This window comes from Methylocystis sp., assembly GCF_050246715.1.
Lineage (GTDB): Bacteria > Pseudomonadota > Alphaproteobacteria > Rhizobiales > Beijerinckiaceae > Methylocystis.
In genome coordinates, this window is sequence record NZ_JBFWVN010000002.1 from 1 (window position 1) to 57,671 (window position 57,671).

46 protein-coding genes, 1 tRNA gene and 1 pseudogene (1 of these 48 running past the window's edge) are annotated in these 57,671 nt (G+C 63.2%); 16 read left to right on the plus strand and 32 right to left on the minus strand.

The annotated features are described in order from the left end of the window. Window positions 1-89 precede the first annotated feature (89 nt). From AB7I51_RS01335 to AB7I51_RS01360, 6 genes are all read right to left on the minus strand, one after another. Complete coding sequence (locus AB7I51_RS01335; RefSeq protein WP_428402826.1) at window positions 90-1,421, minus strand: DUF2252 domain-containing protein; 1,332 nt, start codon at window positions 1,419-1,421, stop codon at window positions 90-92. 72 nt (window positions 1,422-1,493) lie between these two features. Beyond that, the gene (locus AB7I51_RS01340) at window positions 1,494-1,895 is read right to left on the minus strand and encodes a (deoxy)nucleoside triphosphate pyrophosphohydrolase (protein WP_428402825.1); all 402 of its coding nucleotides are present in this window, start codon (window positions 1,893-1,895) and stop codon (window positions 1,494-1,496) included. An 8-nt stretch (window positions 1,896-1,903) separates the two neighbouring features. Beyond that, complete coding sequence (locus AB7I51_RS01345) at window positions 1,904-2,581, minus strand: carboxypeptidase-like regulatory domain-containing protein (RefSeq protein ID WP_428402824.1); 678 nt, start codon at window positions 2,579-2,581, stop codon at window positions 1,904-1,906. A gap of 156 nt (window positions 2,582-2,737) precedes the next feature. After that, complete coding sequence (gene argJ / locus AB7I51_RS01350) at window positions 2,738-3,985, minus strand: bifunctional glutamate N-acetyltransferase/amino-acid acetyltransferase ArgJ (protein WP_428402823.1); 1,248 nt, start codon at window positions 3,983-3,985, stop codon at window positions 2,738-2,740. A gap of 133 nt (window positions 3,986-4,118) precedes the next feature. Further along, on the minus strand, window positions 4,119-5,021 hold the full coding sequence (locus AB7I51_RS01355) for a peptidylprolyl isomerase (RefSeq protein ID WP_428402822.1): 903 nt from the start codon (window positions 5,019-5,021) through the stop codon (window positions 4,119-4,121). Between the two features lie 123 nt (window positions 5,022-5,144). Then, window positions 5,145-8,102 (minus strand): bifunctional [glutamine synthetase] adenylyltransferase/[glutamine synthetase]-adenylyl-L-tyrosine phosphorylase, encoded by a 2,958-nt coding sequence (locus AB7I51_RS01360; protein ID WP_428402821.1) that lies wholly within the window; start codon window positions 8,100-8,102, stop codon window positions 5,145-5,147. Window positions 8,103-8,440: 338 nt separating this feature from the next. On the opposite strand from AB7I51_RS01360, the gene AB7I51_RS01365 reads away from it, so the two are divergent. After that, complete coding sequence (locus AB7I51_RS01365) at window positions 8,441-9,289, plus strand: ATP-binding protein (protein ID WP_428402820.1); 849 nt, start codon at window positions 8,441-8,443, stop codon at window positions 9,287-9,289. A gap of 306 nt (window positions 9,290-9,595) precedes the next feature. On the opposite strand, the gene nth is transcribed toward AB7I51_RS01365, so the two are convergent. Beyond that, on the minus strand, window positions 9,596-10,297 hold the full coding sequence (gene nth, locus AB7I51_RS01370; protein WP_428402819.1) for an endonuclease III: 702 nt from the start codon (window positions 10,295-10,297) through the stop codon (window positions 9,596-9,598). A 50-nt stretch (window positions 10,298-10,347) separates the two neighbouring features. Here nth and AB7I51_RS01375 point away from each other — a divergent pair, with 50 nt between their 5' ends. Beyond that, complete coding sequence (locus AB7I51_RS01375; RefSeq protein ID WP_428402818.1) at window positions 10,348-10,839, plus strand: DUF2244 domain-containing protein; 492 nt, start codon at window positions 10,348-10,350, stop codon at window positions 10,837-10,839. Between the two features lie 40 nt (window positions 10,840-10,879). Here the strand turns inward: AB7I51_RS01375 and AB7I51_RS01380 are convergent, their stop codons facing one another. The 3 genes from AB7I51_RS01380 to AB7I51_RS01390 form a co-directional block, all read right to left on the minus strand. Further along, entirely contained in the window at window positions 10,880-11,521 is a 642-nt protein-coding gene (locus AB7I51_RS01380; RefSeq protein WP_428402817.1) for a DedA family protein, read from the minus strand. A gap of 116 nt (window positions 11,522-11,637) precedes the next feature. Beyond that, on the minus strand, window positions 11,638-11,997 hold the full coding sequence (locus AB7I51_RS01385; RefSeq protein WP_428402816.1) for a hypothetical protein: 360 nt from the start codon (window positions 11,995-11,997) through the stop codon (window positions 11,638-11,640). Window positions 11,998-12,431: 434 nt separating this feature from the next. Beyond that, on the minus strand, window positions 12,432-12,872 hold the full coding sequence (locus AB7I51_RS01390; RefSeq protein WP_428402815.1) for a VOC family protein: 441 nt from the start codon (window positions 12,870-12,872) through the stop codon (window positions 12,432-12,434). 119 nt (window positions 12,873-12,991) lie between these two features. Between AB7I51_RS01390 and AB7I51_RS01395 the strand changes: the two genes are divergently transcribed. From AB7I51_RS01395 to AB7I51_RS01410, 4 genes are all read left to right on the plus strand, one after another. Then, complete coding sequence (locus tag AB7I51_RS01395; protein WP_428402814.1) at window positions 12,992-14,428, plus strand: cation diffusion facilitator family transporter; 1,437 nt, start codon at window positions 12,992-12,994, stop codon at window positions 14,426-14,428. A gap of 8 nt (window positions 14,429-14,436) precedes the next feature. After that, the gene (locus tag AB7I51_RS01400; protein ID WP_428402813.1) at window positions 14,437-14,697 is read left to right on the plus strand and encodes an exodeoxyribonuclease VII small subunit; all 261 of its coding nucleotides are present in this window, start codon (window positions 14,437-14,439) and stop codon (window positions 14,695-14,697) included. A gap of 42 nt (window positions 14,698-14,739) precedes the next feature. Next, entirely contained in the window at window positions 14,740-15,897 is a 1,158-nt protein-coding gene (locus AB7I51_RS01405) for a DUF2235 domain-containing protein (RefSeq protein ID WP_428402812.1), read from the plus strand. 498 nt (window positions 15,898-16,395) lie between these two features. Next, window positions 16,396-17,019, plus strand: a complete 624-nt coding sequence (locus AB7I51_RS01410) for a transglutaminase-like cysteine peptidase (RefSeq protein WP_428402811.1) — start codon at window positions 16,396-16,398, stop codon at window positions 17,017-17,019. 9 nt (window positions 17,020-17,028) lie between these two features. Here the strand turns inward: AB7I51_RS01410 and AB7I51_RS01415 are convergent, their stop codons facing one another. Further along, window positions 17,029-17,559 carry a gamma carbonic anhydrase family protein gene (locus tag AB7I51_RS01415; RefSeq protein WP_428402810.1) on the minus strand — a complete coding sequence of 177 codons (531 nt, stop codon included), beginning with the start codon at window positions 17,557-17,559 and terminating at the stop codon, window positions 17,029-17,031. A gap of 208 nt (window positions 17,560-17,767) precedes the next feature. Here AB7I51_RS01415 and AB7I51_RS01420 point away from each other — a divergent pair, with 208 nt between their 5' ends. The 3 genes from AB7I51_RS01420 to AB7I51_RS01430 are packed head-to-tail and all read left to right on the plus strand — an operon-like array spanning window position 17,768 to window position 21,489. After that, window positions 17,768-19,486: a heparinase II/III family protein gene (locus AB7I51_RS01420; RefSeq protein ID WP_428402809.1), complete on the plus strand. Its 1,719-nt coding sequence runs from the start codon at window positions 17,768-17,770 to the stop codon at window positions 19,484-19,486. Window positions 19,487-19,517: 31 nt separating this feature from the next. Continuing rightward, window positions 19,518-21,110 carry a bifunctional phosphoribosylaminoimidazolecarboxamide formyltransferase/IMP cyclohydrolase gene (purH, locus tag AB7I51_RS01425; RefSeq protein ID WP_428402808.1) on the plus strand — a complete coding sequence of 531 codons (1,593 nt, stop codon included), beginning with the start codon at window positions 19,518-19,520 and terminating at the stop codon, window positions 21,108-21,110. Window positions 21,111-21,168: 58 nt separating this feature from the next. Further along, complete coding sequence (locus AB7I51_RS01430) at window positions 21,169-21,489, plus strand: cellulose-binding protein (protein WP_428402807.1); 321 nt, start codon at window positions 21,169-21,171, stop codon at window positions 21,487-21,489. A 70-nt stretch (window positions 21,490-21,559) separates the two neighbouring features. Here the strand turns inward: AB7I51_RS01430 and AB7I51_RS01435 are convergent, their stop codons facing one another. The 3 genes from AB7I51_RS01435 to ptsP all read right to left on the minus strand — a co-directional run bounded on the left by AB7I51_RS01435 (window position 21,560) and on the right by ptsP (window position 25,393). Continuing rightward, window positions 21,560-21,823: a hypothetical protein gene (locus tag AB7I51_RS01435; protein WP_428402806.1), complete on the minus strand. Its 264-nt coding sequence runs from the start codon at window positions 21,821-21,823 to the stop codon at window positions 21,560-21,562. A 180-nt stretch (window positions 21,824-22,003) separates the two neighbouring features. Next, entirely contained in the window at window positions 22,004-23,074 is a 1,071-nt protein-coding gene (prfA, locus tag AB7I51_RS01440; protein ID WP_428402805.1) for a peptide chain release factor 1, read from the minus strand. 54 nt (window positions 23,075-23,128) lie between these two features. Further along, a complete protein-coding gene (ptsP, locus tag AB7I51_RS01445) occupies window positions 23,129-25,393 on the minus strand; it encodes a phosphoenolpyruvate--protein phosphotransferase (RefSeq protein WP_428402804.1) in 2,265 nt (754 codons plus the stop codon). 313 nt (window positions 25,394-25,706) lie between these two features. On the opposite strand from ptsP, the gene AB7I51_RS01450 reads away from it, so the two are divergent. After that, window positions 25,707-28,574, plus strand: a complete 2,868-nt coding sequence (locus tag AB7I51_RS01450) for an EAL domain-containing protein (RefSeq protein WP_428402803.1) — start codon at window positions 25,707-25,709, stop codon at window positions 28,572-28,574. Between the two features lie 298 nt (window positions 28,575-28,872). Then, entirely contained in the window at window positions 28,873-30,993 is a 2,121-nt protein-coding gene (ligA, locus tag AB7I51_RS01455) for an NAD-dependent DNA ligase LigA (RefSeq protein WP_428402802.1), read from the plus strand. Between the two features lie 146 nt (window positions 30,994-31,139). Here the strand turns inward: ligA and AB7I51_RS01460 are convergent, their stop codons facing one another. From AB7I51_RS01460 to AB7I51_RS01475, 4 genes are all read right to left on the minus strand, one after another. Then, window positions 31,140-31,787 (minus strand): sterol desaturase family protein, encoded by a 648-nt coding sequence (locus AB7I51_RS01460; protein ID WP_428402801.1) that lies wholly within the window; start codon window positions 31,785-31,787, stop codon window positions 31,140-31,142. 3 nt (window positions 31,788-31,790) lie between these two features. Beyond that, window positions 31,791-32,783, minus strand: a complete 993-nt coding sequence (locus AB7I51_RS01465) for a fatty acid desaturase (protein WP_428402800.1) — start codon at window positions 32,781-32,783, stop codon at window positions 31,791-31,793. Then, window positions 32,780-33,994 (minus strand): hypothetical protein, encoded by a 1,215-nt coding sequence (locus AB7I51_RS01470; protein ID WP_428402799.1) that lies wholly within the window; start codon window positions 33,992-33,994, stop codon window positions 32,780-32,782. The genes AB7I51_RS01465 and AB7I51_RS01470 overlap by 4 nt, the downstream gene beginning before the upstream one ends. A gap of 62 nt (window positions 33,995-34,056) precedes the next feature. Beyond that, complete coding sequence (locus AB7I51_RS01475) at window positions 34,057-35,295, minus strand: aminotransferase class I/II-fold pyridoxal phosphate-dependent enzyme (RefSeq protein WP_428402798.1); 1,239 nt, start codon at window positions 35,293-35,295, stop codon at window positions 34,057-34,059. Window positions 35,296-35,473: 178 nt separating this feature from the next. On the opposite strand from AB7I51_RS01475, the gene ccmA reads away from it, so the two are divergent. After that, on the plus strand, window positions 35,474-36,142 hold the full coding sequence (gene ccmA / locus AB7I51_RS01480; protein ID WP_428402797.1) for a heme ABC exporter ATP-binding protein CcmA: 669 nt from the start codon (window positions 35,474-35,476) through the stop codon (window positions 36,140-36,142). Beyond that, window positions 36,139-36,810 carry a heme exporter protein CcmB gene (gene ccmB / locus AB7I51_RS01485; protein ID WP_428402796.1) on the plus strand — a complete coding sequence of 224 codons (672 nt, stop codon included), beginning with the start codon at window positions 36,139-36,141 and terminating at the stop codon, window positions 36,808-36,810. The genes ccmA and ccmB overlap by 4 nt, the downstream gene beginning before the upstream one ends. On the opposite strand, the gene AB7I51_RS01490 is transcribed toward ccmB, so the two are convergent. The 5 genes from AB7I51_RS01490 to AB7I51_RS01510 all read right to left on the minus strand — a co-directional run bounded on the left by AB7I51_RS01490 (window position 36,795) and on the right by AB7I51_RS01510 (window position 42,550). After that, the gene (locus AB7I51_RS01490) at window positions 36,795-36,923 is read right to left on the minus strand and encodes a hypothetical protein (protein ID WP_428402795.1); all 129 of its coding nucleotides are present in this window, start codon (window positions 36,921-36,923) and stop codon (window positions 36,795-36,797) included. The two genes, ccmB and AB7I51_RS01490, sit on opposite strands and share 16 nt — an antisense overlap. 88 nt (window positions 36,924-37,011) lie before the next feature. Continuing rightward, window positions 37,012-37,440 carry a DUF1772 domain-containing protein gene (locus AB7I51_RS01495; RefSeq protein ID WP_428402829.1) on the minus strand — a complete coding sequence of 143 codons (429 nt, stop codon included), beginning with the start codon at window positions 37,438-37,440 and terminating at the stop codon, window positions 37,012-37,014. A gap of 70 nt (window positions 37,441-37,510) precedes the next feature. After that, window positions 37,511-38,329 carry an enoyl-CoA hydratase gene (locus AB7I51_RS01500; protein ID WP_428402794.1) on the minus strand — a complete coding sequence of 273 codons (819 nt, stop codon included), beginning with the start codon at window positions 38,327-38,329 and terminating at the stop codon, window positions 37,511-37,513. Window positions 38,330-38,495: 166 nt separating this feature from the next. Continuing rightward, entirely contained in the window at window positions 38,496-40,904 is a 2,409-nt protein-coding gene (locus AB7I51_RS01505) for a penicillin-binding protein 1A (protein WP_428402793.1), read from the minus strand. Between the two features lie 383 nt (window positions 40,905-41,287). Beyond that, window positions 41,288-42,550 (minus strand): N-acetylmuramoyl-L-alanine amidase, encoded by a 1,263-nt coding sequence (locus tag AB7I51_RS01510; protein ID WP_428402792.1) that lies wholly within the window; start codon window positions 42,548-42,550, stop codon window positions 41,288-41,290. A 644-nt stretch (window positions 42,551-43,194) separates the two neighbouring features. Between AB7I51_RS01510 and AB7I51_RS01515 the strand changes: the two genes are divergently transcribed. Next, complete coding sequence (locus AB7I51_RS01515) at window positions 43,195-46,134, plus strand: Rne/Rng family ribonuclease (RefSeq protein WP_428402791.1); 2,940 nt, start codon at window positions 43,195-43,197, stop codon at window positions 46,132-46,134. Here the strand turns inward: AB7I51_RS01515 and AB7I51_RS01520 are convergent. Continuing rightward, on the minus strand, window positions 46,131-47,294 hold the full coding sequence (locus tag AB7I51_RS01520; RefSeq protein ID WP_428402790.1) for a pyridoxal phosphate-dependent aminotransferase: 1,164 nt from the start codon (window positions 47,292-47,294) through the stop codon (window positions 46,131-46,133). The genes AB7I51_RS01515 and AB7I51_RS01520 overlap by 4 nt on opposite strands. Window positions 47,295-47,389: 95 nt before the next feature. Between AB7I51_RS01520 and AB7I51_RS01525 the strand changes: the two genes are divergently transcribed. Next, window positions 47,390-47,731 (plus strand): MmcQ/YjbR family DNA-binding protein, encoded by a 342-nt coding sequence (locus tag AB7I51_RS01525; protein ID WP_428402789.1) that lies wholly within the window; start codon window positions 47,390-47,392, stop codon window positions 47,729-47,731. Further along, window positions 47,719-49,029: an MgtC/SapB family protein gene (locus AB7I51_RS01530; RefSeq protein WP_428402788.1), complete on the plus strand. Its 1,311-nt coding sequence runs from the start codon at window positions 47,719-47,721 to the stop codon at window positions 49,027-49,029. The genes AB7I51_RS01525 and AB7I51_RS01530 overlap by 13 nt, the downstream gene beginning before the upstream one ends. Here AB7I51_RS01530 and trxA read toward each other — a convergent pair. The 8 genes and pseudogenes from trxA to AB7I51_RS01570 all read right to left on the minus strand — a co-directional run. Then, window positions 49,013-49,333 carry a thioredoxin gene (gene trxA, locus AB7I51_RS01535; RefSeq protein ID WP_409978818.1) on the minus strand — a complete coding sequence of 107 codons (321 nt, stop codon included), beginning with the start codon at window positions 49,331-49,333 and terminating at the stop codon, window positions 49,013-49,015. The two genes, AB7I51_RS01530 and trxA, sit on opposite strands and share 17 nt — an antisense overlap. A gap of 555 nt (window positions 49,334-49,888) precedes the next feature. Next, a complete protein-coding gene (locus AB7I51_RS01540) occupies window positions 49,889-51,424 on the minus strand; it encodes an acyl-CoA carboxylase subunit beta (protein WP_428402787.1) in 1,536 nt (511 codons plus the stop codon). Between the two features lie 40 nt (window positions 51,425-51,464). After that, on the minus strand, window positions 51,465-52,112 hold the full coding sequence (locus AB7I51_RS01545) for a hypothetical protein (protein WP_428402786.1): 648 nt from the start codon (window positions 52,110-52,112) through the stop codon (window positions 51,465-51,467). Between the two features lie 47 nt (window positions 52,113-52,159). Continuing rightward, window positions 52,160-52,235, minus strand: a tRNA-Val gene (locus tag AB7I51_RS01550). 149 nt (window positions 52,236-52,384) lie between these two features. Then, a pseudogene (locus tag AB7I51_RS01555) lies at window positions 52,385-52,678 on the minus strand (HU family DNA-binding protein); the annotation flags it as partial. Between the two features lie 268 nt (window positions 52,679-52,946). Next, on the minus strand, window positions 52,947-55,376 hold the full coding sequence (gene lon, locus AB7I51_RS01560) for an endopeptidase La (RefSeq protein ID WP_428402785.1): 2,430 nt from the start codon (window positions 55,374-55,376) through the stop codon (window positions 52,947-52,949). A gap of 229 nt (window positions 55,377-55,605) precedes the next feature. Further along, window positions 55,606-56,871: an ATP-dependent Clp protease ATP-binding subunit ClpX gene (gene clpX / locus AB7I51_RS01565; RefSeq protein WP_409978822.1), complete on the minus strand. Its 1,266-nt coding sequence runs from the start codon at window positions 56,869-56,871 to the stop codon at window positions 55,606-55,608. Window positions 56,872-57,121: 250 nt separating this feature from the next. After that, window positions 57,122-57,671: the 3' end of a 6-phosphofructokinase gene (locus AB7I51_RS01570; RefSeq protein WP_428402784.1), read on the minus strand. The gene runs 671 nt beyond the window's last position; 550 of the gene's 1,221 nt are visible here — the last part of the coding sequence; the start codon falls outside the window, past its right edge; it ends in the stop codon at window positions 57,122-57,124.

Here is a 57,671-nt window from a genome sequence, read left to right on the forward strand (position 1 = left end):
ACAACTTCCGCCGCCTGCTCGCATGGCTGGCGCTTCTGTGGGCCTTGTTCCTGAGCGTCCTCGACGACGCCAACGCCTCAAATCGCCGACTAATCGCCGCTTAAATCGCGTTCTTCACGGGCGACGGCGAAGGACGCGAGCGCGTCGTCGAAGGCTTCGCTCTTACCCATATAGCCCGCAAGAGTCATGGCGTCGGTGGAACGCGCATGGGCGCGCGCCAAAGTGCGCCCGCATAGTTTCGCGTAATCCAGCAGGTCGTGACTCTGCAGCAATTCGGTAAGGTCGCCGAGACGGCGCGTTTTTAACTGGCGCATGTAGAATTCTCGCTTGGACGCCGGGTCGAGCATCGGCCCCAGAAAAATGTCCGACGCCGCCTGCATCATGCGCTGTCCTTCGACGACGCGCGCGCCCTGCGCGCCGGGCCAAGCGCCAAGGCCGAAGCGCTCCAGCACCGAGCGCTTCGCTTCCTTCACCTGAAGGAACAGCGGCTCCTCGTCCGGGCTCATGAACAGCGCGATCGTGCAATAGGTTCCGACGCTGCCGACGCCGACCGCCTTGAAGGCGATGTCGGACAGACGGTAGCGGCGCAACAAGGAGGCGACATGCGGCGGCAGATTCGCAAAGGCGGCGGCGATGAGCCCGGTGACGTCGAATTGTTCGGCCTCGCGCTCATCGAGATGGAAAAGCCGCGGGAGTTTCTCTTCAATTCGACATTCGCCGGCGTCGTCTGGCGCGACTTTTGGAAAATTATCCGCGCAATCATCTTCGCTGCGAGGCGCGGAGATCGCTGCGCGCACGGCCTGGTGGAGGACCCGGTTACGAAGCTTCGCGACCACATCGCGCAGCGGCACACGCTCATTCCATGCCTGTAGCGGCGGCAGGCTTGCTAGTTCGATCACCTTGCGACGGTAGGCCTTGACGGCGGCGCGCGCCGCGGCTCTCGCGCCTCGCTCGCTCTTTTGGGCGCAGAGCGCCGCGACGACGACGCTTGTCGCGAAGCGGCGCAAGTCGACCGTGACGTCCACAGCGGGCAGCGTTTCGTCAAAATCATTCACGTCGAACAGCATGTGCCCTTCCGGCGAGACGAAGGCGCCGAAATTCATCAAATGGCAGTCGCCGCAGACTTGCGCGCGAATACCGGGCGCCGGCTGCGTCGCAAGATCGGCGGCCATGACATCGGCGGCGCCGCGCAGAAAGGCATGCGGCGACTTCTCCATGGATTTGCGGCGAAGACAAAGCAAGGATTGGATTCGATCGCGCTCGGTCTCGGCGACGATCGCGAGGGCTTTCCGGTTTGCGGCAGGCGAAAAATCCGCGAGCGCTTCGCGCGGGACGATCTTGCGCAGCGCTTTCCCAGCCGCGTAGCGGGCGCGACGATCAGGGCCGCGCTCAATGACGCCGGTTTGCGTTTCAATGTGCATCGTCGGCAATCTCCCAGAAGCCAATAAGCAAGGATCGCATATTGAATCGGTCGGGTCAGCCGGCCCTGACAATCACCCCAGCAAATCGATCAGCGGACCAATCAGCGGCGCGTCAGCGGGCGGCATCGGATAATTGCGCAGTTCGCGGGCGCGCGCCCATTCCACCGCCTGTCCCTCCGCCGGGCTGACAAAACCCTCCCACTTACGGCAGACGTAAAGCGGCATCAGAAGATGAAAATCGTCATAGGCGTGGCTGGCGAAGGTCAAGGGCGCGAGGCAGGGCGCGCAGACGCGCACGCCGAGCTCCTCTTCGAGTTCGCGCGCCAGCGCATCTTCCGGCCGCTCGCCGGGATGAAGCTTGCCGCCGGGAAATTCCCACAATCCCGCGAGCGCCTTCCCCTCAGGCCGCTGAGCGATGAGCACGCGATTGTCGGCGTCGACGAGCGCCGCCGCGACGACGAGAAGGATATTCACGGGCGCACTCAATTGCCGGAGAGAACGACTTTCACCGGGCCGTTTTCCTGTCCGGTGAGCGTCACTTCCTCATACATCGCGCCGCCTTCCGGCGTCGTCGAATTCTTCGGCTTCCAGATAAGCTTGGTGGTGAGATAATAGCGCCCAGGCGCGACATTCTCGAAGGTGAAACGGCCACCCGGGTCAACTGTCGTCGTGCGGGTAAGCGAGGCGTATTGCGTGTCCGGCTCGCTGTCCGGGACCGACGCGGCCGGCAGAAATTTCACTGAGCCGTAAAATTTCTTGATTCGCTCCTGCGCATAAGTCGTCGCCGGGATGAGCCTCACGGTCTCGCCGGCCGCGTAGCGCACATTCGAATTCCCCGAGCCGTCGTGCAGAAAGGCCTGTCCGGCGATGACGCCTCTGCCGGGCGCTCTGACGTAACTCGCCGGGGACGGCTCGAATCCGAGGCCGGAGGTAGGTCCACGTGCGGCGTTGCACGCCGAAAGCAGGGCGAGAGGCGCGACGGCAAGAAGTTTGACCCAACGCATGCGCGCAACGCTCCACGACGAACGCCGATCGCCAACCTTTGCCGGCGCGGCGGCGCTCGGGCGCTTGGCCGGCAGTGCGGCTTCGGCGATCGGATAATCTAGCACGTCAACTATCGTCTTGACGACCTCGATGCCTACCGTCCGTTCCGCCGCCAAAGCGGCGGCGGAACGCCCGCGTGGGAGCGAGTGCGCCTTCAAAACGCTCTGGCGTCGGCCCCACGTCCCTCACCATCTCCGCAAAGATTTGCGCCGCGAAAGCGTTGAGAAGGCTGGCGCAATCGCGGCGCGGCGCATGCGCGCGCCATAAGATGATCAGCTTCGGTAATCGCCGTTGATCGCGACATATTCCTTGGTCAGGTCGCAGGTCCATACCGTCGCCGCGCCCTTGCCAAGACCGAGATCGACATTGATGACGATTTCGTCGCGCTTCATGATCTGCGAAACTTCCGCTTCGTCATAGTCGGGATCGCGCAGCCCCTTATGCGCGACGCGCACGCCGCCGAACCAGATCGCGAGCCGGTCGCGGTCGGCCTTTTCGCCGGCCTTGCCGACCGCCATGACGATGCGGCCCCAATTGGCGTCCTCGCCGGCGATCGCCGTCTTCACCAGCGGCGAATTGGCGATCGAAAAGGCGACGCGTTTTGCCGCCTTGGCGCTCTCAGCCCCGGTCACCGTCACTTCGACGAATTTGCGCGCGCCTTCGCCATCCTTCACTACTTGGTGGGCGAGGTCGAGCAGCACCGCGTCGAGCGCGCGCTTGAAATCCGCGAGCCGCTTGTCGCTCGCTTCTTCGATCTTCGGCGCGCCGCGCTTCTTCGCCGCGCCCGTCGCAAAGAGCAGCAGCGTGTCGGAGGTCGAGGTGTCGCCGTCGACGGTGATGGCGTTGAAGCTTCGCTTGGCGCCGTTCTCGAGCATCGCCTGCAGCGGTTCCGAATCGATCGCCGCGTCGGTGAAGACGAAGGCGAGCATCGTCGCCATGTCGGGCGCGATCATCCCCGCGCCCTTGGCGATGCCGCTGATCGTCACCTCGACGCCGCCGATCGTCGCTGTGCGCGTCGACAGCTTCGGATAAGTGTCGGTGGTCATGATCGCGCCCGCCGCGTCTTGCCAGCCGTCGGGCCGCGCCTCTTCGACGAGCTTTGCCAAGAGGCCGTCGAATTTATGCGCGTCGAGCGGTTCGCCGATGACGCCTGTCGAAGCGAGGAAAATCTGGCGTTCGGGCGCGCCCGTAGCCGCGGCGGCGAGCTTTGCCGAGAATTTGACCGCCTGCGCGCCGGTCTTGCCGGTAAAGGCGTTGGCGTTACCCGAATTGACCAGCAGCGCGCGGGCCTTGCCGCCCTTCAACTTGTCGCGGCACCAGTCGACCGGCGCCGACGGACATTTGGATTTTGTGAAGACGCCCGCGACCGTCGTTCCCGCATCGAGCAGGGCCAGCATCACGTCGGTGCGCCCGGCATAGCGCACGCCAGCCGCGCCGACGGCGAAGCGCACGCCTTCAAGCGGCGGGATTTCGGGGACTGATGTCGGCGCGAGCGGAGAGACCGGGGCGTCGTGAGCCATGGCGAAGCCTTGCAAATTGGAGTGGACCTGCGCGGGTTTGACGGCGCTTCAGGTCCACGTCAAGGCTTCGCCGCGAAACGATATTCGTTTGGCCGAAAGTCCTGGCGTCAAATGAAGAAGAAGTCCTTCGAGGCTACTTCTTCTTCGGCGGTTCGGCAGGCTTGGCGCCCTCCGCCGGCTTCGCGCCGGGCGAGCCTTCGGCCGGCTGGTCGGCGCGTTCGATCTTGGCGCCGTCGCGCAATTTCATGACCAGTTCGCTCTGCGCCTTCTGCACCACATAGCGGGCGACCTGATCCTTGACCTGATCGAGCGGCGGAAAAACCTTCGGGCGTTTCTCGTCAAGTTTGATGATATGCCAGCCGAACTGCGTCTTGACCGGGTCGGAAATCTGGCCCGGCGTCATCTTCGACGCCGCCTCACCGAACTCCGGCACCATGCGGTCCTTGGTAAACCAGCCGAGGTCGCCGCCCTTGGCGCCCGGGTCCTTCGAAATTTCGGTCGCGACCTTGCTGAAGTCCTCGCCGCCCTTGACGCGCTTGAGCGCCGCCTTCGCCTCGTCTTCGGTCGGCACCAGAATGTGATGCGCGTGATATTCGGTTTCCGGCTTCTGGTTTTTCGCCGCCTCGTCATAGGCCTGCTTGATCGCCGCTTCGGTCGCGGCCTTCTGAGCGACGTCGCCGAGCAGAGTCTCCATCAGCGCCTTGTCGCGCAGATAAGCGAGTTTCTTAGCGAATTCCGGCGTTTCAGCGAGCTTGTCAGCCTGCGCCTTTTGCACCACGAGCTGCTCATCGATGAGGAAGTCAAGAACATAGGATTCGCGCGCCTTTCCTTCGAGCTGGCGCGGAATGGCGGCGCCGAGATCGTCCAACGCCAGCTTCAGGTCCTCGTCGGTGATCTCGACGCCATTGACCTTGGCCAGCGTTTTCGCCGCCGCGCTCGTCACGCCGACGGCGCTCATCGCCAGCAGGGCGGCGAGCGCGGTCGCGCCAAGCGCGCCGCGAGCGAGGGAACGCGCATTCTTGCGGGCGTGAGACATGATCTGCTCCAAAAAAGGGCCAGGACGGCCTTGAAGAAAAGCGGCCGTCGCCGCCAGAGGGAAAGCTCCTGCGCGAGGAATCCGGCGTATCTATGCCCGAGCGACGGGTTCTGCAACTCCCGCTTACGCTGAAACCGGGCGCTCGGCGACCTCGCCGACGACGCTCGTGAAAATTTCCCTGGTTCGTCTTTGGGTGTCGGCGAGCAGCGCTTCGAGATTGGAAAGATCGGGCGCGTCGCCGACCCTCAGCAGCAGCTCGGTCAGACCGCGCGGCGCGTCGGCGGGACGAAAGGCGTCGTCGACGGCCAGCCGCATCAATTGGGTCAGGCCCTGATAGAGCTTTGAGGCCTCCGACAGCGCTTCGGCCCGGCCTGCGTCGAGCACGCCCGCGTCTTTCAGATGCTGCAGGGCGAGGGTGACGGTCGTCGAGAAAAGATCGGGATGCTGCGGGCCATGGAGCAGCATCAGATATTGGGCGATGAACTCGATGTCGACGAGCCCGCCGGGGACCTGCTTGACCTCCCAAGGGCTTCCCGACCCCTTTTCCTTTTCGATCCGCCGCCGCATCGACAGCACGTCGTCCTTCAGTTTTTGCGGGTCGCGGGGTGTCGTCAAAGCGGCGCGAATCGCCGCTTCGACGCGATTTACGAAGGCCTGAGGACCGGCGACGACGCGGGCGCGGGTCAGCGCCATATGCTCCCAGGTCCAGGCCTCATTAGCCTGGTAGTCCGTGAAGGATTTGAGGCTCACCGCGAGCGGGCCGCTGTTGCCTGACGGCCGCAGGCGAAAATCCGTCTCATAGAGCTGGCCTTCGGCCGTGGGCGCGGAAAGGGCGCTGATCAGCCTTTGGGTGAGGCGGCCGTAATATTGCTGCGTGGATATCGGCCGTTCGCCGCCTTTCGATTCCGCCAATGGGTCGGCGTCATAGAGCAACATCAAATCGAGATCGGACGCCGCCGTCATTTCGCGCCCGCCGAGCTTGCCCATGGCGACCACCGCGGCCGTGCCGCCCTCGATCATTCCATGGGTTTTCGCGAATTCATCGCAGACCAGCGCGAAGAGCCGGGAAATCAGCGTTTCGGCCAGTCGCGTGTAGGCGACGCCGGCCTCCGCTACTGACGCCGAGCCGGTCAGGATGCGCACGCCGATCAGGAATTTCTGCTCCTGTCCGAAAATGCGGGCGCGGTCGAGCGCGTCTTCATAGGAGCGCGCCTCCGCGAACTGCGCCGCGAGCCGCTGATCGAGCTCCGCCTGCGACGGCACGCTTTCGAAGAACGCCGGCTCGAGCAGCGCATCCAAGACGCGCGGTCGGCGCGAGATGGTCTCGGCAAGCTTTGGCGCCGCGCCCATGATCGCGGCGAGCAAATTGAGGAGGCGCGGCTGCGACACCAGAAGCGAGAAGAGTTGCACGCCGGCCGGCAATTTCGAGATGAGCTTGTCGAAAGCGAGAAAACCGGCGTCGGCGTTCTCCGTCGCGGCGATCGCTTCGAGCAGGATCGGCGTCAACTCGGTCAGGCGTTCGCGGGCGACGGTCGAGCGGGTGGCGGCGTAGCGGCCGAAATGCCAGCCGCGAATGGTCGCGGTTACTGTCTTCGGATTCGCAAAGCCCATTCCGGCGAGCGTCTCGATCGTGCCCGGATCGTCGTCGTCGCCGGTGAAGACGAGATTGCCAGCCGAAGAGGTAAGCTGCGGCGCGCTTTCGAAAAGCCTGGCGTAATGGGTCTGCACCACGTCGAGACGCTTCAGCAGCGCTTGCGCAAAATCATCGTAGCCGGCAAAGCCCATCATGCGCGCGACGATGGCGACGCCTTCTTCAGTTTCGGGCAGCGTATGCTTCTGCTCGTCGGCGATCATCTGAATGCGATGCTCGACGTCGCGCAAAAACAGATAGGCCTCGCGCAGATCGTCCCGCGCATCGGGCGCCACCCATTCGCTCTCGACGAGCTGATCGAGCATGGCGAGCGTTGAGCGTCCGCGGAGGCGCCGATCGCGGCCGCCGGTGATGAGCTGTTGCGTCTGCACGAAGAATTCGATTTCGCGAATGCCGCCGCGGCCGAGTTTGATATTATGACCGGCGACGGCGATCTTGCCGTGTCCCTTATGGGCGTGAATCTGCCGCTTGATCGAATGCACGTCGGCGATCGCGGCGAAGTCGAAATATTTGCGCCAGATGAAGGGCGCGAGCTCTTGCAGGAATTGTTCGCCTGCAAAGATGTCGCCGGCGACCGGCCGCGCCTTGATATAGGCGGCGCGCTCCCAGTTCTGGCCCATGCTCTCGTAATAGCTCAGCGCCGCTTCAAGCGGGATGGCGATCGGCGTCGCGCCCGGATCGGGACGCAGCCGTAAATCGGTACGAAACACATAGCCGTCGACCGTGCGCTCGCTCATGATTTTCACGATGCGCTTCGTCAGTCTAACGAAGAAATCGACGTCTTCCGAAGGTTCGACGAGCCGCGCGCGCGAACGGTCGAAGAAGACGATGAGATCGATGTCGGAAGAGTAGTTCAGCTCATATGCGCCGCCCTTGCCCATGCCGAGAAAAATCCATCCTGATCCGCGTTCGGGGTCGCGCTGATCGGCGAGTTCGAGCTTGCCGGCGAGCGCGGCGGCGCGCAGCGTAAAGCGAATGGCGGCGGAAAGCGCCGCGTCGGCGATCCGGGTGAGCGCTCCCGTCGCCTCGGGCATGTCCCAGATTTTGGAAAGATCGGCGAGAGCGATGACGAGCGCGGCCTCTTGCTTGACGAGACGCAACCGACGCATCAGCTCGGCTTCGTCGTCTGTTTCGATGTTTTGCGTCGACTCCATAAGGTCTTCGATGCGTTGTGCGGGATCGCTCACGAGCGCTCGCGCGAGCCGCGCCGGATCGCGCGCGGCGAGGTCGGTGAGATAGGGCGACGAGCCCAATACGCCGAGCAGCAGATCGCGCGCTTTCGGCCGTTCCTGTAGAAGCGTTACGAGCGCGCCCTGGGTTGCGTCCTCTTTCTCGAGAACGCGCGTGAGCGCCTTGTCGGCCGTCTCGGGGTCGAGCGGTTCGATGAAGACCTTGGCGCGGTCGAGAAGGGCGTTGGCGTCCGGCGTCAAGAGGCCTTCCTTTTGCTGCTTCGCGAAGCGGCTTTGCGCCGGGATATAATCCGGCTATGCCGTCAGTCAGCTTTGAGAGTCGACAAGCGATCGTCAATGGAAAAAGAAGACGGCCCCTCGTCCTTCGAGACGCCTGCTGCGCAGGCTCCTCAGGATGAGGGTCCTTGGTTCCGCAGAAGGGGCAGGATTCACGGCGTGATCGTAGTCTTGATGCAGAGCGAAGCAGAGCAACAAGCTCCCTCATCCTGAGGAGCCGGCGCCGATCTCGGGTTTACTTGAGATCGGCGCCGGCGTCTCGAAGGACGAGGGAGCGTGGCGCCAATGATGAGAAAGATTTCATGTTGCAAGAGGATGTCACGCAGCTGCTCGCCCGCATCGCCGAGGCTTTGGAGCGCCTCGCGCCGGGGAAGCCTGACGCGCCTGATTTCTCCGTCGCAGAAGCCTTCGTCTGGCGCGCGTCGGGCGGGGCGTTCCATCCCATCGCCTGTGTCAATCGCGTCGATCTTACGCTGCTCAAGGGCGTCGACCGACAGCGCGACATGCTCTTCGCCAACACGAGCCGCTTCGCGCAACGACTCCCCGCCAATAATGCGCTGCTGTGGGGCGCGCGCGGCATGGGCAAGTCGTCGCTGGTGAAGTCGGTTCACGGCGCGCTCGCCGAGAAGGGGCTGAAACTCATCGAAATCCATCGAGAGGACATTGAAGCCTTGCCCGCGCTGCTCGGCGCGCTGGCGCTAGCGCCGTTCCGCTTCATCGTCTTCTGCGACGACCTTTCCTTCGACGGCGCGGAGACGAGCTACAAGGCGCTCAAGACCGCGCTGGAGGGCGGCGTCGAGGGACGGCCCGACAATGTTTTGTTCTACGCCACCTCGAACCGCCGCCATCTGCTGCCGCGCGATATGATGGAGAATGAAAGCGCCACTGCGATCCACCCCGGCGAAGTCATCGAGGAAAAAATCTCGCTCTCCGATCGCTTCGGATTGTGGATCGGCTTTCACAATTGCAGCCAGGACGACTATCTCGCGATGGTCTTCGGCTATGCCGAGCATTTCGGCCTGAACGCACCCGAGCCGACGATCCGCGCCGATGCGCTGGAATGGTCGATCACGCGTGGCGGGCGTTCGGGCCGCGTCGCCTGGCAATATATTCAGGATTTGGCCGGGCGGTTGGGAAAGACGCTAGGGTAATCGTCTGGCGTCATTCCCGGCGGGCCGGAGGCCTGGCGGGGATCCGACATCGGCCCGAGAGCGCCGCAATCCGACTAATACGGACGCTCCGGCGTGCATTCCGCAGTCGTGCATCGCGGCGCGTAGGCATAGGGGATCATGGCGGCGACAAACAGCAAGCCGCCCATGATGATGATCGCCCATTTGTAATTCATCGCGGTTCCTCTCCGACAGCGTTCCGCCGCTCTGCTTGAATCGAAAATTCCACGGCGGCGGACGCGCGTCTGTGACTTTGTCTTGTTCGCCGCTCGGGAGAAGGACTGAAAACTAAATCGTCTTCCCTTTGAACCGGCATAAATCGGCGACCACGCAGCGCGGACATTCGGGTTTGCGCGCCTTGCACACATAGCGCCCGTGCAGGATGAGCCAGTGATGGGCGTGCAGAAGATATTTTTCCGGCACGATTCTCTCGAGTCCCGCTTCGACCTCTTCGGGCGTCTTGCCTTTCGCCAGCGGCAGCCGGTTGGAGACTCGAAAAATATGGGTGTCGACCGCGATCACCGGCTCATGGAAGGCGACGTTGAGCACGACATTCGCGGTCTTGCGGCCGACGCCGGGGAGCGCCGTCAGCTCCTCGCGCGTGCGCGGAACCTCGCCGCGATGGCGTTCGACGAGCAGTCGGGAGAGGGCGACGATGTTTTTCGCCTTGGCGCGAAACAGGCCGATCGTCTTGATCAGATCGCGCACGCGCTCCTCTCCGAGCGCCGCCATCTTGGCGGGCGTGTCGGCCAGCGCAAAGAGCGCCGGAGTCGCCTTGTTGACGCCGGCGTCGGTTGCTTGCGCCGACAGCACGACGGCGACGAGAAGCGTGAAAGGATTTTTGTAGCTGAGTTCGCTTCTTGGCTCGGGATTGCCGGCTGAGAGACGCTCGAAAATCTCGTCGACGCGGGCGGCCTCCAAGGCCGTCGGCCGCCGGCCGGCGCGCGCTTTTTTGGCGGGACGGGCGCGCTGAGTGTTTGTTTCGGCCATAGGCGCGTTATAACTTCAAGAATCTGGAGGAGAAAGCGCCGGCAGGAAAAATGTCCGACCCCTTCGAGCGGAAAATCTACGAAGCGCGGCTGACGCCGCACCGGTCGATGACCCGGCAGACGTTCTATGTTTTCATCATGGTATTCTGTTGCGGCCAGGTCCTGTTCGCGCTGCCCTTCTTTTTCATGGGCGCTTGGCCCGTCGCCGGATTCATGGGGCTCGACGCGCTGGGGCTCTACATCGCCTTCCGCCTGAGCTTCAGCGCCGCGCGCCGGCAGGAGACGCTCGATCTCACCCCGCTAGAACTTGTTTTCGCGCAAATCGGCACGCGCGGACAGCGCAGGGAATGGCGATTCAACCCGTCCTGGGTGCGGCTCGAACAGACCGTGCATGAGGAATTCGGGACCGAACGCGTGGCGCTGGTCTCGCGCGGCGAAAGCGTCGAGATCGGCGCTTTTTTAGGGCCGGATCAGAAGGCGGAGCTGGCGCGCGACCTCAATCGCGCGCTCATCGATGCGCGCATGGGCGCGCGTTTCAGCTAGATCTCCGATGGTTCGATTGATGGCGCAAGGGTAGAGCGCTTTAGCGCCGTTGGCTCAGCATGGCGTCGGCGTCCCGCATCAGCCGCGCCTCGTGGCGCTTGTAGTAGCGCCACATCATGAACAGGCCGATCGCCAGGCCGCAGGCGAGGGCAGCAGCAATCGGCGCTTTGATCCTTTCGAATCCCGCAGTGAGGAAATAAGCGCCGTAGCCAAAAACGCAGGCCCAAACGACGCCGCCCGTCGCGTTGTAAATGAAGAAGCGACCGAGCGGCAGATGATTGGCGCCGGCGAGCGAGGCCGCGAGAATGCGCAACAGCGCGAAGAAGCGTCCAAAAAACACAATGGCGCCGCCCCAGCGATAAAAGAGATATTGACCGAGGCGCAATTTCTCCGCCCCAAGTCCCATATAATGGCCGTAGCGCTCGAGCAGCTTCACGCCGAACTCCCTGCCGAGCCAATAACCGATATTATCTCCAACGATTGCGCCGGCCGCCGCGGCGACCACGACATTTTCGATCGCCGTCGTCCCGGAGAGCCGAGCGATTATCGCCGCGCCGACCAGCAGGGTTTCGCCCGGCAAGGGCAGGCCGGCGCTTTCAAGCGCAACGACGACAAAAATCGCCCAGTAGCCGTAGGTCGAAAGGATTGAGGCGATCTGCGCCTGATCGAGGAGATGGGTCATCCACAGTCAAGCAAGACATGGTTCGCTTCCTCTCATTTAGGCGCAAAAATGTTGATGGCGACGTCGCCGCAGCCACGTCGCCACTCATTTAGAAAGAGCGTCGGCTCGATTAGCGGTTAGTGATACCGCAGCGTGTTGTCGCGCGTGGCGCCGAACGCATAGGGCGGCGTCGTGGCCATCGTCTCGCTGTCGAGAAAGAACAGATCGCGTTCCAGCGCCGCTTCGAGCACCTCACGCAGCCCTCTGAGCAAAGGCTGGTCGTCGCGAACCACTCTGACGCGCATCGCCTCCTGCGTCGCTTTGTCGGTCCGGCTTGCGAATTCGCGGACCGCCAGCACGACATATTTACCGACGCTGAGGCCCTTGTCGCCGGCAGCCGCGCGCACGCGCTCGGCGAAATGCCCGCCGATGCTGGCGAGCGCCGCCTGAGCGACCTTATCGTTAGAGCAGGAATTGATCAGATCCACGATGACCATGATGTTCCTCCGCCCCCGAAACGTTCCAGTTTCCTGGAACCCTTTGTTGGTCGCGGTATTTCCCACGACGCCGTTCCTCTTCGCGCTTCAGCGGCGCGTTTCTCCCGTCAGGCTACCCACGTAAGCTGAACGTCATCTGTATAAGCATTGGCGAAAACGGCTCATCCCCACATTGGATGAGCGCCTAATGCCGACGAACAAGGCTGACCGCGCAAGAGCCGAGAGACCTTCGCTCCCCATGCCGTGCGCTGCTGCCTTCTAACCAAAAGCCGTGACAGCTTCGCGACGGAAGTTCGTCAATATATCAAAAACATCGATTAGCCGGGCTGAGGCCGCAGCTCGACTTTTGACTCAACTCGTGGCGAAAGCAATCGTTCCCGGCGGCCAAAAAATTCGTAGCTGCAGCGCAAAAATTTTAGGCGCCGAAGATTGCCTCACCAACTATCGACATTAGGCGCAGAAGCCCAAGGTTCGCTAGGCGGCAGCGGCGCGCCTTTTTGCAGCAGCTCAATCGAGATCATGTCCGGCGTTCGCACGAAGGCCATGTGACCGTCTCGCGGCGGACGGTTGATGGTCACGCCGGCCGCCTGCAGGCGGGCGCAGACTTCGTAAATATTCTCAACGGCGAAGGCGAGGTGGCCGAAATTCCGCCCGCCGGCATATTCATGCTCGTCCCAATTATAGGTGAGCTCGATGAGCGGCGCGTCTTTTTCCTTGGCTTCGGGGGCGTCCTCTGGCGCCGCGAGATAGACGAGCGTGTAGCGCGCCTTCTCGTTCTGCGTGCGGCGCACCTCCTTCAGTCCGAGCACATCGCAAAAGAATTTGAGCGACTGGTCGAGGTCGGCGACCCGAATCATGGCGTGCAGAAATTTCATGTGCGTCATCCTATCTGATGGATCGGCCATAATTCTAACATCTGGCGTCGTCGGTTTGTGCGGCGGCGATCCGCTTGTTAGAGGGCTAGCGTATACAGAAATTGGAGCGGCGCGGTGAGGTGACCGAGACGAAGGCCCTGCCGAAAGCGGCGACGAGCGTCAAGCTCGCGGCCGCCAAGGCTTCGATCGCTGCAAGCGCTGTTCTCGCAGTCGCGAAGCTCGCCGCCGGCCTGTGGTCCGGCTCGCTCGCGTTGCTGTCGGAATCCGGCCATGCCTTCGTCGATACGGGCGCCACGGCGCTGACCTTTTTCGCGGTGCGTGAAGCGGAGAAGCCGGCGGACGAGGAACATCACTACGGACACGGCAAATATGAGGCGCTCGCCGCGCTGATCGAAACCGGCTTCCTCTTCGGCCTGGCGTTGTTCGTCGTTGGCGAAGCCTGGCGGCGCCTCAATGAGAAGAATGTCGAAATCGACGTGGGCTGGCCGATCTATGGCGTTCTCGTCGTCTCCATCGCCATCGATTACGTGCGCTCCCGTCAGTTGAAGCGGATCGCACAGGCTGAAGGCAGCGACGCGCTCGCCGCCGACGCGCTGCATTTTGCGAGCGATCTGGTGTCGTCGACTCTGGTGCTGCTTGGTCTCATTGCGGCGCATTATGGGTTCGAACGCGGCGATGCGCTTGCCGCTTTCGGCGTCGCGGCATTCATCGCGATCGCGGGTTTCCGGCTGGGCCGGCGCACCATCGACACTTTGCTTGACGCCGCCCCGCGCGAACTTGCGCCGCATCTCCAACGCGCGATCGCCGATGTGCCGGGCGTCATCGCGATCGATTCGCTGCGCCTGCGCACCATCGGTCCAGACATTGTCGGCGAGGCGACGATCGGCGTCGCGCGGGGACTGCGCGTCGAGCAGGCGGCGCGAATCAAATCGGCTGTAGCCGACGCCATCGCCGAAGTGACGCCGCGCGCCCGCGTCACGCTGTCGGTCGAGCCGCAGGCGCTCGATGACGAAACGATCGCGGAACGCATCCTGCTGGTCGGGTCGCGCCGCCACATTCACGCCCATCACGTCATCGCTCAGCAGATCGACGGCCGCCTGTCGATCGGCGTCGACATCGAACTCGACGGCGCCATGCCGCTCGGCCGCGCGCATGCCGTCGCCGCCGATTTCGAAAACGCCTTGCGCGACGAATTCGGCGCCGACGCCGAAGTCGAGACCCATATTGAACCGCTTGAAATGCACTTGCTCGCCGCCCAAGCCGCGGACCCTTCGGTCGCCGGCGCGATCGAAACGGCGCTCGCTCGCGTCGCCGTTGAGACCCGTCCGCCCGCGAAGGTGCAAGACGTTCGGGTCCGCCAAACCGCCGGCGGCTTAGTCGTCAACTTCCGCTGCCGAATTGACGCCGCGGTGTCGGTCCAGAACGCGCATGACGCGCTCGATGAAATCGAGCGGCGCACACGCGAGGACTTTCCCGACATTTTGCGCATCGTCGGCCGCGCCGAACCGGCTGACCGCTGCGCGCCGCATAGCCAAGCAGGCGCGCTTGGTCTATGAGAGACGCCATGACTGAGGAGCCGGACGCCGCCGCAGACATCGCTTCGATGCCCTTCGAACAAGCGATGCAGGAGCTCGAGCGCATCGTCGGCGATCTGGAGAAGGGCGCCGTTTCGCTCGACGAGTCGGTGAAGCTCTATGCGCGCGGCAAGGCGCTGCAGGCGCGCTGCGAGACTCTTCTCGCCGAGGCCGAAGCCCGCATCGAAAAAATCACTCTTGGCGAAAACGGCCAGCCGACCGGAGTCGCGCGATTTGACGTGGAGCGATAGTCTACGCCAATCGGAATTTTCATTTGCACAAGGAATATTGCCATGGGCAAGAAGCTCGTCATTTTCTGTGACGGCACTTGGAACGAGTTGACCGAGCGCAGCACTAATGTTCTGCGGACTCTGCAAGCCATCGAGAGCAGAGACGCCGCCGGCGACGCCCCGCAGCTCATGCATTACATCGCCGGCGTCGGCACGCGGCGCGGCGAAAAATTAAGGGGCGGAACGTTTGGTTATGGAATTTCAAACAACATCATTGACGCCTACTCCTTCCTTGTGAGCAATTACGAGGAGAATGACGAAATCTATCTTTTCGGCTTCAGCCGGGGCGCCTTCACGGCGCGTAGCATCGCCGGTCTGGTGCACAATCTCGGCATTCTCAAGCGATGCAAGATGCCGCTGGTTTCGATCGCCTACGGACATTACAAGGACAAGGCCGAAGGCTGGCGGCCGAAGGGCGCGGACGCAGAGAAGTTTCGAAACGACTATTGCCATCCCTGGCCGGTGAAGATCCGCTTTCTCGGCGTCTGGGACACCGTCGGCGCTCTAGGGGCGCCTTATGGCGAATTCCTGGGATATCTCGTCGACAAGCTGTTCAGGTGCAGTTTTCACGACGTGACGCTGAGCGCGAGCGTCGACAGCGCCTATCACGCCTTGGCCGCCGATGAGCGGCGCTGGCCGTTCCGTCCGACGCCGATCGAACTTACCGACTATCATCGGCAGCGAAACGAGAAGAATATGTCGGCGCACGGATTTCCGCTCTACCAGCAAAAATGGTTTCCAGGCGTGCATTCCAATGTCGGCGGCGGCTACAGTGAATATGGACTGTCTGATTGCGCCCTGGAATGGATGGTGGAGTGCGCGCGCTTAAACGGACTTAATATCAGGCCGCTGGAATCTGCAGAATTCTCCGCCGATCGCCTTTTCGAAAAGGACTATTCGCAGCCGATCGAGAAGAGCCAGACGCTCTATTACCAGCTGCTGACGGCGGCTTTTGTCAAAGCGCCCTCGCTTCTTGGAATCAAGTCGGTCTATCCGCGCCGCGACTGCAAACTCGCCAAACACCTCACTTGGCGCGGCGACTATATTCGTCCGATTGGACCGGACGAGGACATCGACGCGGTGCTCGAAAAACGGAAGGTCGATAAGGCATACGACAAAATGTGGAGCGATCTCGAAGCAAGGCGGCGTCGCGGCGCTTGACGAGCGCGATAGGTCAATCCGCCTGTTTCTGTCGCGACCCCCTGTTGGACTCCCTCTCCCGCGAAGCGGGGGAGGGTTGGGGAGGGGGCCGTCATCATGGGCGGATCGATCGGTGTTGGGGGAAGGACGCCCGATCCCCGCATCAAGCCTTCTGACGAATTTGCGTCGCTCGGAAGGCGCGCCGGACCGCTTCCGCCAAAAAAATTACCGCCGCGAGGGCCCGTTAACCTTGGGAGCCCGCGTAAATTAACCTATGTTCCTCGAAGCTTAAATCGAGGGCGGCGAGCAGGCATCTGAGTGGGCGCGCCGCTCGTAATAAATCATTATATTACAATAAGATATTTGATATCATCAAATTTTATGCGTTTTTGTAGCACAAAATTATACTTACCTGACGCCAGCGAAAATCTGAACGGTTTCGCGTAAAATGCGGCAGAAATACTTTCATAGACAGCAAAACAAGAAAACTAACTTCGCCTCATGTCACGGAGGCGGGTTATGTTGGGCGTCGTCAGCAAAGCGGTTATGGTTCTCGGGATGGCGGGCGCGGCGCTTGTCGCGATTAACACGAAAAGCTTCGCCGGATCGGAAACCGCGACTTTTGCGGCAATCGGTTCGGAAACCAGCGTGCCTTACGGCTGGGTGGATTTCTGCCAGCGCTATCGCGGCGAATGCCAGGATGACGAAACCGCGCCGCAGGACATTGAACTCACGCCCGCCGTCTTTCGTAAGATCGCGCGCATCAACGCCCGGGTGAACAAGAACATCGATCCCATCGCGGATGTGGATCATTGGGGTACGGTCGACCGGTGGGATTACCCTAGCGACGGCCAGGGCGACTGCGAAGACTTCGCCCTGCAGAAGCGCCGCATGCTGATCGAAGAAGGTTTTCCCCGGCAGGCGCTGCTGCTCACGGTGGTCAAGGAGAAGAATGGCGACGGCCACTCGGTTCTCACGGTCAAAACCAGCCGCGGCGAATTCGTTCTCGACAATCTTTCCGACGAAATGCGGCCGTGGACGCGCGTTCCCTACCGCTTCGTCAAGCGTCAGTCGCAGCACAATCAGAATGTCTGGGTGGCGATCGGCCAGCCGACCAGCGCCCCGCTCTATGTGTCGCGGTGAGGACCGAGCCTAAGCGATCAGCGTCAGCCCCTTCGCATAGCGCCGGCCGTTTTCGACATAATGTTTCGCCGAATCGAGATGGCGGGCGCGGGCCGCCTCGTCGAGCGTGCGGATCGCCTTGGCGGGAGAGCCGACGATCAGCGAATAGTCGGGAAATTCCTTGCCCTCGGTCACCAGCGCATTGGCGCCCACGAGGCAGTTCGCGCCGATCTTCGCCCCATTGAGGATCGTTGCGCCCATGCCGATCAGGCTCGCCTCGCCAATCAGGCAGCTGTGCAGAATGACGCCATGGCCGACGGTGCAATCCGGCCCGATGACGAGCGGAAAACCCATATCGGTATGGAGGATGCTGTTTTCCTGAATATTGGTGCGGGCGCCGACCGTGATCCATTCATTGTCGCCGCGCAACACGCAGCCGAACCAGATATTGGCATCCTCCTCAAGTTCGACGCGGCCGATGACATGCGCGCTGGGCGCCACATAGAACCGGTCTGGGGCCGGCAAGCGCGGCGCGATTCCGTCGATCGTGTAAAGCGGCATGGGCGAAGCCTCCTTGAGAAGAGGCGGGACATTGCCATTTCCGGCCTTTCACGCGCAATGGCGCAAGCCAAGGCCGGGCCGGTCTCATTCGGAAGTCACGGAAATTTAGACTATAAGCGGGAGACTGAGTTTGATATTGCCGGTTGGCGCGCGGCTGGCGGGAATATCGCGCGAAAGCCGTTGTCGGAGGACGCCACTGAGCGCCATCATGTTGCGGGATCGGGTGCGGCTGGCGAGCGTCTCGGCGGCGCGGGCGGCGGGAGCCTTCGCGCGAGGCGCCGCCGCGCCCTATCACCTTATGAAGTCGATGGCGATCGCGCCGCCGGAGCGTCTGCGGATCGCGCCTCCAGACATCAGAACGACCGACTCGACCGTCGCCGACCAGATTCACGCCGGCTATTTCTCCTTCGAAGGCAAGACCGTGCAGGCGAGAGGCGTATCGCCATTTCTGGTGACGGCGCCCTCCGAAGGCTGGCGGCGCTCGCTTGCCGGCTTCTCCTGGCTGCGACATCTGCAAGCTTTTGACAAGAAGGTGGGGCTAGCCAATGCGCAGGCGCTCGTCGCCGAATTTCTCTCCCTTCCCAAGCTTCCGCCCGACGATCCGGCGATGGAGCCGGCCGTCGTCGCCCGGCGCCTGCTGTCCTTTCTCTCGCAAGCGCCGACGCTGCTCGACGGCGCCGAGGCTGATTTCTACGACGCGTTCATGCTGGCGCTTGCCCGAAACGCGCGGCTGCTTTGGCGCGCCTTGGCCGGCGACGGCGCGCGCGGCGCCGATCGCGCCTTCTGCGCTATCGCGCTTGCCGAATTCGCCGTTTGCGCCGACACCGGCCGCAAGATCGCGCCGCATGTGTCGCGCGCGCTGAGCGCCGAGCTCGACCGCCAGATCCTGATCGATGGCGGCCATGTGAGCCGCAATCCGCAAGTCGCGGTCGACCTGCTTCTCGACCTGTTGCCGCTGCGCCAGGTGATTGCGGCGCGCGGCCTGCAAACGCCGCCCGCCGTCCTTCGCGCGATCGACCGAATGATGCCGATGCTGCGGATGCTGCAGCATGGCGACGGCTCCCTGGCGCTGTTCAACGGCATGGGCGCGACGGCGCTGGATCGGCTGGCGAACGCGCTCGCCCACGAGGACACCCGCGGCGCGCCGCCGGTCAACGCGCCTTACGCCGGTTATCAGCGCATGGAGGCGGGCGACGCGCTCGTCATCGTCGACGCCGGCGGGCCGCCGCCTTTCGAATTCTCGCTCTCGGCGCATGCCGGCTGCCTGTCATTTGAATATTCGATCGGGATCGAGCGTGTCGTCGTCAATTGCGGCGCCCCTTCGGCTCCGCATTTGGACGCTCGCGAATTGGCGCGCGCCACCGCGGCGCACTCCACTCTCATTATCGGCGACCGCTCCAGCGCCCGCATCGCGTCGCAACACGCGCCGCGCCGCCGCGCCGGGCGCGTTCTCGCCGGCCCATATAATGTCGAGGTCGAGCGCCGCCGTCTGGAAGGCGAGACGACGCTCATTCTGTCGCATGACGGCTATGCGCGCGATTTCGGCCTAATCCATGCGCGCGAACTGACCCTTTTGACGGATGGCGCCGCGCTTCTTGGCGTCGATCGTCTCGTCGCCGCGGAAGGCGGCGTTAAACATGCGGAAGCGAGCGACGTCGCCCTGCGCTTTCATCTTCACCCGCGCGTCGGCGTTGCGCCGCGCGCCGACGGCGCGATCGAACTCACGCTCGCCAATGGCGAAATTCTCATCTTCGAGGCGCAAGGCGCCGTTCCCGAAGTCGAGGACAGTATTTTTTTCGCTGCGCCCGGCGGCGCGCGCAAATGCGCGCAGATCGTTTTGCGCGGGACGGCGGTCGCCGGCGCCGAGATCGCTTGGAGCTTCCGGCGGCGCGCCGGCGGGCAGGTTCCTTCCGCCCGGCAGGTATGATAAGCGCGCGGCGCGATTTTAGGAGTAGGCAATGCCCGTCGATTTGCGCCGCGTGGCGCGCGCGCTGATTTCCGTTTCCGATAAAACAGGCCTTGTCGAATTCGCGCGCGTTCTGGCGAAGCATGACGTGGAGCTCGTCTCCACCGGCGGCACGCGCAAGGCGCTGACCGAGGCGGGGCTCGCGGTGCGCGACGTCGCCGATCTCACCCAGTTTCCAGAGATGATGGACGGGAGGCTGAAGACCTTGCACCCCAAGGTGCATGGCGGCCTTCTGGCGATCCGCGAGAATCCCCAACACGAAGCGGCGATGCTCGCGCATGACATTCAGCCGATCGACCTTCTCGTCGTCAATCTCTATCCTTTCGAGTCGACGCTGGCGAAAGGCGCGCCATTCGAAGAATGCGTCGAGAATATCGACATCGGCGGGCCGGCGATGATCCGCGCCGCGTCCAAGAATCACGACGACGTCGCTGTCGTGGTCGATCCCGACGACTATGCTGCGCTGACCGAGGAACTCGAGGCGACGAAGGGCGCGACGCGTCTCGCGACGCGTCGACGGCTGGCGCAGAAAGCCTTCGCCCGCACCGCCGCCTACGACGCCGCGATCTCCAACTGGCTCGCGCGGGAACTTGCTGAAACCTCGCCGCCGCTGCGCGCCTTCGGCGGTCGTCTCGCCGAGCCGATGCGCTATGGCGAAAATCCGCATCAGTCGGCCGGCTTTTATCTTTCCGGCGAGAAGCGGCCGGGCGTCGCCACGGCGCGTCAGCTCCAGGGCAAGCAGCTGTCGTATAACAACGTCAACGACACCGACGCGGCCTTCGAATGCGTCGCGGAATTCGATCCGACGCGAACGGCCGCCGCCGTCATCGTCAAACACGCCAATCCGTGCGGCGTCGCCGAAGGCGTTACGCTCGCCGAGGCCCATGCAAAGGCGTTGCGCTGCGACCCGGTTTCAGCTTTTGGCGGCATCGTCGCGCTCAATCGCCGGCTCGACGCCGAAGCGGCGCGCGAGATCGTCAAGATTTTCACCGAAGTGATCATCGCGCCCGAAGCCGACGAGGAGGCGATCGCAATCATCGGCGCCAAGAAGAATCTGCGTCTGCTGTTGACCGGCGGTCTGCCTGATCCTCGCGGGGCGGGCTTGACCTACCGAACGGTTTCGGGCGGCTTTCTCGCGCAATCGCGCGACAACGCCGTCATCGACGACATGAATTTGCAGATCGTGACGAAGCGACAACCTACGGCGCAGGAACTCGCCGATCTCAAATTCGCCTTCCGAATCGTCAAGCATGTGAAGTCGAACGCGATCGTTTACGCAAAAGACGCCGCGACGGTCGGCATCGGCGCCGGACAGATGTCGCGAGTCGATTCCTCGCGCATCGCCGCGCATAAGGCGCAAGAGGCCGCGCGTGCAGCGGGGTTGACGGAAAGTCTCGCGACAGGCGCCGTCGTCGCGTCCGACGCGTTTTTTCCGTTCCCCGACGGATTGCTGGCGGCGGCGGACGCGGGCGCCACGGCGGTCATCCAGCCCGGCGGCTCGATTAATGATAAGGACGTGATCGCCGCCGCGGACGCGCAGGGGCTTGCCATGGCGTTCACCGGCGTGCGCCATTTCCGGCACTAGCAATATTCGAGGCGCTGTGACTAGACTGGCCGCCCGACGCGGGAAAGGAAGTTCCAAAATGCGTAATTCTTTGAAACTGAGCTTGGGTCTCGCCTTGATATGCGCGCTGGCGTCGAACCACGCGTTGGCGAAACAACGCAAGCCCGCAGCGACGGGCCAGGTTACTGCAGCGCAGGGCGACGATTTCGCGATTCCTCTGCCGCATGATCTCATGACCGGCAAGGACTGGCTCGACGACGGCGCGCCTTCAGCGGCTCAGGGAAATCTGCAGCCCAATCGTTACGCCAACGATAATTACTTCCTCGAGCAGGAGGATTTCACGCTGCAAGATCCGCAGCGCTACAACGCAATTGGCCAGTATTTCGATTATGGCTGGTGAACTGCGCTGATCGTCAATGAGAAAGGCCGGCGCGCGCCGGCCGGCCCTTTCTGATCTCTGATTGGTTGAATCAGCACAGGGGCACGGAGCGATAGCCGATCACGTCGCCCCAGCGATTGAAGATCGGACGGCGCTCGTAATAGCAATCCGGACCGCTGGCGGCCGTCGCCGCCAATGCGCCGAGCGCGAGGGCGCCGCCGACGGCGTAAGGCGCCCAGCCGTAGCCATGGTGGTGCCACTTGGACCAGGCGAAAGCCGGCGTGGCGCTGGCGACCGTTCCGGCCAGAACCGCGGCAACGAGGGTCGCAGAGATAATCTTCTTCGAGTTGGACATGACGCTCTCCTTGCGTGTCGTCGCAAATTTCACTTTGCGAATGGGCGCAATCTAGAGAGCGTTCCGCGCATTGTTCGTGCGTCGGCGCACAGGGCCAGATCTCAACGGAGCGACTGCATTATGGCGCAATCCCGTTGATCACGCCTTTCGCACCCGTTGGGAATGCGCATTCGTAGCGGATTACGCCTCGCTTTGCGCGAGCAGCTTTTGCTGATGGTCGGTGGTCAGCGCGTCGAAGATTTCGTCGAACTCGCCTTCCATCACCCGGTCGAGCTTGTAGAGCGTGAGATTGATGCGATGGTCGGTGACGCGCCCTTGCGGGAAATTATAGGTGCGGATCCGTTCGGAGCGATCGCCTGAGCCGACCTGTTGCTTGCGGTCGTCCGACCGCTCCTTGTCAAGCCGCTGGCGCTCGGCGTCGTAAAGACGCGACCTAAGAACATTCATCGCCTTGGCCTTGTTGCGATGCTGCGAGCGCTCCTCCTGCATCATCACCACGATGCCGGACGGAATATGGGTGATGCGGATCGCGGACTCGGTTTTATTGACATGCTGGCCGCCGGCGCCTTGCGCGCGCATCGTGTCGATCTGCAAATCCTTGTCGTCGATGGCGACGTCGACGTCCTCGGCCTGTGGCAGCACGGCCACCGTCGCCGCCGACGTATGGATCCTGCCCTGCGTCTCCGTCTCCGGCACGCGCTGGACGCGATGCACGCCCGACTCGAATTTGAGCCGGCCATAGACGCCGCGACCGATGATTTCCGCGACGATTTCCTTAAACCCGCCGAGCGCGCCTTCGCTTGCCGATACGATCCCGACGCGCCAGCCTTTTATCGCCGCATATTTCTGATAGGCGCGAAAAAGATCGCCGGCGAACAGCGCCGCTTCGTCGCCGCCTGTGCCGGCGCGGACTTCGAGAATGACGCTCTTCTCGTCCGCTTCGTCCTTGGGTAGAAGCGCCAAGCGCAGGGCGCTTTCCGCCGCCTCGAGCCGTTCGCGCGCGACCGCCGTCTCGCCCTCCGCCAGGGCGCGCATTTCAGCGTCGAGCGACGCGTCCGCAAGCATCGCGGAAATGTCGTCGGATTCCTTTTGAGCCGCGCGATAAGCGCGAATTTTGTCGACCACCTCGTCGAGCGTGGCGCGCTCACGCGACAGCGCGACGAAGGCCTGTCCGTCGGCGCCGACGGCGAGCTTGTCGCCGATCTCGTCATAGCGGCGCATAATGAGGTCGAGCTTGTCTTGAGCGAACATGTGAAGGCTTCTTGGAAAATGGCGAAGGCGGCGGCGCGGAGAAAGAGAGGCCCGCTACAAGGGCACGCCGCGCGCGATCGCATATTCGCGCAATTGCTCGCGCACGGACGCGCCGCCGTCATCTGACGCGAGCAGAGAGGCGAGATAGATCTGCGCCTCTTCGAGATTGATATTGAGGATCATTGTCTTGACCGGACCGATGGCCGAAGCCGCCATCGACAGCGACCGGTAGCCGATGGCGAGTAGCGCCAGCGCCTCGAGCGGGCGACCGCCCATTTCGCCGCATAGCGTCACTGGCGCATTGTGCCGCACGCCGGCCGCGACGACGCGCTCGAGCGCGCGCAGCACCGGCCGGGAAAGATTGTCATAGCGTTTCGAAACGCGCGTATTGTCGCGATCCGCCGCGTACATGTATTGAACCAGGTCGTTCGAGCCTACCGACAGAAAGTCCGCGCGCTTGGCGATGAGATCGATTTCCCACAGCAGCGAAGGCACTTCCACCATCGCCCCGAACTCCAGCCGGGTTGGCGGCGGATGGCGGTGGCGCGTGATGTGATTGAGCTCGCGCAGCGCGATCGCCTTCGCCGCGTCGAATTCGGCGACATTGGCGATCATCGGAAACATGATCCTCAGATCGCGATCTCCGCCAGCCTTCAGCATCGCGCGCAATTGCATGCGCAGGAGGCCAGGACGGTCGAGGCCGATGCGGATCGCGCGCCAACCGAGCGCGGGGTTTTCCTCTTCGATCTTCGCCATATAGGGCAGGATTTTGTCCGAGCCGATGTCGAGCGTGCGAAACGTGATCGCCTTGTCCGGCGCAGCGTCGAGCACGGCCTTGTAGAGGCGATATTGCTCATCCATGCGCGGAAAGCGCGGCGCGAGCATAAATTGCAGCTCGGTGCGAAACAGTCCGATCGACTGCGCGCCGGTCTCGTGCAAATGCGGCATGTCGATCGCGAGGCCGGCGTTCATGTGCAAGGTGATCTCGACGCCGTCCTTGGTGATTGCCGGCACGTCGCGAAGCTTCGCATATTGCTCCTGCCGTCGCGCCCGCAGCCGAGCCTTTTCGGCGTAGGCGCTCTGCACGTCGGGCTGGGGGCGAACATGCACTTCGCCGGTCGTGCCGTCGACGATGATCGGATCGCCGGTTTCGACGATGTCGATGAGGCTTGGAACAAGCCCGACGGTGGCGATGCCGAGCGCCCGCGCGACGATGGCGACATGGCTCGTCGGCCCGCCTTCCTCCAGCACAAGTCCGCGCAGCCGTTGGCGGTCATAGTCGAGCAGCGCCGCCGGGCCCATTGTGCGCGCGACGATAATCGCGTTTTCCGGCACGCTCTCACGATCGGCGACATAGCTCTGGCCCGTCAACTGATGCAGCAGCCGGTTGGCGATATCGTCGAGGTCGTGCAGACGGTCGCGCAAATAAGGGTCGGTTTGACGCTGCATGCGCGCCCGCGCGTCGTTCTGAACCCGCTCGACCGCCGCTTCGGCTGTAAGCCCGGTCATCACCGCTTCGCGCAGTCGGCGCACCCAGCCGCGGTCATAGGCGACCATGCGCACGGTTTCGAGGATTTCGCGCGGCTCGCCGGCGGCGATGCGGTCGCTGTGCGCGACGAGCTCGTCGATCGACTGGCGCATTGCGTCGATCGCATGTTCGAGCCTGGCGAGTTCAGACGGCATGTCTTCGGCGACGAGCTGCTTGATCACGACGCGCGGCTCATGCAGCAGCACATGGCCGAGACCAACGCCTTCAGCCATCGGCGCGCCTTTGAGCGAGGCCGGGCGATAGAGCGCGAGATCGCGCGGGTCTTCGATCGCTTGCAATTCGCCGGAGGCGATGAGTTCGGCGAGCAGCATCGCCGTCGTCTGCAGCGCTTCGATTTCTTCCTCCGAATAGACGCGGCGCACCTGGTTCTGCACGACGAGCACGCCGAGCGTGTTGCCGCCGCGCAAGATCGGCACGCCCAAAAATGAGTGGTAGGCGTCTTCACCCGTCTCGGGCTTGTAGGAGAAGGCGGGATGCTCCTGCGCTTCCGAAAGCGCGAGCGGTTCGGCGCTCTTCGCGATGAGGCCGACAAGGCCCTCGCCCGAGTGCATCGTGGTCAAGTGGACGGCCTCGCGGTTGAGGCCTTCCGTGGCGTACAGCTCCAAGCGGTGGTCGGCGCGCAGCACATAAACGGAACAAACTTCGGCGACCATATTCGCGGCGATCTGCACGACGATCTTGTCGAGCCGCGCCTGGGCGCTGACCGGTTCCGCGCTGATTTCGCGGAGACGGCGCAACAGAAGGCGAGGGCCGCCTAGCGCGCTTCGCATCCAATCCGTTCCCGTTTTCCCAAATTTCGGGGTGGCCTACCGCAAAAAAACCGCCATGCGCCAGTAGATTGCGACACTGGCTCGTAAGCAGCGTATATTGGCGCCGTCGGCGCTCCGCAAGCGCGGCCAAGAAGCTCAGCGACGCAAGGAACATACCGTTATTGCAGAGCTTGGCGAATCGGCTTGCGGGCAGGGCAGGAAGCCACTACCACTAGCCGACCAAAGCGAGGCGATGACTGCCCACGCGCTTGGCGCCTGCCTTATGGCCGCGCGATACGCGCTTTCCAAGCTCGCGGCATCGAGAAGAGACTTCGTGCGTCTGAAAAAATATCTGATCGCTCTCTTTTTGCTCGTCGTATCAGCTCCGGCCGGGGCCATGGAGTCCGTCAGAGTGCCGCAAGGCGCGCGAGCGATCGATCTCACCAATGTCGTCGAGAAGCATTTTTCGCAGGGCGACCGGCTGCAGGTTTCGACCGCGCCCGGCTCGGATGGCATCGTTCGACGCATCGAGGTCGGCGCCAAGGAGGCGGGCAGCCAGCCCAACTGGATCGTTTTCGCGCTCACCAATGACACCGACGAGCAGATTGAGCGCCTCATCGTTGCGCCGCATTACCGTTTGCAGGGATCGGGCGTCATCTGGCCCGATCTCGGCTCGACGCGCATCTCGGCGATCACCGCGAGCCAGGGATTCCCGCCGGAAGTCGTCGACGCTTCAGACGCCGACATTTTCCGGCTGACGCTCGACCCCGGAACGACCGTCACCTATGTCGCCGAACTGCGCACGCCCAATTTGCCGCAGGTCTATTTGTGGGAGCCCTCGGCCTACAAAGACAAGGTGACCAGCCTGACCCTCTACAAGGGCATCGTCATCGGCATCGCCGGCCTGCTGGCGTTGTTCCTGACCATCGTCTTCGTGGTGAAGGGCGCGGTCATTTTCCCGGCCGCGGCGGCGCTCGCCTGGGCGGTCCTGGCCTATGTGTGCATCGATTTCGGCTTCTGGGACAAGATTTTCGGCTTCGACGCCAACGCCAACAGCATCTGGCGCGCCGGCGCCGAGACCGTCCTTTCGGCGACCCTGGTCGTTTTTCTGTTCGCCTATCTGAACCTCAACCGCTGGCATGTGCGCGCCTGGCATGTCGCGGCGCTGTGGCTCTTGATCCTGCTGGATCTCATCGGCCTTGCGGTGTTCGACGCGCCGGTCGCGGCCGGCGTCGCGCGCATCTCCCTGGCGACGGTCGCCATCGTCGGCTTCGTGCTGATCCTCTATCTCGCGACGCACGGCTTCGATCGGGCGATCATGCTGATACCGACATGGTTCCTTCTCGCCGTTTGGGTGGCGACGGCGGGATTTGCCGTCGCTGGCTGGATCACCAACGATCTCGTGTCTCCCGCGCTGGTCGGCGGCCTCGTCCTCATCGTGATGCTCATCGGCTTCACGGTAATGCAAAACGCCTTCGCCGCCGGCGGTCTGTCTCACGGCGCGATCACCGACGTCGAGCGCAAGGCGCTCGCGCTCACCGGCGCCAATGAAATCGTATTCGACTGGGACGTTCCGTCCGACCACATCTATGTCAGTCCCGAAGCGGAAGCGGCGCTCGGACTGGACCGCGGCGGCCTCGAAGGCGCCGCCTCCTCCTGGCTCGATCTGCTGCATCCGTTCGAGCAGGACCGCTATCGCGCCTGTCTCGACGCCATCCTCGAGCAGCGGCGCGGACGCATCAACCAGGTGTTTCGCTTGCGCGCCGCGGACGGCCACTATCTCAGCTACCGGCTGCGGGCGCGGCCTGTGGTCGGCCCGGACGGGGAGGTGATCCGCGTCGTCGGCACGCTCAACGACGTGACCGACGAACATAACGCCCAGGAGCGGCTGCTGCACGACGCCGTGCACGACAATCTCACCGGCCTGCCGAACCGCGAATTGTTCTTCGACCGTCTGGAGGCCGCCCTGATTCTCGCGCGCATGGAAAAGGACGTGCGCCCGACAATCCTCGTCATCGACATCGACCGCTTCAAACAAATCAATGAGCAGGTCGGCATGGCGATGGGCGACAGCATTCTGTTGACCGTCGCGCATCGCCTGACGAGGCTGCTGCAGCCGCAGGATACTCTGGCGCGGCTATCAGGCGACAAATTCGCGATCATCCTGGTTTCGGAGACGCATGTCGATCATGTCATCTCCATCGCCGACTCGGTGCGGCGCGCGCTGTCGACTCCGGTGCGCTTCACCGATCGCGAGATCGCGCTCTTTGCCTCGATCGGCATCGCGCTTTACGATCAGCAGACCCATGCCGGCGGCGCTGAAATGCTCGATGACGCCGAAATCGCCATGCGCTACGCCAAGCGGACGGGCGGCAACCGTATCGAAGTGTTCCGACCGGCGATGCGCGCGCAGCGCGCGGATCGCGTGACGCTTGAAGCCGACATGCGGCGAGCGTTGGAGCGCGGCGAGATCAAGATCTTCTTCCAGCCGATCGTCCGGCTTGAGGATCGCACCATCGCCGGTTTCGAGGCGCTGCTGCGATGGGATCATCCGCGCCTTGGCCGGCTCGAGCCTTCCGAATTCATTCCCGTGGCCGAGCAGACCGGCCTAATCGTCGACCTCGGACTTCTTGCGCTGGAGCGGACGGCGCGCGAACTCGCGGCGTGGCAACGCGCGCTTGCCGTCGATCCGCCGATTTTCGCCTCGGTCAACATCTCGTCGCGCCAGCTCTTGCGGCACGATCTTCTGCGCGACGTTAAGAGCGTGTTGATGCGCAATGACATCGCCAAAGGCAGCCTCAAGCTCGAACTGACCGAGTGTTTGGTGATGGAGAATCCCGAATATGCCGCGCAGATGCTGATGCGCATCAAGGAGCTCGGCGCCGGGCTGTCTCTCGACGATTTCGGGACGGGCTATTCATCGCTCGCCTATCTGCAGCGCCTGCCTTTCGATACGGTCAAGATCGATCGCTCCTTTATCAAACAGTCCGGCAAAGGCGCGCGTCCGATCATTCTGCGTTCGATCATCGCGCTGGCGCAGGATCTCGGCCTCGACGTCGTCGCCGAAGGCGCGGAGACCGAGCAGGACGCGATCGAACTATATCAACTGGGCTGCGGCTATGCGCAGGGCTATGCCTTCGGGCGCCCGATCAGCGCCCGCGACGCCCGCCGCCTTGTCGGCGCCGCGCCGGAAGCGGCGTAATCGCGGCGCGGCGAAACGAGAAGAGTTCCGAGCATGATGTTTCGGCTTCGCCGTCATTGCGAGCGACGAATTCAAGAAGCTACATGTTTAGGAACCTTCCTTCGAGTGATATGAAATCAGATTGATCTGATCGCTGGGCTTGTCATTCCCGGCTGGCCGAAGGCCTGACCGGGAATCCAGAGCCGATCCAGAAAACTGGGATTGCTCTGGAGCGCCGATCGCGCGCGTTGCGCGCGTCGGGAATGACGCCCGTGCGGTTCGATCGAAAGTTGCATGACGCATCGAACCGTTTCGCCGCATGACCAAGAAGCCTTCTCACGTCCATACCGCTTCCATCGAGGAATTGACGCCGTTTGAAGCGCGCGCCGAACATGCGCGGCTCGGCGAGGAAATCGCGGCGCACGACCGGCGCTACTACCAGGACGACGCGCCGACCGTCTCCGACGCCGAATATGACGCGCTGCGCCGTCGCTACGAGGCGCTCGAACAGGCCTTCCCGGAACTCGCCACCGCGCAATCGCTGACGAAGCAGGTCGGCGCGCGCCCGAGCGAAAAATTCGCCAAGGTGAAGCACGCCGTGCCGATGCTCTCGCTCGGCAATGTCTTCTCGGATGAAGAAGTCGAGGAATTCGTCGCGCGCGTGCGCCGGTTTCTCGGTCTCGATGACTCGTCGCAAATCCTGTTCACGGCGGAGCCGAAAATCGACGGCCTGTCCTGTTCGCTGCGCTATGAGAGCGGCCGTCTCGTGCAGGCGGCGACGCGCGGCGACGGCTATGAGGGTGAAGACGTCACCGCCAATATAAGAACGATCGGCGAGATACCCGAAAAGCTCCGCGGCGACGCGCCTGAGATTCTCGAAATTCGCGGCGAGGTCTATATGGCGCACGACGATTTCGCCGCGCTCAACGAAAGGCAGAAGGCGGCGGGCAAGCCGCTGTTCGCCAATCCGCGCAACGCCGCCGCCGGCTCCTTGCGCCAGCTCGATTCAAGGATCACCGCGCAGCGCCCGCTGCATTTCTTCGCCTATGCCTGGGGCGAAATGAGCGCGCCGCTTGCAAAGACGCAGATGGGCGTGCTCGACGCCTTCGAACGTTACGGCCTGCGCGTCAATCCGCTCACAAAAATCTGCGCTACCGTCGAAGACATGCTCGCGCATTACCGCGCGATCGAAGCGCAGCGCGCGACGCTCGGCTATGACATCGATGGCGTCGTCTATAAGGTCGACGACATCGGCTTGCAGGAGCGGCTCGGCTTCGTCTCGCGCGCGCCGCGCTGGGCGGTGGCGCATAAATTTCCAGCCGAGCGCGCGACGACAATCCTGCGCGATATCGAAATTCAGGTCGGGCGCACCGGCGCGCTGACGCCGGTCGCGCGGCTCGAACCTGTCGCCGTTGGCGGCGTCGTCGTGTCGAACGCGACTCTGCACAATGAGGACGAGATCGCGCGCAAGGATATTCGCGTCGGCGATACGGTTGTCGTGCAGCGCGCCGGCGACGTCATTCCGCAAATCGTCGAGGTGGTGCAGGAGAAGCGCCCACATGGCGCCAGGCCTTATGAGTTTCCGCATGTCTGTCCGCGCTGTGGATCGGCGGCGCTGCGCGAGATCGACGCCAAGACCGGCGAAGCCGATGTCGTGCGCCGCTGCACAGGTTCGCTCGTCTGTCCGGCGCAGGCGGTCGAGCGCCTAAAACATTTCGCGTCGCGCAACGCCATGGACATTGAGGGTCTGGGCGACAAGCAGATCGAATTTTTTTACGACGAGGGGATGATCAAGACCGCGTCCGACATTTTCACGCTCCCTGAGCGCGAGGCGCAGATGTCGCCGCGGCTCGCCGAGCGCGAGGGCTATGGCGAGACTTCCGTGCGCAATCTCTTCGCCGCGATCGAGGCGCGCCGAAAAATTCCGATCAATCGCTTCATCTATGCGCTTGGCGTACGCCATGTCGGAGAGACCAATGCGCGCCGGCTGGCGCGACATTTTGAGGATTTCGAGTCGCTGCGCGAAACGGCGCGCGCGGCGGCGCCGGACAGCGAGGCGCGCGCGCGCATCGATACGATTGACGGCGTCGGGCCGGTGGTCGCCGAGGCGCTGCATGACTTTTTCGCCGAGCCGCATAATGAGCGCGAAATCGACGCGCTTTTAGCGCAAATCGCTTTGGAGCCGATGCCGGCGGTGGCGTCCGCCTCGCCGGTCGCCGGCAAGACGGTGGTGTTCACGGGTTCGCTCGAACGGCTCACGCGCGACGAAGCCAAGGCGCAGGCCGAGCGTTTCGGCGCGCATGTCGCGGGGTCGGTGTCGAAGAAGACCGATCTCGTCGTCGCCGGCCCAGGCGCTGGCTCGAAGCTCAAGAAGGCGGCGGAGCTCGGGATTGAGGTGATCAGCGAAGACGAGTGGTTTAAGCGTACGGGGCAGGGGTAAACAGCCCGGCTGATCATTAGCCCGTCATGGCCGGGCTTGTCCCGGCCATCCACGCGAATCGTTCCGCGCTTACTCGTCGATTGTCGCGATGTCACGGCGTGGATGCCCGGCGCGAGGCCGGGCATGACGGCTGAAAGGTCGCGCCCTCACACGGCTCTTGTCCCCGGCGTGTCGCCCTTCTGATAGGCCGTGCCGAACACGTAATCCCACCAGATCGCGTGGACGCCGAAGCCTTTCTCGGCGTCGCGGAAATGATGCAGCATATGCAGGCGCTTCACCAAGCGGCCGACGTCCGACTTCGGCTGGCCGTGATGAGTCCAGTAATGCACGCAATCATAGATCACATAGCCGCTGATGAATCCGGCGAGCACCGGCCACGCGAATGTGGCGCCGAAAATCAGGCGGGCGCAGACGAGCGCGATCAGCATGATCGGTCCCGAGAGCAGCGGCGGCATCACGAGCCGCAGCGGGTCGTTGGGATAGATGTGATGCACGCCGTGGATGAGAAACTGAAAGCGCGGCCCCAGTCCGAACGGGAGCGCGAACACGGTGTGAAAGAGATAGCGGTGGCCGAAATATTCGGTGAGCGTCCAGCCGACATAGCCAATGGCGAGGCCGAGAAGAACGAGCCCCAAACCGTCGAGCGCGAGCGAATAGATCACGAGGCCGAGAATGATCGGGCAATAGACGACCACCGGCGTCAGATGATGCACGCGCGAGAGCTTGTCGAGGAGATCGCTCTCGAAGAGGCGGGGCGAGGCGTCGAGCGCTTCCGTTCTTGCGTCCTGCGACATGGGTTACTCCGCCGGCGACAGAACATGCGCGTCGCGCGCGGCCTGCGTCACATTTTCCGACCGCGTTCCGAGCGAATAGGTCGGATCGAAGATGAAGGTGACGAGCAGCGCCGTCCATGAGCGATGGCAGCGCAGATCGTCATAGAACTCCGGCGCCATCGCCTTCAGCTCCGGCAAACGATTCCACGGGATTTCGTGAAAATCGTGATGTTCGTTGTGATAGCCGATGTTGAGCGCGAGCCTATTCAGCGGACCGTAATAGTCGAACGTCCCCTGGTCGGGCCCGAAGGCGAAATGTTCCTGCAGCCAGCGCGCGCTCAAAGGATGCAAGCCGCCGACCGAGAACCAGAAGGAAAAGAACAGATAGAGCAGGGCGTTCCATCCGAACGCCCAGAGCACGAAAAGATCGAAAAGGGCGATGACGCCGATATTGATATAGGTCCAGGTTCCCCAGATCGGCACCGTGCCTTTCAGCCGAGACAGGCGCGCGAGCTGAATGACCGGAAAGAAGAAGATCCAGACCGCCTTGCGCCAGGCGCTATTGCCGACCCATTCGACTTCCCAGCGGCTCGGAATGTCGGCGTCGTAGTCATAGGCGGAGAGATGCGAATGATGCTTGATGTGATAGCAGCGAAAGCCCATCGCCGTCGGAAAGGCGTTGGGGAGATCGGCGAGGATCGCCGTCCATTTGTTGGCGAGCGGGCTGTCGAAGACGCAATTATGGATCGCGTCGTGAATGATGACGAAATTGGCGTGATTGGCGAAGGCGCCGACGCAGATCGCCATGACTAGCGACAGCCACCAATAGGAAAGGCCAAGCGAACCCAAGATCGCGGCGATGACGAGCTGACCGACGAAAATCGCCGCCGTGATCTTGAAGGTCAGGGGGTCCTTGCCGAACAATTCGCGCGCCTGCGGATATTTCTCAAGGATCAGCTTGCGCCGCTCGACATGCGAGCGGTCGGCGCCATTTGCCGTGACCGATATGCCGTTCATGACGTTGCATCCTGTAGCTCAGTCGCCCTGACGCCGTCGCGCATACGCATGGAATCGTCGCCGCCGCCAACGGCGAGGCGCTTTTCATAGATGCGATGAATCTTGTCGACCTTGCCGCCGAACATTTCAATCGGCCGGCGCATGTCGGCGTTGCTCTCCAACACCCAGCCGGCTTCAAGATGCGGAACCGCGAATTTGGCCCAGCGCCGCCGCATCTCCTCAATCAGCGAGAGAAAAATCGCGCCGCCGGTCGCGCTTTTTTGCAGCGTCTTGCGCGTGCCGAGCAACAGCAGCCGCGCCGATTTGAACTGATGCGAGCGGTATCGTTGAATCGCGCGCAACCAGCCGAAGGGGAACAGTCGGCCGTTGAGATCGGCGAGAATCTCGTTGAGATTGGGCAGCGCGATCGCGAAGGATTGCGGCACGCCGTCAAGCTCGACGACGATGCCGAAATCCTCGGTCACAAGATATTGCAGCGCGTCGGCGTCGGAATCGAACTCTTCCTTGGTGAAGGGCACGAAGCCCCAATTGCCGCTCCAGCCGTCGTTGAATAATTCGGCCATCAGAGCGGTTTCGCCCTTCTTCAGGGCCTTCATGTTCAACGGCCGGAGCTTTAGGCGATTGCGCCATTCGCGCCGCGTCGAAATCCGCGCCGGCTGCTCGATCTCGTTGCTTGAGAGTTCGAAGCGGTAGGAGAGGAGGTCCTGCGCCTTCTCATAGCCCAGCGCCTCGATATGGCGTGACAGATAGGGCGGATGCCAGGGCATGAAAAACATCGGCGTCGCATCGAAGCCGCTGACGAGAAGCCCGCACTCCTTGTTGACCGACGGCGAGAAAGGTCCGTTGATCCGCTCCGCGCCCTTGGCGCGCAACCAGTCCTCGGCGGCCTCAGTCAGCGCGCGCACGACCTCGATGTCGTCGACGGCGTCGAGCGCCCCGAACTGCGCATTGGACGCGCCGACCGGCGTGATCTCGGGCTTATAGATTTGCGCCATGATCCGCCCGACCCATTGGCCGTCGCGGCGGGCAAGAAATTTCTGCTCTTCGACCAGCTTGTAATGGGGGTTGAGCATATGGGCGAAGACGCTCCAGCGCTCGACGTCGAGCGGGGCTGAAAAGCCTGGCGCGCCGGCATAGAGCAGCCGCGGCAGCCGGCAAAAGGCCGCAAAGCGCAAAGGGCCGTCAACCGGAAGAATCTCGATCCGCGCCATATGCAAGTCCTAGCGGCCGAATGGCCTTAATCGAAAGCGTCAAAGTGACGCGGGAAAGCGCGCTAGCCGCCCGCCATTGCCGCGGCGACGATCTGATGCGCCTCTTCGGTCACCGGCGGCATGTCGCGCAGCGTCTGGATCACGCCGCGAATTTCCGCCTCGCTGTGATTGGCCGAGAAGAAGAAGCGCAATCTCGGCCCGTCCTTCGGTACGCCGATGCGCACCACCGGCGGCACGTAATAGCCGTTCTCCAGCAAATGCTGCGACGCCCACATCGTCTCGATGTCGCTTGAAAACAATATCGGCACGACGCCGCGGCCGATCGCCGGCCCCGTCGAGAAGCCCGCCTCATGCGCGACGGTGCGGAAGAGTTCGGCGTTGCTCGCGAGTTTCGCTATGCGCCAGGTCTCTTCCTGCATCAGCCGCAGAGCGGTGCGCGCCGCGGCGAGAATAACCGGCGACAGGCCGACGCTATAGACGAAGCCCGGCAGCGTATAGCGGAACCAGTCGATCACCTGCGCCTTGCCGCAGACATAGCCGCCGCAGGAGGCGAGAGTCTTCGACATGGTGCCGACGATGAGGTCGATGCGCGCCGGGTCGACGCCTTGATGTTCGGCGAGGCCGCGTCCCGTCTCGCCCAACACGCCGAGCGAATGCGCTTCATCGACTAAAAGCCAGACGTGATATTTTTCCTTGATCGCCAGGAGGCGCGGCAGGTCGGCGGTGTCGCCGTCCATGCTGTAGACGCCCTCCACCACGACCAGGACATTGCGATATTCCTCGCGATGGCGCGCCAGCAAATGGTCGAGATGATCGAAGTCGTTGTGGCGGAACTTTTTGACCTGCGCCTCCGCGCCGTCGGCGCCGGCGACGATGCTGTTATGGGCGAGTTCATCGATGAAAATCGCATCGCGCTTGCCGCTCATCAGCCAGGCGATCGTCGTGACGTTGGAGAGATAGCCGGAGACCAGCGTCAGCGCGCTTTCCATGCCGAGGAATTGCGCGATCTCGGCCTCGAACGGCCGATGCGTCGTGCGCTCGCCGCCGACCAGCCGCGAGGCCAGCGCGCCGATTCCGATGCCGTCGATCTCGCGCTTCGCCTCGTCGCGAATCCGAGGGTGATTCGCGAGGCCGAGATAGTCGTAATTGGCGAAGCTGACGAAATGCTTGCCCTGCGCTTCGAATTCGGACCGCAGCCTGTCGATCTGAGCAAAAAACGGATCGCTGAACTCCAGCAAGGCGTTGCCAGCAAAACGGAACCGCCTCGCCGCGTAATCCTCTAGGCTCTTATGTCTCGTCACTTATTCCGCCGTCCCTGAATACGGGCGCGCCGCGCGCTATGAGCGAAGAACTCGGGCCCCAAGCGCCCAAGGCATCATCCGGCTGCTTATCATTCCCGCCCCGTCTGCGCCAGCGGGCGGGCTGGGGCGCCGGGCGGAGGCTGGCGCATTTGCTCGCAAAGCTCTATGCCCCAAGCGCATGTCGCGCGATGACCTACCCGCTCAGCCGCCCGCCGATGGCGTAATGCGTCTTTGCGTCGAGAATCTTTCCGTGTCGCGCGGGGGACGCCTCGTTCTCGATCGCTTGAGCTTTTCGCTCTCCTCCGGCCAGGCGCTGGTGGTGACGGGCCCCAATGGCGCGGGGAAGTCGACGCTATTGCGGGCGTTGGCAGGGCTCTTGCCGCGCGCAGAAGGCGCGATCGCGCTCGCCGGCGGGCTCGTCGAGGCCGAGGCTGAGCTGCCGCAGCAGGCGCATTATCTCGCGCATGCCGACGGGATGAAGGCGGCTCTGAGCGTCGAGGAGAACCTCGTTTTCTGGTCGGGCTATCTCGCTCAGGCGCCCGATCGGCGGAGCCGCGCGGTCGACGCGGCGCTCGGCGTCGTCGGTCTCGCTCATGTCGCCGGCGCGCCCTTCGGCGTGCTCTCCGCCGGCCAGAAACGGCGGGCGGCGCTGGCGCGTCTTCTCGTCGCCTTCCGCCCGCTCTGGCTGCTCGACGAGCCGCTGACCGCGCTCGATAAGGCTTCGCGCGAAAAATTCGCCGCCGCCATGCGCGAGCATTGCGCTGAGGGCGGCCTCATCGTCGCCGCGACGCATGAGCCGCTGGGGCTCGAAGAGGCGGCGACGCTCGCTCTGGGCGCCGCCTCGTGAATTCTCCGCTCGTCGCCCTTTTCCTGCGCGAATGGCGCGTCGCGCGGCGCATCGGCGGCTCCGGCGCGATGGGCGTCGTGTTCTTCCTGACGCTGGTCGCGATCGTTCCCTTCGCGGTCGGGCCCGACCCCAATCTTCTCGCCCGCATCGGGCCGGCGATCCTGTGGATCGCTGCGCTGCTCGCGACTCTGCTCTGTCTCGACCGGCTGTTTCAGGCCGACGCCGAGGACGGCTCGCTCGATCTTTTCCATCTCGCCGAGACGCCGCTCGAATTGGCGGTGCTCGTCAAATGCGCCGCGCATTGGGGGGCGACCGGCCTGCCGCTCATTCTCGCCGCGCCATTTCTGGGCCTGATGCTGCAACAGGAGACGATGGCGCTTTTAGTGGTCGTCGCGACGCTTCTCGTCGGCACGCCGGCGCTGACTTTAATTGGCGCGATCGGCGCGGCGGCGACCGTCACCGTGCGGCGCGGCGGCCTGTTGATGGCGCTGCTGGTGCTGCCGCTGACCATACCGGTGCTGATCTTCGGCGTCTCGGCCGCGGAAGCCGCGAGCGGCGGAACCGTGCCCTTCTACGCGCCCTTCGCGATTCTTTGCGCGATCACGCTCGCGGCGCTGGCGCTCTGCCCCTTCGCCGCCGCCGCGGCGCTGCGCTATCTCGGCGAATAGGCGCGATCAATCTTTGTGGGGGATGCGCGCGCGGGAAAGGCGGCGAGCGTGAAGACCATCGCGAGCGCAAGGAGCAGCGCCAGATAGAGGGCGCGATTGCGCAATCTGGACATTTCTTGGCTCCTTTAAACATGCGCGCTCCCAAAAGTTCGCGCGCGGCGTCATCATTAAGCGTGAAATAGCGCGCGGCGCCTTGTCCGCTTAGCTGAGAGAGGCCCAAAGGAAGACGAGCGTCGCGGCGCAGCCGAGAGCGGCGCGCACGGCATGCAGCCGCGCCCAGCTCTCGATGAGCCGGCGGCTTTCAGCCCCCGCTTCGCCCGGATCGATCGCCAAGAGCCGCTGATTGACGGGCATGATTTTCAGAAGCGTATAAGGCCAGTTGGCGACGATCAGCGCCGCGCCGACGAGCCACAGCCATTGGCCGGCTTGCACCCACGCCCAGGCGCCGAGAACGCCGCCAATCAGCGCAAGCGGCGCCTGCATGGCAAAGCCGCGCTTATAGGCCGGTTTCCATTGCCTCAGCAGACTTTCGTCGTCGAGGCTCAGGCGCGCCGGTTGTTCGGCGACAATGATGTAGAGCGCCGCGCCGGAGAATATGGCTGCGACGATCAATGCGAGCTGGCCGACGATCATGTCATCGCTCCTTTTCTATGAGCGCAGCAGTCAATTCGATGAAATGTATATTGCCGTTCGATGACTTTTACTTTTCCGCCCATGTGGGCGCGCGCTTATCGAAAAAGGCCGCTACGCCCTCCTTGGCGTCTTCCGCCAGCATGTTCTCGACCATCGTTGCGCTTGCCAACTTGTAGGCCTCGGCGAGCGGCTTCTCGCGCTGTTCGTAGAACGCCTTCTTGCCAAAGCGGATCGCCTGCGGGGACTTTTTCGCGATGAGCCGTGCGAGCGCGTGTGCGCCGGCCCGCGCGCCATCGGCTGAAATGCGGTTGACGAGGCCGATGCGTAGCGCCTCCTCGGCGCCGATCGGAACGCCGGTCAGCAGCATTTCCATCGCATGTTTCGGCGCGACGCTCCGTGAGACGGCGACGGCCGGCGTCGAGCAGAACAGGCCGATATCGACGCCCGGCGTACAGAAGCGCGCCCTTGGTCCTGCAACGGCGAGATCGCAGCTGGCGACAAGCTGGCAACCGGCGGCCGTCGCCATCTCGTCGACGGCTGCAATGACCGGTTGGGGCAATCCCGCGATTTGCTGCATCAGGGCCGAGCAGGCGCGCATGGTCTCTTCGAAGAAAGCGCGGCCGCGGTCGGGATCGTTGCGATGCGCCGTCAGCTCCTTGAGGTCGTGGCCGGCGCAGAAGGCCGGCCCTTCCGCCTGCAGCATGACGACGCGAATGTCATTCTGGCGGGCGATCGCGTCGAGCCGGCCCGAGAGCGCCTCGATCATCGCGAGAGACAAAGCGTTGCGCGAGGCGGGACTGTTGAGCGTGAGAATCGCGACCTGGTTCGCGGTCTCCAGCGTGACGAGCGCACTTGTCTCGGCGTCGAGGGTCATCGGTTCGAACATAAAAGCCTGCGGCCGGAAACCAAAGCTCCCGGGCCGCCACGCTCAGGGCAATCGAGCGAAGGGTTTCCTCATCCTGAGGAGGCCTCGAAGAGGCCGTCTCGAAGGACGAGGAAACCCGATTTCGCGCGTATTATTCCTCACCCGGTCGCCGGCCGCTACGCTCGATCTAGTAAAGGCCGCCGGTGCCGCTGCCGACCTGTTGATCCACGTCGCGTGGCGTGTCGAGCGCCCGCGGGCCGCCGCCGCCGGAATAGGCATCGGGCGGCGCCGTGCCCGGCTTGAACGCTTCGAGGATCGTGCCCGCTCCCGACGAACGCAGCCCCGAATGCACGTCGACGGAAATGAGCTTGATTCCCGGCGGCACGCGGAACGGCGTGTCAGGCTTATCCTTCAGCGCAACCGTCATGAAGTCGCGGAAGATCGGCGCGGCGAATTGCGCCGCCTGTGCGTGGCTGCCGAGCGAGCGCGGCCGATCGTAGCCAATGAAGACCCCGACCGCGAGATCGGGCGAGAAGCCGACGAACCAGAGGTCTTTCGCGTCATTTGTCGTGCCGGTCTTGCCGGCGAGATGCTTGCCGACCGCTCTGATCGAAACGCCGGTGCCGCGCTGGATCACGCCTTCCATGATCGAGGTGATCTGATAGGCGGTCAGCGGATCGAGCACTTGTTCGCGCTTGTCGACGAGTTTGGGTTCGAGCTGGTTTTCCCATTGCGCCGCATCGCAGCCGATGCATTGGCGCTCGTCGTGGCGATAGAGCGTCTTGCCCCAGCGATCCTGAATGCGGTCGATCAACGTCGGCTTGATGCGCTTGCCGCCGTTCGCCAGCATCGAATAGCCGGTGACCATCCGTAAAAGCGTGGTTTCGCCGGCGCCGAGCGCCATCGAGAGATAGGGCGTCATCTCGTCATAGACGCCGAAGCGCTTGGCGTATTCGGCGATGAGCGGCATGCCGACGTCCTTCGCCAGACGCACCGTCATCATGTTCTTCGAATGCTCGACTCCGTAGCGCAGCGGATGCGCGCCGGTGCCGTGGCCGCCTTCGAAATTCTCGGGCGTCCAATAGGTGCCGTCCGCTTGCTGGATCGAAATCGGCTCGTCGAGGATCGACGAAGACGGCGTGTAGCCATTGTCGAGCGCCGTCGCATAGACGAAGGGCTTGAACGAGGAGCCGGGCTGGCGCAGCGCCTGCGTTGCGCGATTGAACGACGACTGGTCGAAGGAGAAGCCGCCGACCATCGAGAAGACGCGGCCCGTGTGCGGGTCCATCGCCACCATCGCGCCGGAGATGTCGGGAATTTGCCGCAGCCGATATTGGCCGGGGGCGTGGCCGGCGAACGGCTCGACATAAATGACGTCGCCGGGGCTTAGAGCCGAACGCGGGCTGCGGCCGGCCCAGCGCATGCCTTCCGCAGTCAAAACGCCGGTCTCGCGTTCGCGCGCCACTTCGCCGGATTTCTCACGTCCCGGCTGGAGGCCGATACGCGCCGAATCGCCCGATACGTCGAGCACGACGGCGAGGCGCCACGGCTTGACGTCGCCGAGCGCCGGAATCATTGCGAGCGTCTCGCCCCAGTCCGATGAGATGTCGATGTGGTTCATCGCGCCGCGGAAGCCATGCGCCTCGTCGAAGCGCACCAGACCGTCGGCCAGGGCCTTTCGCGTCCAGGCCTGCATCTTGGGATCGAGCGTAGTGCGAACCGAGAGTCCGCCCTCGTAAAGCTTCTTCTCGCTATATTGCTCCAGCAGCTGACGGCGCACTTCTTCGGCGAAATAGCCAGCGACATAGGTGTTGGGCGAGAGAACGCGCGGATTGACGCCGAGCGGCTCGGCCTTCGCCTTGGCACCCTCTTCGGCCGTCACATAGCCGTCGGCGATCAGGCGATCGATGACATAGTTGCGGCGCTCGATGGCGCGCTCGCGATTCTGAAACGGATGATAATTGCTCGGCGCCTTGGGAAGCGCCGCGAGATACGCCGCTTCGGCAAGCGTGAGTTCATTGACCGATTTGTTGAAGTAGTTGAGCGCGGCGGAGGCGACGCCATAGTTGCCGAGCCCAAGATAGATTTCGTTCAAATAAAGTTCGAGAATCTTGTCCTTGGGATAGGCCGCCTCGATCCGGAAGGCGACAAGCGCCTCGCGAACCTTGCGCTCGATCGAGCGTTCGTTGCCGACAAGGAAGTTCTTGGCGACCTGCTGCGTGATGGTCGACGCGCCCTGCATATGGCGGCCGCCCTGCGCGAGCACGGTCACGGCGCGCATCACGCCTTCAGGGTCGACGCCGATGTGATTGTAGAAATTCTTGTCTTCGGCCGAGATGAACGCCTGCTTCACCAATTGCGGAATAGCGGAGCCTGGCAGGAACAGCCGGCGCTCATGCGAATATTCTGCGAGGATCGAGCCGTCGCCGGCATGGAGTCTTGTCGTCACCGGCGGTTCGTAATTGCGCAGCTGCTCAGTGTCGGGCAGGTCCTTGGAGAAATAGTAGATCAGCCCCCCGGCGGCGAACGACCCGATAAGGAAGACGATCGTCGCGGTCGCGAAGACGAAGCCCAAAAACCTTGCGAGCATTCGCATGAAATATCACCCTTAGAGCGGCCGGCGCCGGGCGTCGGCTAGCGTTTCCGATGTTGAATTCGATTTCGCGAAGTCGGGGAAGGGCCCCGGCCGGCGCACAGCCGGTTCCTCCGGCTCGGATATAGTGAGCGATTGCGCGTTTTGCGTCGCCTTCTTTAAACAACGCCCCAAACAACGCCCCTTTGCATCATTCCGCCGTTTGGCGGGTTTCGGCGTCGGTGACCTGCCCAGAGCAAGCGAACGCCGACGGTCACGAATTGCCGCGACGCCGGCGGCATTTATCCGCAAAGCAAATATATGGCGTCGCATTAGCGTTGTTCGGCGCCTGCGACGCCCGGGCGGTCGTGCGTCGCGACGGTCTCCATGTGCCGCTATTTTGTGTTTTATTGTGGGCGCGCCGCGCCGGCGGGACCATTTGCCGGAGCCCGCGCCTCGCGGCTGCGCTTGCTGATAAAGACGTCGACGGCTTCGGCGGTTTTCTGCGCCGCGCGCTCGCGCCATTCCTGGGAGGTCAGCCGGGCGAGGTCCTTGTCGCTCGAGAGATATCCGAGCTCGAGCAAGACCGATGGAACGTCAAAGGCTTTGAGCACGACGAAGCCTGCAGAGCGATTGGGATTTTTATTAATCGCGCCGACCTCCTTCCAAAAGGAGATCAGCGAATGTGAAAACTGGCGACTGTAGGCGCGGGTCTCTCGTCGCGTCAGTTCGAACAATATGTCTCCAACCTCATCGGCGTCCGCCTTGCTTTCGAGGCCGGCGGCCTGGTCCGCGAGGTTTTCCTTCTCCGCCATCCGCGCCGCTTCGGCGTCCGACGCGCGCTCCGAAGCGGTGTAGACGGTCGCGCCTTCGACATGGGCGGCGGCGAGCGTGTCGGCGTGGACCGAAACAAACAGCGACGCATTGTTTTCGCGGCCGATTCGCACGCGTTCGGCGAGCGGCAGGAACGTGTCGTGGTCCCTGGTCAGCAGGACGCGCGCTCGGCCGCCCTCCTCGATCTTCTGCCGCAGCGCCAGCGCGAATTCGAGCACCACGTCCTTTTCGAGTTCCCCGTGCTTGCCGGTCGCGCCCATATCGAGCCCGCCGTGGCCGGGATCGATGACGACGACCGGCTTATCCGTGGATGGCTTGACCGCCTGTGGCGTCAAGGTCGGCGCTGGCGGCTCGCCAGACTGGCGACGGGCCTCTTCGGCAATCGTGGCGAAATAGGCAGGGCTGGTCGGGGCGAGTTCGACGACGAGCCGCGGTCCGCTCGCCGCCGGCTCGCTGTCCGCCTTGAGTATCTTGGCCGGTCCCGTCAGATCGATCACGACGCGCGAGCGTCCCGGCGCGAATATCCCGTAACGGTAGGATTTTATGAGCTTATCACCTGGAGATAGGCCCGCGTTCGCCTCCATGCGAAAGAGCACCTGAGGCAAATCGACGATAATGCGCGGCGGATTCGCCACCGGATAGGCGGTCACCGGCGGCAGGCCCGTGAGATCGAAGACTAGGCGGGAACGATCGTGAAGCGCCTCAATCCGGGCGGTGAGCGCAGAGATTTCCTTCTGGCGTTCGTCGGCCGCGGCGGCTTGCGCAAGCCAGCCGGCGACCGCGAGCGCCAGAATAAACAATCGTTTGGCCCCTGCGCGCAAAGCGATCCTGCTCACGTTGGTCCTTAAATTGGTCCGGCGACCTCCAATTTGAAAGAGCGTCCTTAACGCATCGTTAGCCTATCTGAAAGCCGCCAACTCTGGGACACTTTCTCCGCCAATTTTTTGGTGAATAGCCGAGGCGGCGCTTGCGCCGACCGAATCCGATCGATATGTAGGGTGAAGGCTGCGGGAGTTCCGTGGCGCGATAATTGCCGCGCAGTGCGGCCGTCAAATCGGGCCAGCGGAATTTCAGGACAGTTGACATCTTTCCGTCGCGCCGCCTAGCGCAAGCTGCGACGTTTGATCGCCGCCTTAAGGCGTCGCGAAAGGTTTTTTGACGATCTGATGGCGAGAACCGTGACAGGCGCCAGTAAAGGCCTTTTCTCCGAGCGGATAATCCGCGCGGTGGGGCGCGGTTTCGCCAAAAGCATGGCCTCTCGGCTCGTTCGTCAATTCTGGGGGGCGGGGCGCAGCGCGCTTCCTCTTCCCACCGGCGCGCGCGTCGGCCAGCGTATCGCAGGCTTCAGGCCTGTCTCCTTTATCCTCACAACAAGCGTTCGCGCCTTAAAGCTGCGCCAAAGAGCGGTCGCCGAGTCCCCACCCGGACTCAGGCTTGCCCCGTCGGCGTCATCGCGCGCGGCGCCGCAGAAGAGTTCCCCATGGCTAATAAGATGCTCATCGACGCCTCCCACCCGGAGGAGACCCGCGTAGTCGTTCTACGCGGAAACCGCGTTCAGGAATTTGATTTCGAGGCTGCCGACAAAAAACCGCTGCGCGGCAATATTTATCTCGCGAAAGTCACGCGCGTAGAGCCGTCCCTGCAGGCCGCCTTCGTCGACTATGGCGGAAACCGTCACGGCTTTCTCGCCTTCGCCGAAATCCATCCCGATTATTATCAAATTCCGGTCGCCGACCGGCAGGCGCTGCTCGAAGAAGAGAGCCGCGCCCACCAGCTGGCGGACGAGGAAGAGCGCGCGCCTCACAGTCGCGACAGTCGTGGACGGCGTTCGCGCCGCCGCCAGTATGAAGGCGCCGAAAAGCGCGCCAACGCCGACGAGGCGGTGACGAGCGAGCCTGTCGACGACTCGGTCGCGACGTCGATCGTCGTCGAGGACCAGGCCGAGACGGGTTTCGCCGACGCGCCGGACGCCGAAACCGAAGCGGAAGCCGCTGTCGCAGCTTCGCCCGCCGCGATCGAGACGGAAGCGCCGGCTGTCGAGCCTCTCGCGGAGGAGGCGGAGGCTCAGACCGAAAGCGTCGCCAGCGAGACCCAAGTTGCGCCGAGCGAGGAGGGCGAGCCGCCCGTCCTCTCGGCGCAGCATGAGCAGATTTCCATCGATCCCGCCGGCTTCGGCTCGGTCGAGACCGGCGAGGCCGAGGAGTTCGTGCTGCAAGCCCCCGAGCCCGACCATGAGTCGAAAGCGCGCCGGCAGGACGAGCGTGACGCGGCGCGCGAACGCGCCCGCGAAGAATCGCAAGACGAAACGGCGGACCTCCATGCCCGCGTCGAAGCTCCGGTCGAGGAGCACGATGAGGAAGAGCACGACGACGAGGAAGATCAGGTCGAACATATCGGCGGCGACGCCATGGACGAAGCGCCCTATCGCGCCCCCCGCGCGCGCCGTCAGTACAAGATTCAAGAAGTCATCAAGCGCCGTCAGGTGCTGCTTGTTCAGGTCGTCAAGGAAGAGCGCGGCAACAAGGGCGCCGCGCTCACGACCTATCTTTCGCTCGCCGGCCGCTATTCGGTGCTGATGCCCAACACCGCGCGCGGCGGCGGCATTTCGCGCAAGATCACTGACGGCGCCGACCGCAAGCGTCTCAAGGAGATCGTCCATGATCTCGAAGTGCCGGAGGGCATGGGCGTCATTCTGCGCACCGCCGGCGCGACCCGCACCAAGCAGGAGGTTAAGCGCGACTTCGAATATCTGCTGCGACTGTGGGAGAGCGTGCGCGAACTGACGCTGCGCTCCTCGGCGCCGACGCTCGTCTATGAGGAAGGCTCGCTCATCAAGCGCGCCATTCGCGATCTTTACGGACGCGACGTCGAGGAAGTGGTGGTTTCCGGCGAAGACGCCTATCGCGAGGCGAAAGACTTCATGCGCATGCTGATGCCGAGCCACGCCAAGAACGTGCGCCCGCATCGCGAACCTTTTCCAATTTTCGCCGAGAGCGGCGTCGAAGCCCAGCTCGACGCGATGTTCTCAAACCATGTCACGCTGAAGTCGGGCGGCTATCTGGTCATCAACCAGACCGAGGCGCTGGTCGCGATCGACGTGAACTCGGGGCGCTCGACGCGCGAGCACAATATCGAGGACACGGCGCTTCGCACCAATCTCGAGGCCGCCGATGAAGTCGCGCGGCAGCTGCGGCTGCGCGATCTTGCCGGTTTGATCGTCGTCGATTTCATCGACATGGAGGAGAGCCGCAACAATCGCGCCGTGGAACGGCGGCTCAAGGACGCCTTAAAGAGCGACCGCGCCCGCATTCAGGTAGGTCGCATTTCGCATTTCGGATTGCTCGAAATGTCGCGTCAGCGCATCCGCGCCGGCGTCGTCGAAGGCTCGACGGTGCCCTGTCCGCATTGCGCCGGCGCCGGCCATGTGCGGTCCACTGCTTCGATCGCGCTACATGTCCTGCGCGTGCTGGAGGAGGCGCTTGTCAAGAGCGCAGCGCATGACGTGACGCTGCGCACCCGCGCCGTCGTGGCGCTTTATATCCTCAACCAAAAGCGCGCCCATCTGCAGGATCTGGAGAGCCGCTTCGGCGTGCATATCACGGTCGCCGCCGACGATACGCTGACCGGCGCGACCTATCACGCGCTCGAGCGCGGCGAACTCGCGACTGGACCGCGCGTGTCGCAGCGCGATGCGCCGCTGCGCGTCGACTCGGTCCGCGCCGAACCATTGGAAGAAGAGGCGGTCGACGACTCGGCCGCCGGCGAAATCTTGGAGGCCGAAGAGGAAGGCGCCGAGGCGGGCGGTGAACCGCGTCGACAGGAGAACGGCGGCCGGTCGCGCTTTGCCGCCGAAGACGACGCCGCGTCGCGTGGCCGACGGCGGCGCCGTCGCCGTGGTCGCGGCGGCGCGCAGGGCGGAGAGCAGCAGGCGCCCGGCATCGAGCAGCCGTCCGACGAAGGCCTCGCATTCATGGCGGCGATCGAGGGTGCGCCGGCGCCGACCGAAGAGCGGCCCGACCGTCGCGGCGGCAGACGCGGCGCGGGCCGCGGTCCGGACCGCGGTCCCGGCCGCTGGCGGCGATCGGCGCCTTTGCCGGAGGAATTCAAAGATCCTTCCGCGGTCTTCCCGCTCGACGAGACGGGCGAAGACGCTCAGGCGCTGATATCTTCGCGCGAAGATGCTGCACCGGAGTTTCCTCCCGCAGTCTCGGCGAACGGAACCGAAGCCGCGCCGCTCGCAGAAGGACCTGCGCGCGAAATTTCGACGGAGATCGTTCCGCGCGAGGCGCTGGCGCCTGAGCCAGAGCCGCAGCCGGTTGTGCAGCGCGAGGCGACGGAAGTCGTCATTACTCAAGCCGACCCCAACCGTCCGAAGAAAGGCGGTTGGTGGCAGCGAGTGCGCACGCCTTTCGGCGGCTAACCTTTGAGCCACGCCTCCAGGCGGGCGACGCCCTCGCGCACGTCGGCCTCCGGTCCGGCGTAGGAAATCCGCAGCGTCTTCCCGCCCCGGCGCGGATCGAAATCGAGACCGGGCGTCGTCGCGACGCCGGCCTCATGCAGCATTCGCCGAGAGAAGGTGATTGAGTCGTCGGTGAATCGCGACACGTCGGCATAGATGTAAAAGGCGCCGTCGGGCGGCGCGAATTTGTCCAGCCCCAATTGCGGAAGCCGATCGAGCAGGAAAGTGCGGTTGCGCGCATAGGCGGCGCGGTTGGCCTCCAATTCGTCGCCTGCCTCGAAAGCGGCGAGCGCCGCCCGCTGCGACAAGGTCGGCGCGCAGATCGCGAGCGACTGCTGCAGGCGCTCGAGCGGACGCATCAGCTCGGGAGGCGCCACCAGCCAGCCGAGCCGCCAGCCGGTCATCGCGTAATATTTCGAGAAGGAATTGATGACGAGCGCGCGATCCGAAAAGCGCAGTGCGGTTTCCGCCCGCATTTCATATTCGAGCCCGTGATAGATTTCGTCGGAGACGAAGACGATTCCGGCTTCGTCGCAAAAGGCGCAGATTTGCGCCAATTCGTCGCGCGCAATCATCGCCCCGGTCGGATTGGCCGGACTCATGAAGAGCGCGCCGTGAAGCTTTTTCTCGCGATGGGCGGCTTCGAGCATCGCGGCGGTGGGCGCAAAGCGCGTCTCCTCGCCGACGTCGAGCAGCACCGGCTCCAAGCCGAGCGCTGAAAGAATATTCGCATAAGCCGGATAGCCAGGCGCGGTGACGGCGATGCGCGCGCCGGAGTCGAAGGCGGCGAGAAAGGCGATGAGAAAGCCGCCGGACGAACCGGTCGCAATGATGACCCGGTCGGGGGCGACGTCGACGCCATAACGCTCGCCATAGTGACGCGCGATGCGGGCGCGAAGTGGCGCGTCGCCGAGCGCCTCGCCATAGCCGATCGCGCCGTGGCGCAGTGACTCAATGGCGGCCTCGCGGACGCGGCGCGGGGCTGCGACGCCGGGTTCGCCCAGCTCCAAATGGACGATGCTGCGGCCGGCGCGCTCTAACGCCTTGGCGTCGCGAAGCACGTCCATGGCCATGAACGGCGCGACTTGGGAGCGATTTGAAGGAACGAAGGGCAAATTCATGCGACTGTTCTATTTCCGATTTCGTTCGGGCGCACGTTCTGCCGTGCGCCATATGATATGAGCGGCGCGCCGCGCTAGCGTTTTAAGGAGCATTCGTGGCCACCAGCAAAGAGTTTCGCCGCATCGCATTGTCTCTAGAGGGAACGGGCGAAGCGCCGCATTTCGACAGAACCGCATTCAAAGTCGCGCGGAACTACGCGACTCTTGCGGCCGATGGGCTGACGGCGAATTTGAAATTCACCCCTGACGAGCAGGCGTTCAAATGCATGATGGCGCCGCAGGCGTTTGCGCCCGTCCCCAACGCCTGGGGACGGCAGGGATGGACCACGATTCGGCTCGAAGCGGTTGATATCGCCGAACTGCGCGACGCGCTTGAAACCGCTTGGCGCGGCGCCAGACACAAAAGGACCAGCAAGAAAACGCAATGTACGAATTAAGCGCGGCCGAACTCATCCAAAGACTGTCGATCGCGCTGGCGATCGGCTTGCTGATTGGCGTCGAACGTGGCTGGGCGTCGCGCGACGAGGCGGAGGGCGAGCGCGCAGCCGGTCTGCGCACGCATGGGCTCGCCGGCCTGCTTGGCGGCGTGTGGGGCGCGATCGTCCAGCCATACGGCGCTATCGGCGTCGTCGCATTGGCCATCGCCTTCGTTTTCGTCGGCGCGTTGATCGGCGCTTATCGCTTCCGCGAAACTATGCATGACAAGACCTATGGCGCAACCACCGCTGTTGCGGTCTTGCTTGCCTTCTCGCTCGGGGCCTATGCGGTCGTCGGCGATATTCAGGCGGCCGTCGCCGCGGCGGTGGCGACAACGGCGATTTTGGCGCTCAAGCCGTTCCTGCACGGATTCGTCGAGCGCATCACTTGGGACGAACTGCGTTCCGGCGTGGCGCTGCTCGTCATGAGCTTCATCCTGCTTCCGGTTCTGCCCAATCGCGCCATTGATCCTTGGGACGCGGTGAACCCGTTCGAATTGTGGCTGATGACCGTTCTGATCGGCGTGATTTCCTTCGCAGGCTATGTCGCCGTGAAGCTGGTCGGCTATCGACGCGGCGTCGCTGTCGCCGGCATGGCGGGAGGGCTGGCGTCGTCCACCGCCGCAACGGCGGCGATGTCGCGGCTGGCGCGCGAACATCCTTCGCAAATGGGCGCTTGCGCGGCGGGCGCGATTTTCGCGAATGCGATCATGGCGCCGCGCGTCCTCGCCATTGTCGCCGTCATCAACCCGCCGCTCGCCTGGCGCCTGGCGCCGCCGGTCATTGCGGCCGGCGTTCTTTTTGCGCTCGCTGGCGTCTTTCTGCTGCGACGAAGCGCAAGCGAGCGTCCCGGGGAATCGAGCAGCCTTGCCGTCGCCAATCCGCTCGATCTTGTCGCGGTGCTGAAATTCGGCGCGCTGCTCGCGACAGTGATGGTGCTGTCGCGACTCGCGACTCATTTCGCGGGAAGCGTTGGCGCTTATGCGTTGGCGCTCATTTCCGGCATCGTGGACGTCGACGCGATTACGCTCACTATGGCCCGCCTCGGCGCAACCGAGATCGGCGCAAGGGCGGCGGCCGGCTCTGTATTGCTGGCTCTGCTCTCGAACACGACATCAAAAATGGTGATGGGAACAGCGATCGGCGGCGCCGGGATGGGACGCCGGCTCGCCGCCGCTTCGATTCTCGCGCTCGTCGGCGCCCTTGCGGCGCTATGGCTGTCGAGCCTTGCCGCGGATTCGCTCACACGGCCGCAGTGATCCACCGCGACAATTCGCCCTTGGGGGCGGCGCCGACCTTTTGCGCGGCGGCCTTGCCGTCCTTGAACAGAATGAGCGTCGGAATCGACCTTATGCCGAGCTTGCTCGCCACCGCGGGATTTTCGTCGATGTTGAGCTTAACGACTTTGATTTTCCCCTTCATTTCGGCAGCGATCTCTTCGAGCGCCGGGGCGATCATACGGCAGGGACCGCACCACTCCGCCCAAAAATCGACGACCACCGGCTCGGCTGATTTGAGCACTTCCTGTTCGAAAGTTGCGTCAGTGATTTTTTGCGTGGTCATGGCCAGCCTTTCATCGGGACTGCTTTGTTTCGCGTGCGCGAAAAGTAGGAAGCGCGTCATCGCCCGTCAAGGCGACGGCCCGCGGCTCCGGTTCAGGTCGATTGTAGATAGTCTGCGCGGCGTAGAGAATCGCTTAACGACTGAATCACAGGTCGACAAAACACAAAGAGCGGGGATGGCGTCCCGCCGCTCCCCGCTCTTTGGCACCCCGTCCTTAACCGAACTGAATCGCCAAGCTCCGAAGTCTTAAGTCGCTCCGATAGCCTGTTCGCGGGCTCTTGTTCGAACCTTGGCGAACCGCGTTCTGTTCGGCGTCCTCCCCGACTTGGACCGTAGCTGGGCCTAATTCCTGCGACGCATTCGACGCTTAGGCTTTTACCCAACCAACCTGGCGAGCGCACACTATGACAAAACACTCGGCCTGTCACTTCAAAAATGAAGCAGTTTGGCGAATTTTGTGATGCGGCGCCGATGATTTAGGCGACCGACTGCACCGCGTCAAATTGGCGCAATGCGGGAGGTCGGGGACTGTCCGCGCGCCGCTGTTGTGGCGCGTCACAATGGAATGTTGTCGTGCTTCTTCCAAGGATTCTCGAGTTCCTTGTGACGAAGCAACGCAAGCGCGCGCGCGATTCGTTTGCGCGTCGAACGCGGCATGATGACTTCGTCGATGTAGCCGCGTTCGGCGGCGACGAAGGGGGACAGAAATCGGTCTTCATATTCCTTGGTGCGCTGAGCGATTTTCTCTGGATCGTCGAGGTCGGAGCGGAAAATGATTTCGACTGCGCCCTTCGCGCCCATGACCGCGATCTGCGCCGACGGCCAGGCGTAATTGACGTCGCCGCGAAGATGTTTCGACGCCATGACGTCATAGGCGCCGCCGAACGCCTTGCGCGTGATCAGCGTCACCTTCGGCACCGTCGCTTCGGCATAGGCGAACAGCAGCTTCGCGCCGTGCTTGATGAGACCGCCATATTCCTGCGCGGTGCCGGGGAGAAATCCCGGCACGTCGACGAAGGTGACGATCGGAATGTTGAAGCAGTCGCAAAAGCGCACGAAGCGCGCCGCCTTCTTGGAGGCGTCGATGTCGAGCACGCCGGCGAGCACAAGCGGCTGGTTGGCGACGATGCCGACGGTGCGTCCTTCGATGCGGCCGAAGCCGACGACGATGTTGCGCGCATGGGCGCCCTGGATCTCGAAGAAGTCGGCCTCGTCGACGATCTTATGGATGAGCTCCTTGATGTCGTACGGCTTGTTGGGATTATCCGGAATGATCGTGTCGAGCGATTCGTCGAAGCGGTCGACTTCGTCGAAAGCCGGCCACTCCGGCGGCTCCTCCTGATTGGAGGAGGGGAGAAAATCGATCAGCCGCCGCATTTGCAAAAGCGCTTCGACGTCATTGTCGTAAGCGCGATCGGCGATCGAGCTCTTAGTCGTATGCACCGAAGCGCCGCCGAGTTCTTCCGCCGTCACGGTCTCGTTCGTCACGGTCTTCACGACGTCCGGTCCGGTCACGAACATGTAGCTCGTGTCGCGCACCATGAAGATGAAATCGGTCATCGCCGGCGAATAGACGTCGCCGCCGGCGCAGGGGCCCATGATCACCGAAATTTGCGGGATGACGCCGGAGGCCAGCACATTGCGCTGGAACACTTCGCCATAGCCGCCAAGCGCTGCGACGCCTTCCTGAATGCGCGCGCCGCCGGCGTCGAAGAGGCCGATGATCGGGGCGCGATTCTTGAGCGCCATGTCCTGCAGCTTGGTGATTTTCTGCGCGTGAGTCTCCGAGAGCGAGCCGCCGAAGACGGTAAAGTCCTTGGCGAAGACGAAGACGGCGCGGCCGTTGACGGTTCCCCAGCCGGTGACGACGCCGTCGCCCGAGATTTTCTCGCCCCGATCCATCCCGAAATCGGTGCAGCGATGGGCGACGAACATGTCGAACTCTTCGAACGATTCATGATCGAGCAACAGTTCGATTCTTTCTCGCGCGGTGAGCTTGCCACGAGCATGCTGCGCTTCGATGCGCTTTTGTCCGCCGCCCAGACGCGCGGACGCGCGCCGCTGTTCGAGCCCATCGAGAATATGTTTCATGTTCTGGCCTGTTGCTGATGATGACTGATGTCGGGCGCGCCTAAAGCTTGCGCGAGCCAAGCCGCCAGCGCGCGATGTCGGCGCTGGTCAACATGTAAAGCCTGTCCGGCGAGGTCCGCTCGGCGAGTTTCACGAGTTCGGTGCTGACGCCCATCATCGCCGCATAGCGCGACAGCGTCTTGAGCATGCCGCCATCATCCAAATTGCGCTCGCGAACGAAGCCGCCTTCGGCGACATCGAAATTCGTCGAATAATTGAACATGCGGTGCACGCCGACGCTGCTTTGCGCCGGGATGACGCGCTTCCGGCCGCCCATCAGCGCATAGACGCAGGCCGAATAGCAACGGCCCGAAACAAGCGCCATGGTGCGCGATCGATCGGCTGCGGGACGGGCGACGATGACGGCCATGCCGAGCTTGCGGAAGGCCTGGCCGAGCTCCATCGAAGCGACGACCTTGCCGCCGGGCGAATCGAGCAGCACGATTCCATGCAAATTTCCCCCGCGCGCGTTTTCGCGCACGAAGGCGAGAAAGGCGTCGGGCGTCGCTTCGCCGATTTCGCCTTGCGCCGCGATCACCTGCGGGCCGCCAGAATTCAAATCGATGACGCGAAAGCTCATTTCCTCGGCGCGCGCCGATGAGGCGGCGGCGAGGCATAGAGCGAGCAGGACGGTTTTGATCAGTTTCATCCTGGCGGCCTTCTTTGGTCCGAGCAGCCTAAAGCGAAGTGCCGCGCTGGTGGGCGGTGACGGTCTCGAACCGCCGACCCTCTCGGTGTAAACGAGATGCTCTACCAACTGAGCTAACCGCCCCAAACAACGCGACATGCGGCCTGCGAGGTTTTAAGGGCGGGGTCGGCGCGAAGCAAGCCGGACCAAAACGACGGCCGCCGGAACGCCGACGGCCATCGTGCGAAGTTCTGGAAAACGCCTGCGGCGCCAGCGCCTGCCTGCGCAGGAGGCTACTTGGCCTTATTGAGCGCGGTCTTCAGCGTCGCGCCGGGTTTGAAGCGGGCGCTCTTCGATGCGGGAATCTTGATCTCTTCGCCGGTCGCCGGATTGCGGCCCTTGCCGGCCGCGCGCTTCTTGACCGAGAAAGTGCCGAAGCCGACGAGGCGGACTTCGTCGCCCTTCTTGAGGGCCTTGGTGATGCCGTCGATGACGGCGTCGATGGCGGCGGCCGCCGCCGCTTTCGAGCTGTCCGTCTCGTTCGCGACGTGCTCGACGAGTTCCAGTTTGTTCATGGCTTTTGTCCTTCTGTTTCGCTGCGAGCCGCCCGGCGTGGAATGCGCGACCTCGAATCGGCATTGAGCAGCGATGGCGAGTGTTGGTCGCGAATCGCAGGAAATGCAAGGGATGCCGGCCGTCAAAGGCCCAGAATCGCTGGATTTCCGGAGGAAATGGCCGCTGCGACGCGAAATGGCCATGCAATCCGGGGGCTGCGGCGCGTGCGTCAACGGCCGGAAAGAAAAGAGCCCCGCTTTTCAGCGGGGCTCTTAAGCCTCGGGTCAGAACCGCCGTCGGTCAGTGTGCGCGCACGCCCGACCCGTCTTCGTCGCCGATGGCGGCGCCGTGCTTGGCGATGGCGGCTTCGTCTTCCCGCCATTCGATCGGCGTCGGCTGGGAGACGAGCGCGTGCCGCAGCACTTCATCCATGCGCGCAACCGGGACAATCTCCAGGCCGTTCTTCACCGCGTCGGGGATTTCCGCCAGATCCTTGGCGTTCTCCTCGGGGATCAGCACCTTCTTCAAGCCGCCGCGCAAGGCCGCAAGCAGCTTTTCCTTCAAGCCGCCGATCGGCAGCACCCGGCCGCGCAGGGTGATCTCGCCGGTCATGGCGATGTCGCGCTTGACGGGAATGCCGGTGATGATCGAGACGATGGCGGTTGCCATCGCCACGCCCGCCGACGGCCCATCCTTGGGCGTCGCGCCTTCCGGCACATGCACATGGAAGTCGCGGCGATCGAAGACCGGCGGTTCGACGCCGAAGTCGACGGCGCGCGAGCGGACATAGGACGCGGCCGCGGAAATTGACTCTTTCATCACGTCGCGCAGATTGCCGGTGACCGTCATCTTGCCCTTGCCGGGCATCATGACGCCTTCGATCGTCAACAGCTCGCCACCGACCTCGGTCCAGGCAAGTCCGGTCACGACGCCGACCTGATCCTCGAGTTCGGCCTCGCCATAGCGGAATTTCGGCACGCCGAGATAATCCGAGAGGTTCTCGTTCGTGACGACGATCTTCTCCTTTTTCTTAAGGAGGATCTCCTTGACCGCTTTGCGCGCCAGATTGGAGATTTCGCGCTCCAGATTGCGCACGCCCGCTTCGCGCGTATAGCGGCGAATGAGGGTGAGCAGGCCGTCGTCGGCGATCATCCATTCTTCAGGCGCAAGACCATGCTTATGCACCGCATTGGGAATGAGGTGCCGGCGCGCGATCTCGACCTTTTCGTCTTCCGTGTAGCCGGCGATGCGGATGATTTCCATACGGTCCATCAGCGGCGGCGGAATGTTGAGCGTATTCGCCGTCGTTACGAACATGACGTTCGAAAGGTCGTAGTCGACTTCGAGGTAATGATCGTTGAACGTGGCGTTCTGCTCCGGGTCCAGCACTTCGAGCAAGGCCGACGACGGATCGCCGCGGAAGTCCATGCCCATCTTGTCGATCTCGTCCAGAAGGAAGAGCGGATTGGATGTCTTCGCCTTGCGCATCGACTGGATGATCTTGCCGGGCATCGAGCCGATATAGGTGCGCCGATGTCCGCGGATTTCCGCTTCGTCGCGCACGCCGCCAAGCGACATGCGCACGAATTCGCGGCCCGTGGCCTTGGCGATCGACTTGCCGAGCGAGGTCTTGCCGACGCCGGGCGGGCCGACGAGGCAGAGGATCGGGCCGGTCAGCTTGTTGGCGCGGCTCTGCACGGCGAGATATTCGAGGATGCGCTCCTTGACCTTCTCGAGGCCGAAATGCTCGGCGTTGAGCACTTCCTCCGCCTGTCCGAGATCCTTTTTCACCTTGGAGCGCTTGCCCCATGGAATTGACAGGATCCAGTCGAGATAGTTGCGCACGACGGTGGCTTCGGCCGACATCGGCGACATCTGCCGCAGCTTCTTGAATTCAGCGAAGGCCTTGTCGCGCGCTTCCTTGGAGAGCTTGGTGTTCTTGATGCGCTCCTCGAGTTCGGCGAGGTCGTCCTTGCCTTCCTCGTCGCCCAGCTCCTTCTGGATCGCCTTCATCTGCTCGTTGAGATAATATTCGCGCTGCGTCTTCTCCATCTGGCGCTTGACGCGCGTGCGAATGCGCTTCTCAACCTGCAGCACCGAGATTTCGCTCTCCATCAGCGACAGACATTTTTCGAGACGCCGCGCGACGCTCAGCGTCTCGAGCACATCCTGCTTCTCGGCGATCTTGACCGAAAGGTGAGACGCCACCGTGTCGGCGAGCTTCGAATAGTCGTCGATCTGCGTGACCGCGCCGACGACCTCGGACGAGACCCGCTTGTTGAGCTTCACATAGCTTTCGAATTCGGCGATCACCGAGCGGCCGAGCGCTTCGACCTCGACCGGAGAGCCAAGATCGTCGACGAGAACTTCGGCGTCGGCCTCATAATAATCGTCCGCGCGCGTATACGTGCGCACGCTGGCCCGCGCCACGCCCTCGACCAGCACCTTCACCGTGCCGTCGGGCAGCTTCAGAAGCTGCAATACCGAGGCGAGCGTCCCGATCGAATAGATGGCGTCCGTCGAGGGGTCGTCGTCGCCCGCGTTCTTCTGGGTCGCCAGAAGAATAAGCCTGTCGGATTTCGTCACCTCTTCGAGCGCGCGGATGGACTTCTCTCGCGCGACGAAAAGCGGGACGATCATGTGCGGAAAGACGACTATGTCGCGCAGCGGCAGAACCGGATAGCTTTCGATGGCTCCGGGCGTGACGGCGTCTCGCTTTTCGTTCGACATTTTCTTGTCCTGTCCTAGACCACGCCCCGCTCAGGCGGCGACGCGAGACCGCGGGCGATTTGGGTTTGAGGCCGCGATGCGGTCGCCCGCCGACGTCGCGCCATAAAAGACCGCCCGCGATCGCGCCAGACGGCCTCGCTAACGCAAATGGTATACGCAAACAATTGATTCAAGTCGCTGCGGCGCGGAAGCTCATTGCCGGGAGCATGGCTCCCTTTACTGCAGCGCGTCAGGCGCTCGCGCCGCTTTTTTCGCTGCGCTCGGCGTAAATATAGAGGGGCCGGGCTTTACCCTCGACGACTTCCGGACCGATCACAACCTGTTCAACGCCCTCCAACCCTGGCAGATCGAACATTGTGTCTAGCAAGATTCCTTCCATGATCGAGCGCAGGCCGCGCGCGCCGGTGTGGCGTTCGATCGCCTTGCGGGCGACGGACGACAGCGCGTCGTCCTGGAAGGTCAGTTCGACGTTTTCCATCTCGAAGAGCCGCTGATATTGCTTGACCAGCGCGTTTTTGGGCTCGGTGAGAATCCGTTTGAGCGCTTCCTCGTCGAGATCTTCGAGCGTCGCGATGACGGGAAGACGGCCGACAAATTCAGGAATGAGCCCAAATTTGAGCAGGTCTTCGGGCTGCACCTGCCTAAAAATGTCGCCGGTGCGTCGTTCGTCAGGCGCCTGCACGGTCGCCGCGAAACCGATCGAGGTGTTGCGGCCACGGGCGGAAATGATCTTTTCGAGCCCGGCGAAAGCGCCGCCGCAGATGAAGAGGATGTTCGTCGTGTCGACCTGCAGGAACTCCTGCTGGGGATGTTTGCGTCCGCCCTGCGGGGGAACGGAGGCGATGGTGCCCTCCATGATTTTCAGGAGCGCCTGCTGCACGCCTTCGCCCGAGACGTCGCGGGTGATCGAGGGGTTGTCGGACTTGCGGGAAATCTTATCAATTTCGTCGACATAGACGATGCCGCGCTGGGCGCGTTCGACATTATAGTCCGACGCCTGCAAAAGCTTCAGGATGATGTTTTCGACATCCTCGCCGACATAGCCCGCCTCGGTCAGGGTGGTGGCGTCGGCCATGGTGAAGGGCACGTCGAGAATGCGGGCGAGGGTCTGCGCCAGCATGGTCTTGCCCACGCCGGTCGGACCGACCAGCAGAATATTGGACTTCGCGAGCTCCACGTCGCCGTGTTTCGTCGCGTGGTTGAGGCGCTTGTAATGGTTGTGGACCGCGACAGAGAGAACGCGCTTCGCCTGGGCCTGGCCGATGACATAGTCGTCCAGAACCTTACAAATCTCTCGTGGGGTGGGAATGCCGTCGCGTTGCTTAACGAGCGAGGACTTGTTCTCCTCGCGAATGATGTCCATGCAGAGTTCGACGCATTCGTCGCAGATGAACACCGTCGGTCCGGCGATAAGCTTACGCACCTCATGCTGGCTCTTGCCGCAGAAGGAACAGTACAGCGTGTTTTTGGAATCGCCGCCGCCGACCTTGCTCATCTCGTTCTCCTATCGGGCCGGCGCGCCGGGCGAATCAGCCCGAACACTTTTGTTACCGGCGCCAAACTAACAAAAGGTGGAAGCGGTTGGCGTTCCCGCTCCTCATCCGTTCCGGCTCCCAATCCATCGTTTCGGTCGTCAGCGACGAGCGCCCGAGAACTATGACTGGCGAGTGTATTTTAGACGACGGTCAAATTGCAACCTGCGCCGGAAATTCCCTTAAAGCAAGATTGGCGCCCGAGCCGCCGGCTCAGGCGGTGAGGATTTTGGGGACCCGGTTGAGCCGCAACCGATAGGCGTCCGGCATGCCGCTGCCGAGCAGCGGGCGAAGATAGAGCCGGAAGGCGTCGGTGACGTCCGTGCCGCAGGGGCTAATATATTCGTCCGGCATGACTTTTGTCTTCGCCGCGATCTCCTCGAGCGGCGTCAACCGATAGTCGACGGAATAAAAGCCGGTCCGGTGGATCGTCACCGAGCCGTCGCGGTCGCCCCAAATGGCGTATTGCACCGCCTTTTCGCCGACTTCGCGGGCCTCGCGCTGGTCCACGTCGGAGACGCAGCCGACGAAGCTCCTCTGCACATAGCCGAAGGTGTCGGCGCGCACCCGCTTGAACCCCAGCCGGTCCTTGACCAGCCGGGTGAGCTCGTCGGCGAGCGCGCCGCCGCCGAGATGGACATTGCCGTGATCGTCCCGCTCGACCGACTTGGCCAGCTTTTCGGCGATCGGCGTATGGTTCTCGTCGCAGACGCCTTCCGAAATCGCGATGACGCAGCGGCCGTATTTGGTCATCGTCGCCTTC

Bases quoted from the DNA above. Each gene is read 5' to 3' on its own strand.
- AB7I51_RS01335 (WP_428402826.1), bottom strand. From the start codon at position 1,421: ATGCACATTGAAACGCAAACCGGCGTCATTGAGCGCGGCCCTGATCGT.
- argJ (WP_428402823.1), bottom strand. From the start codon at position 3,985: ATGGCTCACGACGCCCCGGTCTCTCCGCTCGCGCCGACATCAGTCCCC.
- AB7I51_RS01355 (WP_428402822.1), bottom strand. From the start codon at position 5,021: ATGTCTCACGCCCGCAAGAATGCGCGTTCCCTCGCTCGCGGCGCGCTT.
- AB7I51_RS01365 (WP_428402820.1), top strand. From the start codon at position 8,441: ATGTTGCAAGAGGATGTCACGCAGCTGCTCGCCCGCATCGCCGAGGCT.
- nth (WP_428402819.1), bottom strand. From the start codon at position 10,297: ATGGCCGAAACAAACACTCAGCGCGCCCGTCCCGCCAAAAAAGCGCGC.
- AB7I51_RS01375 (WP_428402818.1), top strand. From the start codon at position 10,348: ATGTCCGACCCCTTCGAGCGGAAAATCTACGAAGCGCGGCTGACGCCG.
- AB7I51_RS01380 (WP_428402817.1), bottom strand. From the start codon at position 11,521: ATGACCCATCTCCTCGATCAGGCGCAGATCGCCTCAATCCTTTCGACC.
- AB7I51_RS01385 (WP_428402816.1), bottom strand. From the start codon at position 11,997: ATGGTCATCGTGGATCTGATCAATTCCTGCTCTAACGATAAGGTCGCT.
- AB7I51_RS01390 (WP_428402815.1), bottom strand. From the start codon at position 12,872: ATGAAATTTCTGCACGCCATGATTCGGGTCGCCGACCTCGACCAGTCG.
- AB7I51_RS01400 (WP_428402813.1), top strand. From the start codon at position 14,437: ATGACTGAGGAGCCGGACGCCGCCGCAGACATCGCTTCGATGCCCTTC.
- AB7I51_RS01405 (WP_428402812.1), top strand. From the start codon at position 14,740: ATGGGCAAGAAGCTCGTCATTTTCTGTGACGGCACTTGGAACGAGTTG.
- AB7I51_RS01410 (WP_428402811.1), top strand. From the start codon at position 16,396: ATGTTGGGCGTCGTCAGCAAAGCGGTTATGGTTCTCGGGATGGCGGGC.
- AB7I51_RS01415 (WP_428402810.1), bottom strand. From the start codon at position 17,559: ATGCCGCTTTACACGATCGACGGAATCGCGCCGCGCTTGCCGGCCCCA.
- AB7I51_RS01420 (WP_428402809.1), top strand. From the start codon at position 17,768: ATGTTGCGGGATCGGGTGCGGCTGGCGAGCGTCTCGGCGGCGCGGGCG.
- purH (WP_428402808.1), top strand. From the start codon at position 19,518: ATGCCCGTCGATTTGCGCCGCGTGGCGCGCGCGCTGATTTCCGTTTCC.
- AB7I51_RS01430 (WP_428402807.1), top strand. From the start codon at position 21,169: ATGCGTAATTCTTTGAAACTGAGCTTGGGTCTCGCCTTGATATGCGCG.
- AB7I51_RS01435 (WP_428402806.1), bottom strand. From the start codon at position 21,823: ATGTCCAACTCGAAGAAGATTATCTCTGCGACCCTCGTTGCCGCGGTT.
- prfA (WP_428402805.1), bottom strand. From the start codon at position 23,074: ATGTTCGCTCAAGACAAGCTCGACCTCATTATGCGCCGCTATGACGAG.
- ptsP (WP_428402804.1), bottom strand. From the start codon at position 25,393: ATGCGAAGCGCGCTAGGCGGCCCTCGCCTTCTGTTGCGCCGTCTCCGC.
- ligA (WP_428402802.1), top strand. From the start codon at position 28,873: ATGACCAAGAAGCCTTCTCACGTCCATACCGCTTCCATCGAGGAATTG.
- AB7I51_RS01460 (WP_428402801.1), bottom strand. From the start codon at position 31,787: ATGTCGCAGGACGCAAGAACGGAAGCGCTCGACGCCTCGCCCCGCCTC.
- AB7I51_RS01465 (WP_428402800.1), bottom strand. From the start codon at position 32,783: ATGAACGGCATATCGGTCACGGCAAATGGCGCCGACCGCTCGCATGTC.
- AB7I51_RS01470 (WP_428402799.1), bottom strand. From the start codon at position 33,994: ATGGCGCGGATCGAGATTCTTCCGGTTGACGGCCCTTTGCGCTTTGCG.
- ccmA (WP_428402797.1), top strand. From the start codon at position 35,474: ATGTCGCGCGATGACCTACCCGCTCAGCCGCCCGCCGATGGCGTAATG.
- AB7I51_RS01490 (WP_428402795.1), bottom strand. From the start codon at position 36,923: ATGTCCAGATTGCGCAATCGCGCCCTCTATCTGGCGCTGCTCCTTGCG.
- AB7I51_RS01500 (WP_428402794.1), bottom strand. From the start codon at position 38,329: ATGTTCGAACCGATGACCCTCGACGCCGAGACAAGTGCGCTCGTCACG.
- AB7I51_RS01505 (WP_428402793.1), bottom strand. From the start codon at position 40,904: ATGCGAATGCTCGCAAGGTTTTTGGGCTTCGTCTTCGCGACCGCGACG.
- AB7I51_RS01515 (WP_428402791.1), top strand. From the start codon at position 43,195: ATGGCTAATAAGATGCTCATCGACGCCTCCCACCCGGAGGAGACCCGC.
- AB7I51_RS01520 (WP_428402790.1), bottom strand. From the start codon at position 47,294: ATGAATTTGCCCTTCGTTCCTTCAAATCGCTCCCAAGTCGCGCCGTTC.
- AB7I51_RS01530 (WP_428402788.1), top strand. From the start codon at position 47,719: ATGTACGAATTAAGCGCGGCCGAACTCATCCAAAGACTGTCGATCGCG.
- trxA (WP_409978818.1), bottom strand. From the start codon at position 49,333: ATGACCACGCAAAAAATCACTGACGCAACTTTCGAACAGGAAGTGCTC.
- AB7I51_RS01540 (WP_428402787.1), bottom strand. From the start codon at position 51,424: ATGAAACATATTCTCGATGGGCTCGAACAGCGGCGCGCGTCCGCGCGT.
- AB7I51_RS01545 (WP_428402786.1), bottom strand. From the start codon at position 52,112: ATGAAACTGATCAAAACCGTCCTGCTCGCTCTATGCCTCGCCGCCGCC.
- lon (WP_428402785.1), bottom strand. From the start codon at position 55,376: ATGTCGAACGAAAAGCGAGACGCCGTCACGCCCGGAGCCATCGAAAGC.
- clpX (WP_409978822.1), bottom strand. From the start codon at position 56,871: ATGAGCAAGGTCGGCGGCGGCGATTCCAAAAACACGCTGTACTGTTCC.